Source organism: Flavobacterium sp. Root420 (genome assembly GCF_001427905.1).
Lineage (GTDB): Bacteria > Bacteroidota > Bacteroidia > Flavobacteriales > Flavobacteriaceae > Flavobacterium.
On the sequence record NZ_LMEF01000015.1, the window covers coordinates 1 to 49,335 of the forward strand.

Below are 49,335 nucleotides of genomic sequence, written 5' to 3' on the forward strand. Positions count from 1 at the left end.
TTGAATCTCATATATAATCAGCTGTTAATCACTGATTAAATATACAAAATTGACCAGAAAAAAACAAGCCTAAAAAAAATAGCTGCCTCAGTTTTGAGACAGCTACTTTTTTTATATGTTCTTCAAAAGAAGAATTTAATCAAATTCAGAAGTGAAAAATAATTTTACACTCGGATATTTGCTTTGTGTCATTTGGATTGTAAAATCAGAATCAGCTAGGAAAACCAATTGGCCGTACTTATCATGAGCTAAGAACTTTTGTTTGATACGTTTGAATTCTTTAAACTCGTCATTTTTGGCATCATCAGGTTTTACCCAACAAGCTTTATGAACCGGGAAATTTTCATAAGTACATTTTGCACCGTACTCATGTTCTAAACGGTACTGAATTACCTCATATTGAAGTGCTCCGACAGTTCCGATTACTTTACGATTGTTCATTTCTAATGTAAATAACTGAGCAACACCTTCATCCATCAACTGATCTACACCTTTATCCAATTGCTTGGCTTTCATTGGATCAGCATTATTGATGTATCTAAAATGTTCAGGAGAGAAACTAGGAATTCCTTTGAAACTCATTATTTCTCCTTCTGTTAAAGTATCACCAATTTTAAAATTTCCTGTATCATGTAAACCTACGATATCACCAGGATATGAAATATCTACGATTTCTTTTTTCTCAGCAAAAAAAGCATTTGGGCTGGAAAATTTTAAATTTTTCTTTTGACGAACGTGATAATAAGGTTTATTTCGTTCAAAAGTTCCGGAAACAATTTTGATAAAAGCTAGACGGTCTCTGTGTTTTGGATCCATATTAGCATGGATTTTAAATACAAAACCAGTCATTTTTTCTTCTTTCGGATCTACTAAACGTGTTTCAGAATCTTTTGGTCTTGGAGAAGGAGCGATAGTTACAAAACAATCTAACAATTCACGAACTCCAAAATTATTTAAAGCCGAACCAAAAAACACTGGTTGAATTTTGCCATCTAAATAATCCTGACGTTCAAATTTTGGATACACTTCATCAATTAATTCTAACTCTTCACGTAATTTATCTGCAGGTTTTTGACCAATTATTTTTTCTAATTCAGGATTTTGAACGTCTGAAAAAGCAATAGTTTCTTCAATATTTTTACGGCTGTCACCGCTAAAAAGATTGATGTTTTGTTCCCATAAATTATAGATTCCCTGAAAATCATAACCCATTCCGATAGGAAAACTTAAAGGCGTAACTGTTAAACCTAATTTCTGTTCTACTTCATCCATTAAGTCAAAAGCGTCTTTACCTTCACGGTCTAATTTATTGATGAAAACAATCATCGGAATGTTTCTCATTCTACAAACTGCAACTAATTTTTCAGTTTGTTCCTCAACCCCTTTTGCAACATCAATTACAACAATAACGCTGTCAACAGCCGTTAAAGTTCTAAAAGTATCTTCAGCAAAATCCTTGTGTCCCGGAGTATCAAGGATGTTGATTTTTTTGTCTTTATAATTAAAAGCAAGTACCGATGTTGAAACCGAAATACCTCTTTGGCGTTCGATTTCCATGAAATCACTTGTTGCTCCTTTTTTTATTTTATTATTTTTTACCGCACCAGCTTCCTGAATTGCACCTCCAAATAACAATAATTTTTCAGTTAAGGTTGTTTTACCAGCATCGGGATGCGATATAATTCCAAATGTTCTTCTGCGTTGTATTTCTTTTAAAAAGCTCATATTTTGTATAAATAGGTTTGCAAAAGTACTATTAATTGCGGCTTAATAAAAATATTCACTTCTATAATTTAGAAGACATTACTTTATAAACAGAAACTTTAAAGCAAAAAAAAGACTGTTTTTTTAGAACAGTCTTTTAATTGTTGTTTTTAGAATTATTGATTAATAGACCAAACCGAATATCCTTTTGGCGGACATTGAATTTTTACCCATTTATCTGCTTGTGTAGTTGGGTACCAAGTTGAATTTCCGGTAAAATCTTTAATTTGAGTATTTGCCCAATTTGTCTGAATCCATCTTTCCTGCCAAACAGTTGAGTTGTTAATGTAAACAACCAATCCGGGATTTCCATTATATCCATTTCTTCTTGCAACATATTCATCATTGTCTGAGTATAAAATAGATGTAGTTCCGGTTGCTTTGTTATTATGAATCCAAATCAAATTGTTTAGTTTAGTTTTGTCCAGCCATTCTTCGTAATCTCTATAGAAAATTGTCGGGTATCCTTCATGTGTTAAAATATAAGAATACGCCAATAATTTATTTGAAATCTCATCGGTATCATGATTCGTAACAAATGTCACGGCTTTGTATGGATTTCTTTTCCACATCATATCATCATTTAGAAGCGCAAGATTATTTCCGTCAAAAGCATCGTTCATTTTGTAATAACAGGCAAAATCAAAAACAGAACTGTTGGCACTATTAGCCCAGTTATTTAATATATCTACATTAGAATCCCATAATTCACCAACAGAAAATCCACCAACATTTGCATTCCAATCGTATACAACCCAAGGAGCAAAACCTTTCACATAATCAAATCGCCATCCGTCAAATTTCATGGTGTTTTTATAATATTTACCAACTCCATCAGTTCTTTTCCATAACCAGTCTTGTACATAAGGATCAGCATGGCATAAGTCTGGAAAACCTCCAAAAGAACCTTCGTCGTTATTACCGTAGCTATTCTTATAAAAATTCACATAAGTACGCTTGAATTTTCCAGATGCAATTCCATTAAAATTAGTCCAGGTATTGGTTCCTGTAAAAGGATTTGCTTCTGATTGTCCTCCACTATTGTGATTAATTACAATGTCCGCATACACTTTCATGTTTTCAGTATGAGCTTGTGTGATTAAATTTACTAACTCGGTTTTAGAACCAAATCTCGTTTCTATAGTTCCGTTTTGATTGTAATCTCCAAAATCAAAATAATCCGTTGGATCGTACCCCATTGAAAATGCTCCGTTTTGCGCTTTAGAAGCAGGTGGAAGCCAAATAGAACCGATTCCGGCATTAGACCATGCGGTCACTTTACCATTAACGGTATTCCACCAATTTCCTCCGGCCGGAACATCCCAATAAAAAGCTTGCATCATAACTCCACCACCCGGATTATCAACATATTTTCCTGTTGATGATGATTTAGCTCCTGTACTAAAAGGTTTTCCATCATGATGTGTCACATTAATAATTTCAAATTGTTGACTTTCAGCTCTTGAGTCAACTTCATTGGTTTCATTTGGCGAACACGAACAAAAAAATGCCGAGATCGCAGTCATTACATAAATTTTTGCATTGTGGTTTTTCATAATTAAGATTTGGTTAAAAGTGGTTTAATAAAGTTTTGTAATTATTTATTTTAAATGTTTAAAAAGAGATATTCTCAATTTTACCGTCTAAAAATTATTAATTACGCATCTAAAGTATGTGTTTTTTAATTCGATCCGTTTTTACCAGAAAATAGTTATACAACGAAAACGTTGTAGTGTTAAAAACTTTTTTTATTTAATTGAAATTTAGTTGTTTGTATTTTCAACCAAGCTATCTCTTAAAAATTTCAGAAGTGAGGTTTTCTTCTCGTTTTAGCTAATAATCGGTAGGAAATGGGTTGTATTTATGAAATCGAAATGTTATCCCTATAATTTTTTGTTAATAGTATGGCTGATAGTTGTATTATGTGATTGAATTGTTATTTTTGTTCGTTATAACTTAAAAAGAACTAGATCTTAATTATTTAGTGATTTTTACTTTAAAAACGAAGTACGAAGGCAAGATCTTTACATTCAAATTAAATTTAAAATAATGTTATTAAAAAAATTACAGCTAAAAACAATTGATTACAAACTAGTGTTGACAATGTGTTTTTTACTTTTTTTCAACTCAATTGTTTCGGCTCAGGAAATTATTCCAGATGTTGTGGCTCAAAAACCAGTTGAAGTTCCTACTGGACAGAAGCTAAAAGTTGACGGTATCATTGCTACTGTTGGAGATTATATTGTTTTAGATTCAGATATTGATAAAGGATTTTTAGAAATTACTGCCCAGGGAGGAAATGTAAAAGACATTACAAGGTGTCAGATGCTTGGTAAACTTTTAGAAGATAAACTATATGCACACCAGGCGATTCAGGATAGTATTATAGTAAGTGATGCAGAAGTAAGAAGCATGATGGAAGACCGACTGAATTATATGGTGAAACAAGTTGGTGATATCAATAAAGTAGTTGAGTATTATAAAAAAAGTTCTGTAGAGGAATTTAAAACTTATTTTGCAGATATTTTAAAAGAACAAAAATTATCTTCAGAAATGAGAGATAAAATTGTTGATGGTGTACAAATTACGCCCGAAGAAGTTCGTAATTTCTTTAAAAAAATACCTAAAGAGGAACTGCCAACTTTTGGAGCAGAGATGGAAGTAGCACAGATTGTAGTAGAGCCAAAAGTTTCAAAAGAAGATGAACAAAAAGTAATCGATAGATTAAATGCTATTAGGAAAGATGTTCTTGAGGGTTCAAGTTTTGCTACAAAAGCAGTTTTGTATTCGCAAGATCCTGGATCATCGTCTAACGGAGGTTATTACAAAATGACCAGAAGAACCCCTTTTGTAAAAGAATTTAAAGATGTGGCATTTAGTTTGCAGGAAGGCGAAATTTCAGAGCCTTTCAAAACAAATTTTGGATATCATATTATTATGATTGATAAAATTAAAGGACAGGAAGTAGAGTTACGTCATATTTTAATTTCGCCAACGGTTTCTGAGGATGCATTGAAAGAAGCAAAAGAAAGAATTACCAACATTAGAAAAAAGATAGAATCTAAAGAGGTAACTTTTGCAGATGCTGCCAGAACAGAGTCTGACGAGAAAGAAACCAGAGCAAATGGAGGAGTGTTAATAAATCCTAATACACAAGACACCCGTTTTGAGTTAACTAAGATGGATCCGACATTATACGGCCAGGTTTCAAATTTAAAAGATACTGAAATTTCTCAACCACTTTTAAGTACAGATGATAAAGGGAAAAAAACGTATAAATTAATTACTGTTACTAACAGAATTGATGAACACGTAGCTGATTATGCTAAGGATTATACCAAAATTAAAGATTTAGCATTGAAAGAAAAACAAATTAGCGCCATTGGAAAATGGTTCGATACTAAGATTAAAGATACTTACATTAAAATTATTGGAGAATATAGAGATTGTGCTTTTACGAACAATTGGTTGAAAAAATAATTTTTATTAAATAAATAAAAAGAGTTAGTTTTATGAATTCATAGAGCTAACTCTTTTTCAATTAAAAAACATACTTAAATGTCTGACGTAGCAGCAATTCATAATTTAGTTCAAAAACGAAACGAATTAAAATCAGAAATAGCAAAAATCATTGTAGGCCAGGATGCAGTTGTAGATCAAATTTTATTGTGTATATTTTCAGGAGGACACGCTCTTTTAATTGGTGTTCCGGGTTTGGCAAAAACTTTAATGATAAATACGTTGTCACAGGCTTTAGGTTTGGATTTTAAAAGAATTCAGTTTACGCCGGATTTAATGCCTTCAGATATTTTAGGAAGTGAGATTCTGGATGAAAACAGGCAATTTAAATTTATTAAAGGACCTATCTTTTCAAACATTATTTTGGCAGATGAGATCAACAGAACTCCACCAAAAACTCAGGCAGCTTTACTTGAAGCAATGCAGGAGCGTTCAGTAACTATTGCAGGACAGAATTACAAATTAGATTTACCATACTTTGTATTAGCAACTCAAAATCCAATTGAGCAGGAGGGAACTTATCCGTTACCAGAAGCCCAATTAGACCGTTTTATGTTTGCTGTAAAATTAGAGTATCCAACTTTTGAAGAAGAAGTTCAGGTTGTTAAACGTACCACATCGGATGCAAAAACAACGATTAATCCATTATTTACGGCACAGGAAATTATTGATTTTCAACATTTAATTCGCAGAATTCCTGTAGCTGATAATGTTATTGAATATGCGGTAACTTTGGTAAGCAAAACTCGTCCGGATAATAAATTATCTAATGATTTTGTGAAAAATTATTTAGACTGGGGTGCCGGACCAAGAGCTTCTCAAAATTTAATTTTGGCAGCAAAAGCACATGCAGCTTTTAATGGTAAATTTTCACCAGATATTGAAGATGTAAAAGCAGTTGCAACCGGAATTTTACGCCACAGAATTATTAAAAATTATAAAGCAGATGCTGAGGGAATAACAGAAGACATTATTATTCAGAAGTTGCTTTAGAAATAGATAAATTTTTTAAGGAAGCCTGTCAAATTTAATTTGACAGGCTTCCTTATTTTAAGCTTTACTTGTTTCATTAATTAGGCGTACAGGTTTGTTATCGAATAATTTTATTAAAAGGACTTCAATAAGTGAAGTGTACTTTTTACTATTGCATTCATACCACCAATACGAGTAATATAGGATTTGATCTTTCTCTATTTTAGCCTGCCAAATTTTTTCATTTCCTTTTTTAACTTCTTTTGATTCAATTATTTTATACCCGGCACCTGTCCAGCAAACTAATGGGTTGTGATTAGAAGTTTTAATATAAATTAGTTTGTCTGGCATCACAATTTTAAAGACTTCCTTATTTACCCAAATTCCTTTTTGATTTTCATATTCCGGATTTAGATTTTCAAGTAAATCGTAATGCTGTTCTTTTTTAATTTCAAAGCTGGTTGCAAATACTATTAAAGTACCAACTAAAGTAAAAAGTACTGGATATAGACTCCTGGTTATTTTAATTTCTTCTTTTTTCGGTTTAAAGAATCGGATCAAAAAAAGCATTGGTATAATTTGATAAAAGACAAAACAGAGTATTCCAATTGTATGATGCAGTACATTTTCTTCGGTACAATTAAATAAAACCAACGTAATGATTCTGAAATAATTTGAAATAATATTCAGGACAATTAAGACACAGCAAAAAAGAAGAATTTGTATAATAGTAAAATATTTCCGATGTTTCTTTTCTTCCAATGTCAATACAAGTGCTCCCGAAAGCAAACCGGTTTTAAACATGGACAAACCCATACAAGCAATATCAATAGTGATTTTTGCATTATTAATATAAAAATTTACACCTTCGATTTTATTTATTGGCATAAAATTTTTCAATGTCAGATAGACATAATAACAAAGAGATTGTTTTATTTCGGTTGTCAGATATTCGAAAAAAGTACTAAACAACGAAGAAAATAAAAGAATACAGATAAAAGCTATGAATGAAAATTTTTGAGTTATGTTGTAATAGATAAGACAAACAAATAAAGCCAAAGCTAAAAAATGTACTGATTTGGTATGCAGGCGGTAGCTTACAAATTCTAATATAAAAATCATTGTAAAAAGAGGGAAGTTTAGATTTAAGGTCGTTTTTCTTCCCCCAATAAAAAATAATGCTATTGAAAATATAATCCCGAACAAATTACTGTCAAGTCCTGTTATTACAATCTTATAATTAATGATTAAAAGACAGAAAATAGTAAAGAGGCCGATTGCTTTTTTATAGGACAATAAGTGATTCATTTAGACAATTTGGTTTTTGTTTTTTCGGTAATAGAAATATAATGTCGAAATCCCTATAATAATTAATAACCATTCATGAGGCTCAGGAACAGACCCGTCGTTGTTTATGGAGGCATTTCCTAATGTATTTACATTTTTCTCAATACCATTCTTTTTATAATCTTCATCGGTTTCAAGTACAATTAATGAAGAAATTGGAGTTACTATATTGGCATCTTTTGCTAATTCAACATATTGATTATTGGCTAAAGTGTCTCCTTGAATTTTTACCTGTTCTTCCATAACTTTTCCAAAGGCATACATTCTGTAAATATGATTTGGACCATTGTTTTTTGAATTACTGTCCTGTATTTTTTCCTGAATAGAAATATTTGCAGGTTCAATATTTACCAGGTTTTTATCTGTTTTAAATTGTACAAATTGATGTTGTGCGATCATCTTTAAACTGTTTTGCAAACTGGTCTGATAATAGTCGATATATTTTTGCTCCTTAATAGTTTGCCAAAATGGATTAATGTCTGCCGAGATATTAATAACCTTGATGTTTCGTTGTTTCGTTTGGGTTTTAATTTTCTTTAGATAATTTGAGTCTTCCAATTCTTCAAAATTGGCAGAAAATGTTCCGGATTTTGTAATGATCAAACTGTTTTGGGCTAATTTATATAGAGGCAGTAAAGAATAATGGAAGTCTTCAAAATCTAGCTGAATCGCTTTGAAATTCTCTTTATTAATTGCTGTTTTTTGACCATTCACAAAAACGTAAATATTTTTTTGATTCCCGTTTACAAATGACTCAATTTGTTTGGTAGTCCAATTGGTGTTTAAATCCAGAATAATTTCAGAAGGAGTAAATGGAATAATTGTTTTCTGAATGTCTTTAACTTCATACATTTTGTTTTTCCATACAAATGAATTAGAAAGTACCTTATTCAAAGACATATTTGCATACCAATCGTCCAGTCCTTTTGATTCATTTATATAAAAACCATTTTTTAGTTCAAAACCTTTGCTGGTTTCAATTTTAGTATTTCCAACTATTTGAATTCTTGAAATTGTTTTGGCATTTGAAATATTAGGACCTTTTATAGAAAGACTTTGATATTTCATTTCATTATCTTCAACTTTTAAAGGGGTTGTAAAACCACATTTAAATGTTCTTGGAGTTTTGTAATTTACCGGAAAAACTCTCACTACAACTTTGTTTCCTTCTTTCCACTGCATTAAAGAGGGATCGCGGTATTCTACACCAACAATTTGTGTGTACGCTTTTTTTGCTTTTTCTTTAGTAGTCAAAACACCCTTTCGCTCAATTCCGTTTACCCAAAGTGAAAGCGAAGTCGCAACAGAACCTTCTGGTAATTGAAATGAATAAATAGCTTCACCATTCCGCCATGAATCTTCTGCGGCAGCAATATTGATTGTGATTTCGGTATAAGCTAATCGGCTGTCAGGATAGATTTTTACATCTTCTTTAATGTTTTTGGTGAATAGATCTTCACCGCTCCATAATTGTTCTTCTGTTTCTAATCTTTTATCAAAATTCGATTTCAGGATGTTTATTTTATCATCGTTACTCAGGCCCGCATCTTTACAGAATAAATAGGCGATACTAATAAAAGGATTGTGTGTTTTTCTTTCGTTGAATTGTTGATTACTAAAAGAATTAAAATTATCAAAAGAAAAGAAATCATCAGGTCCTGTGTAAACAATATCCTTTTTTAATAGTATTTCATTAAAAAAATTGGGCTTAAGGTTTTGTGAAACAGTTATGTAATTTGGTAAATCATCATTGTCGTTAAAAGATTGGACCATTGCGGTTTTTACTATTTTATTACTTTCGAGACTTAATCCGATTGTAAAAACTATTAAGCTGATTACTACAGTTGAAAATCCGGCACTGAAAGAAATAAAATAAATTCGATTTCTTGTTAAATAACGAAGAACAGTCAGCGAATGAATAATGATAACCAAGGCAGGAACCAAACCATAAAACCCTAATCCCAATGCAATAATTCCAATAAAAGAATAAGGCATAACTGGTATAAGATATAGGGTAAAGTATAGTATTATCGTAAAGGAGAATCCGTTAATGAAAAAGTAAACATAAGTGTTAGGTCTGCCTTCTGAGTTGTTGTAAATAAAGAAGTTAGAAACGCAAAATGCAAAAGTTGCTATATATACCCAAATAGGCAAATCCTGAAAAATCGGAATTAATGTATTTAGGCAAAAACATCCAATAAACCAATTCAATATTAAAAATGAAGTAAGATGAATGTAGGTTTCTTTATTTTTTAAAATTGAAAAAGAAAGTACGGTTCCGTAAACAAATTCAAATACTAAACTAGGTATAGCAATAGATTCATAGTTGTAGAAGTGGAATTCTCTACTTATAAGAGAGCTGACTAATAAGATAGTGCTGAAAACGGTTACAATAAGACTAATTAAGACACCTGGTTTTTGAGTGTAATTTTTTAAAATTTCTATTTTGTGTTTCATAGTTATATTTATTTAAAAGTACTTTGAGTTGCAAAGTTAATAGAAAAATTGAATTACAAGTTTTTTATTTCATTTTTTTTAAAACAGTTTAAAGTGGTTTCAATTTTCAGGAATTTGAATTTGAAAAGAAGGAAAAAACACAACTATAACGTTATAATTCTTTATTTAGAAAGATTCTTAGCGAAAATAGATGTAAAATCCCACTTCAATTGTAACAACAAATTCCGACTTTGTTAAAGAAAAGATTTTAAAATATCAATAATTCATTATTTTAATGCAAAATTGAGTTATTAGCAAAAACAAGCAGTCAAAATCGTTTTTTAACAATAATAATTTTTGAAAAGGCTACTTCTATTATATTTTTTTTAATTCTCGGCTTTAATAGCTAAATTTGCGAACAAAAAAATAAAATTACCAAGAAAAGACTTTTATTATGAATATTTATCAGGATTACATCCAAGAGATTGAAGAACGAAAAGGTCAAGGGCTTAACCCGAAGCCAATTGATGGTGCTGCATTATTAAGCGAAATCATTGAACAAATTAAGGATTTGAATAACGAGTACAGAGAAGATTCTCTTAACTTCTTTATTTATAATGTTGTACCCGGTACTACTAGTGCTGCTGGTCTGAAAGCTAAATTTTTAAAAGAAATCATTCTTGGTGAATTCGCAGTAAAAGAAATAACACCTGCTTTTGCTTTTGAATTATTATCACATATGAAAGGTGGACCTTCAATTGAAGTGTTGCTGGATTTAGCACTTGGTGCTGATACTTCTATTGCAAAAGAAGCCGCAAATGTTCTTAAGACACAAGTTTACCTTTATGAGGCAGACACAGACCGTCTTAAAGAAGCATTTAAAAATGATAACGCAATTGCAAGAGAGATTCTTGAAAGTTATGCAAAGGCAGAGTTTTTTACTTCACTGCCAGAAGTTGTTGAAGAAATTAAAGTAGTTACTTATATAGCTGGTGAAGGTGATATTTCGACTGATTTATTATCTCCTGGTAATCAGGCTCACTCACGTTCTGACCGTGAACTTCATGGTAAATGTATGATTACTCCTCAGGCACAAGAGGAAATCAAAGCATTACAGGCAAAACACCCTGACGCAAGCGTTATGTTGATTGCTGAAAAAGGTACCATGGGTGTAGGATCGTCAAGAATGTCAGGAGTTAATAATGTGGCGCTTTGGACTGGTAAAAAAGCAAGTCCATATGTTCCATTCATTAATATTGCTCCAATCGTTGCCGGAACAAATGGTATTTCTCCAATTTTCCTAACAACTGTAGATGTTACAGGTGGTATTGGTTTGGATCTTAAAAACTGGGTTAAAAAGCTTGATGCTGAAGGTAATATTATTCGTAATGAAAATAATGAACCTGTTTTAGAAGAAGCATATTCAGTTGCTACCGGAACTGTACTTACGATAAACACAAAAACGAAGAAACTTTATAATGGCGACAAAGAGCTGATAGACATTTCTAAGGCATTCACGCCTCAGAAAATGGAATTCATTAAAGCTGGAGGATCATACGCAATTGTATTTGGTAAAAAACTTCAGACATTAGCGGCGAAAGTTTTAGATATCGAGGCTCCGCTTGTATTTGCTCCATCAAAAGAGATTTCTATTGAAGGACAAGGTCTTACAGCAGTAGAAAAAATCTTCAACAGAAATGCCGTTGGTATAACTCCGGGTAAAGTATTACACGCGGGTTCAGATGTTCGTGTAGAGGTAAATATTGTAGGTTCACAAGATACGACTGGTCTTATGACTGCTCAGGAATTGGAGTCTATGGCTGCTACTGTAATTTCACCAATTGTTGATGGTGCATACCAATCGGGTTGTCATACAGCTTCGGTATGGGATAAAAAAGCTCAGGCTAATATTCCAAAATTGATGAAATTTATGAACGATTTCGGTTTAATTACAGCTCGTGATCCGAAAGGTGTTTATCACGCAATGACCGATGTTATTCATAAGGTTCTAAACGATATTACAATAGACGAATGGGCTATTATTATTGGTGGTGACTCTCACACAAGAATGTCTAAAGGTGTTGCTTTTGGTGCTGACTCAGGAACTGTTGCTCTTGCACTTGCTACAGGTGAAGCTTCAATGCCGATTCCAGAATCAGTGAAGGTGACATTTATAGGCGAAATGAGAGATTATATGGACTTCCGTGATGTGGTTCATGCTACACAATCTCAAATGCTTAAGAAGTTTGGTGGTGAGAACGTATTTCAAGGTCGAATTATTGAGGTTCATCTTGGAACTCTTACAGCTGACCAGGCATTTACTTTTACAGACTGGACTGCAGAAATGAAAGCAAAAGCTTCTATTTGTATCTCTGAGGACGATACTTTGATTGAGTCGTTAGAGATTGCAAAAGACAGAATCCAGATTATGATTGACAAAGGAATGGACAATCATAAACAAGTTCTTCAGGGATTGATTAATAAAGCAGATAAGAGAATTTCGGAGATTAAATCGGCTGAGAAACCGGCTTTGACTCCAGACTCAAATGCTAAATATTACGCTGAAGTTGTGGTTGATCTTGATCAGATTATTGAACCAATGATTGCTGATCCAGATGTAAATAATGTTGATGTTTCAAAAAGATATACACACGATACCATCAGACCTCTATCTTTTTATGGAGGAGTGAAAAAAGTAGATCTTGGATTTATTGGATCATGTATGGTTCATAAAGGAGATATGAAAATCCTTGCTCAAATGCTTAAAAATATAGAAAATCTGCATGGTAAGGTTGAGTTTAAAGCGCCGCTTGTAGTGGCACCGCCAACTTATAACATTGTGGATGAACTTAAAGCTGAAGGAGACTGGGAAGTTTTACAGAAATACTCAGGTTTCGAATTTGATGATAATGCTCCTAAAGGGGCTGCACGTACTGAATATGAGAATATGTTGTATTTAGAGCGTCCAGGATGTAACCTTTGTATGGGTAATCAGGAAAAAGCTGCAAAAGGAGATACTGTAATGGCAACTTCTACTCGTCTTTTCCAGGGAAGAGTGGTAGAAGATACTGAGGGTAAAAAAGGAGAATCATTACTTTCTTCTACGCCTGTTGTGGTTTTGTCTACAATACTTGGTAGAACTCCTACATTGGATGAATATACAGCTGCAGTTGATGGTATCAATTTGACCAGATTTGCACCTTCTCATAAATTATTGGTTATGTAATCATAAGATTAGTTAATTATATGCAAAAGCCCGAGTTATTCTCGGGCTTTTTCTTTTCTGGCTCCTCAATTATTTGTAACTTGTCATGTTCAAAAATAAAACAAAAACAAAAACAAAAACAATTATACTTATGGCTTTTGATATTGAAATGATTAAAAAAGTGTATGAGAACATGCCAGGCCGTGTTGACAAAGCACGCGAGATTGTTGGTCGTCCACTTACTTTAACGGAGAAAATTTTGTACAATCACCTTTGGGATGGGAATCCAACGAAGGCATTTGGAAGAGGAGTTGATTATGTTGATTTTGCACCGGATCGTGTAGCCTGTCAGGATGCAACTGCTCAAATGGCATTATTACAATTTATGCACGCTGGAAAGAAGACAGTTGCTGTTCCGACCACAGTTCACTGTGATCACCTGATTCAGGCAAAAGTAGATGCTGCAACCGATTTGGCCCGTGCAAAAACACAAAGTAACGAAGTTTTCGATTTCTTATCGTCAGTTTCTAATAAATACGGAATTGGTTTCTGGAAGCCAGGAGCTGGAATTATCCATCAGGTAGTCCTTGAAAATTATGCATTTCCAGGCGGAATGATGATTGGTACCGATTCTCACACTGTAAATGCAGGTGGTTTAGGAATGGTTGCTATTGGTGTTGGTGGGGCCGATGCCGTAGACGTTATGTCTGGTATGGCTTGGGAACTTAAATTTCCTAAATTAATTGGAGTGAAATTAACTGGTAAATTATCAGGATGGACTGCTCCTAAAGATGTTATTCTTAAAGTTGCCGGTATTCTTACTGTAAAAGGCGGTACTGGTGCTATTGTTGAATATTTTGGCGAAGGTGCAACTTCTATGTCTTGTACGGGTAAAGGTACTATTTGTAATATGGGAGCTGAAATTGGAGCTACAACTTCAACTTTTGGTTATGATGCTTCTATGGGGCGTTACCTGCGTTCTACAAACAGAGCAGATGTTGCTGATGCTGCAGACAAAGTAGCTTCTTATTTAACAGGAGATCCGGAAGTTTACGCTAATCCGGAAAAATATTTTGATCAGGTTATCGAAATCAACTTAACTGAATTAGAACCCCACTTAAACGGACCTTTTACACCAGATTTAGCTACTCCAATTTCTAAAATGAAAGAAGAAGCAATCAAAAATAACTGGCCATTACAAATTCAGGTAGGTTTAATAGGTTCTTGTACCAACTCTTCTTACGAAGATATTTCTCGTGCAGCTTCTTTGGCCAGACAAGTAAGTGCTAAAAACTTAAAAACTAAATCTCAGTTTACCATTACTCCGGGTTCAGAGGTTGTTCGTTATACAATTGAAAGAGATGGTTTTATCGATACTTTCGAAAAAATTGGGGCTACTGTTTTTGCTAATGCCTGCGGACCATGTATTGGTATGTGGGATAGAGATGGAGCAGAGAAAGAAGAAAGAAACACCATTGTTCACTCTTTCAACCGTAACTTCTCAAAACGTGCAGATGGTAACCCAAATACTTTAGCCTTCGTAGGTTCTCCGGAATTGGTAACCGCTATGGCAATTGCAGGTGATTTAGGGTTCAATCCATTAACAGATACTTTAATCAACGAAGATGGAGAAGAAGTAAGGCTTGAGGCTCCAACAGGAGACGAATTGCCCCCAAAAGGATTCGATGTTAAAGATCCGGGATTCCAGGTTCCGGCTGAAGATGGGTCAGGAGTTCAGGTTGTTGTTAGTCCAACATCTGAGCGTTTGCAATTATTAGCTCCCTTTGATGCCTGGGATGGTAAAAATATTACAGGTGCCAAATTGCTAATCAAAGCATTCGGAAAATGTACTACAGACCACATTTCTATGGCTGGACCGTGGTTGCGTTTCCGCGGACATTTAGATAATATTTCTAACAATATGTTAATTGGTGCTGTAAATGCATTCAACCAAAAAACAAACTCGGTTAAAAATCAATTAACCGGAGATTACGATGCAGTTCCTGCCGTAGCCCGCGCATACAAAGCAGCTGGAATTCCATCTATTGTTGTGGGAGATCACAATTATGGTGAAGGTTCATCTCGTGAGCATGCTGCGATGGAACCACGTTTCTTAGGAGTTAAAGCGGTATTAGTGAAATCTTTTGCCCGCATACACGAAACAAACCTTAAAAAACAAGGTCTTTTAGGATTAACTTTCGCTAACGAGGCTGATTACGATAAAATTCAGGAAAACGATACTATTAACTTTACTGATTTAACTGAGTTTACTCCGGGAAAACCATTAACATTACAGTTTCTTCATGCAGATGGTACTAAAGATATTATTTTAGCAAACCATACTTACAACGCTGGTCAAATTGGCTGGTTTGTTGCTGGATCTGCATTAAACCTAATTGCTGCCGGAAAAGCTTAATTCTTAAGATTCAATTTAAAACGTCCTGTGAAAACAGGGCGTTTTTTTGTTTGCAGCTAATCCTGTTATCTCTTCTATTTCTCGTGTGCCCATCGGAACAAAGAATGTTCGTTCTTACTGGAGCTTGGGGTACTCAAGTTTTAAATTGAATTCCGTAACTACCTGTAAAATATTGTTTTGCTATTGAGTTAATTTTTAATTTGACTATTTAAGTGAAATTAGTTGTTAAAAAATGTGCTTTTTTTACTTTAAAAAGTTAAATTCGCCTACCCCCAAAACATAATTCGTTTTTTTAAGTTTGAAATAAGAAGATTAAGCTTAAGAGAACGAAGATTAAATAGAATAAAAATGGTTTTTAGATTAATAATAGTATTGTTTTTTTTTAGTGTTGGTGTCTTTTCTCAGGAAAAATATATCAAACATAAAATCTCAAAAGGAGAAAATCTAACTGTAATTGCTAAAAAATATGGAGTAAAAGCCAAGGATATTTCAAAAGCAAATCCAAATGCTCCTAAAATTTTAAAATTAAATTCAATTTTATTAATACCGGATAACAACCAAATTTCTGAAAGTAAACTTCCGGAAACCGTTGCAAATAATACTCCGGGTTTACATGAAGTTCAGGCCAAAGAGACTCTTTGGGGAATATCAAAAAAATACAACGTCTCGGTTGATGATTTAAAAAAGGCAAATCCATCATTAGAAACAGAAGGATTGAAAATTGGTCAGCAAATCAATATTCCGTCAAATTCAATAGCAGTCTCAGAAAAACCAATAGATGATCTTAAGATTGTAACCGATGTTGAAGTTGTAGTTGAGGTTCAGCCCAAAGAAACGAAATACGCCATTGCAAAAAGATACGGATTAACAGTTGCAGAATTAGAGAAACAAAATCCATTTATTAAAGGAAAATTACCTGTTGGATATGTTTTAAAGATTCGTACTTCAAAAGAAAAAGCAGATGCTGCTCAGGTATTAGCACAACCAATAAATACTGTAGTAAAAGATTCTTTGTCAACCCCTAAAAATGTTCAGATCGCCGAGAATTCGGAAATCAAAAAAGATTCCTCAACAATTATAAGAGTTAGTAATCATTCGGATTTAATTAATCAACTGGTGATGAATGCTACTGAAAATATTGGGGTCAGATATCGATCTGGCGGAACTACAAAAGCTGGTTTTGATTGTTCCGGTTTAATGATTTGTACTTTTAGTAATTTTGATATTAAATTGCCAAGAAGTTCTATCGAACAATCAAGAATCGGTGTAAAAGTTAATTCAGATGAAGCACAAAAAGGGGATTTAATCTTCTTTAGAACCAATGGAAGACGCCACATTAACCATGTAGGAATGGTAATTGAAGCGGTCGATGGAGAAATTAAATTTGTTCATTCTTCAACTCATGGAGGTGTTATGATTTCCTCAACTAAAGAGCCATATTATGAAAGGGCTTTTTCACAAGTAAATCGCGTTTTAGAAAAGATTTAGGCATTCAGATAAATTTTATTTCTAAATGCTTCAATAGGGAAAGGTTTGCCTAAAAAATCAGTAACATAGATACTTTCGCTAATTTCCTTAATTTCATCACAATCTAACGTCGAAGAAAGTACGTAGATTTGATTGCTTTTTTTTAGTTCGCTATCTAGTTTGGCGTAAGCCTTCAAAAATTCAAAACCATTCATAACAGGCATTTGTACATCGAGAATAATAATAATCGATGGATAAAGTTTGCCATTGGTCTGAAGCCACTCAATGCCTTCTTTGCCATTGTTGGTTATATGAACTTCATCTATGCAAAGCACTTTTTTAAGTAACTGTTTGATGACAAGCTGATCTATAAGGTTATCTTCAATTAATAGAAATACATTTTTAACTGGCATAGGCGTAGGGGATTGTTACAATAAATTTACTTCCAATATTACTTTGTGAGCTTACCGAAATGTTTCCTTTAATATTTTCTACTGCTTCTTTGACTATATAAAGACCTAATCCTGATCCTTTGTTTTTGTTTGTTCCAAAATACATTTGAAAGATATTGTCTTTGTACTCGTCATGGATACCAATTCCGTTATCAGCCACTTCAATTTTATTAAAACCGTCTATGAAATAGGTTTTAATTGAAATACACATTTCTTGTTTATTATTGTCGGCATATTTTATGGCATTTGAGATTAAATTAGAAATGATAATTTTTAATCGTAAGTTATCACTATGAATTTTATCTACTAATAACTCTTTGGTGAACGTAATTTGGTTTGCATTTTCAATATGCATAAGTTGTGAAATAGCCTCGTCAAATAATTCCTGTAGGCTTACGGATTCCATAACTACCTCTTTCCGCTTATTTTTAGAATAATCTATAATATCACTAATAAAGCGATCTTGTTTAGTAAGACTTTGATGCATTAAATTCAGATACTTTTTGATCTGATTTGGATCATCTTCTAGTTGTGTTATTTCTATAAGTCCTTTTAATGAAGTAATAGGAGATCGTAAATCATGCGATGCGCTATAAACAAAGTGATCAAGTTCGTGATTAACAAGTGTTAAGTTTTCATTTTTGGCTTCAATTTCCTTTTTAGAAACAATAAGACGTTTTACCATTATGGAATAATACAAGCAAACACTACAGACAATGATTAAGATGAAAAAAATATTCGTTATAATGAGTAAGCTTTTTATTTTGCGTGTCCCTTCGCCTAATGTATTCGAAAAATTACGTTCATTAATAGTCAGTTTATCACTAATTGTACTTATGTCTTTTAGGAATTGTTCGCGATTATCACTTGTTAATATGTCCTTTTTAATTTTGGTATTAATTTGTTGACCAATAATAAACAATTGAAAAATCAATTTGTCACCTTGTTCCCATTCATGAATGGCTTTTGCTAAAAAGGGAACTTCTTTAAAATTTTCAAAAAGCCATATAATATCATCTAAATCCTCTTCATGATTTCGCCCTATCAGCAATCCTTTTCTGGCCACTTCATTATCTCCTGCTTTTAAAAGTGTTATTCTTGCAATTCCATCACCTTGTGGAACTTTTAATTCTTGTAAGTATAATTTCCATTGATTTGGGTCTTTAGTGTAGAGGTAAGTAATTAAATGCCTTGAAGCATCTTTTTGACCTTTAGAATAATGCGATTCTCCATTTACGTAAGCTCTGTTTGCAGATAGGGTTTTGATAGTGAAAAAATTGATACATATTAATAAAGCACAAGAAACAAATACAATCAATAAAAGAATGAAAACATTCGCACAGCGTAATTTCTTAAAAAAATGGAGCTTAAGCATAGTTTCGAATTTATTGGTTAGTAATTCGGTTTCCTGGATTCTGATGAATATCTAAGGATTTTTTACGTTGCAATAATCGATTGGGGTTGATTATTTGAAAAAAAAATAAACAATTGTTAACGAAATGTAGGCAATTTATAACTTTTGACATCTCTTTCAAATTTAATAAAAAAGAATTGATTTTGATTAAATAGCACGAATTTTCTTTTAAGTTTAATTTTATTATTTTTTTTAATTAGTTGAAAATAAGATATTTATTGTTTTTATTTTTATTGAATTTAAAAAAAATACGATAATCAAAAGACTGAGTTAAAAACAATGTGAAGAAAAAGGACACTAAAAAAGATCCTAATTTTGTTTAACTATTGAATAGATGAAAATTGATAAGAGTAAAAGTAAAAAAAGATCGTTCTGTTTATAAAAGAACGATCTTTTTTGAAATGTGAAATTGAAGCTTAAATTATTTGTAAACTTATACTTCTAAGAATCTGCAGAAAGATTCTGATTTTCTAACTTTCTGTTGTTGATGAATTCACGGATATTAATAATAAATCCTGCTAACATAATGAGGCCTAATACGCCCCAAAAAATTCCCCAATACAGATTTCCGGTTGCATTATTTTTATCTTTTTCCGCCTTTAAGTCACTTTGCGGATTAAACGTATTAAAGTTTGGGTTTTCCTTTAAATAAAAAACTTTTGTTTGACTGCCTTTAGGTAATTTATTGAATGTTTTTTTGCCTTCATAATGTTGATTGCCGACTTCAAAAGAATAATCAAAATCATATGTTTTTATTGGTAGTCCAGCTATTTTTATGGTGCTTTCTTTGTAAATTGGACTAAATGTTGCCGTCGTAAAGATATTTTCTGAAATGATTTTTTGATAATTGCTAATAACTTTATGGTCGCCCCCTTTAATATAATCGTTAGTACAGGTTTGGCAAAATACAAGACATAATGCAATCATACCGAGCTGAACAAGCTTTTCAAAAACTTTTTTCATGTTTTGGGTTTTAATTTTGAGTTGTTTAAATGATAAAATACAGTAACGTTCTGTAGCTATGTTTGCGTAATTATTTTGGCAAATATTGGCTGGGATCTTCGTTATCAAATTTATTGGTTACAATTCCTTCTTTAACAAAACTTAATTTAGGCTCAGCATCAGTTTTTTTAAATTGAGAATTCGAAATTGCCGAATTTTTAATTTTAAATAGTGTAATGCTAAAATATACTAAACACGCAATTCCTATGAGAATCAAAAAGATGTTGAGGTAAAGTTCAGTTCCTTGTTTGTCTAAAGTTTGAGCTAACATAACGAGAGCAAATAATGGAAATATGATTCCCCAATATTCCATATTAATCCAAAACAGACCGTGATTACTTTTGAAATTTATTTCTTTACCAGTCTCTTTATCAATAAATATCTTTAAAGTTTTATTCCATTTAATTCCGAAAGTATAGCTGAAAATTGCAGCAATATAAAGCGGAATAACGAAACTTTGGGTGATATATGTTTCGGATAAAATGGGGATAAATAAAAAAATAGAGATAAATAAAATTAGAAGCGAGAGAAATCCTCTTCCTGACCAAACTATCATAATTGTTTAATTAAAATTAGATTGCCTACTACTTTTAACGTCTATTTCGGCTTATTTTGACTATGTGTTTTAGATTACGTTACTATTATGAATTGGCATTAATTAGTCCTTTAAAGAACTGAATTCCGCCAAATAAAATAGCTCCCCAAAAAATAAAGCCAATGTCAGCAATAGTTAAAATTGTACCGCCACAAAACCACAATGCACCGTACACCATATCTTTTCTGGCTTTTTCGTGTTTTGCTTCTTGTATTTGAATTTCTACGTTTTCTACTATCAGTCCCGCAATATCACTGCTTAATCCTTGTTCTACAAGTCGGGCTTTAGTTTCGTAGGCCGATTTGTTTTCATTTAAAAGTAAATTCGCTGCGAAACTGTAATGATGACTTGAGACGTCTTGCGATTGTACATTGGTGGTTTCCATAATGTTTTCGGTTGGTTAAGTTTTTATAGTTTTTTTGATTTTCAAATATAAATAGTTGAAATTGTATAATGTTACGGGAAGACGTAAAGTGTTAAAATTTTATTTTTAGACTGAATTTCAGCCTTTGTTTATGTGCTTTTTGAGCATAAAAAAACTGCAATTTTTTTAGATTTGCAGCTTGTTGTCAGTAATTTTGAAGTAAATCTTGCTTATTTTATTTTTATAAATTTATATTCACAACCTTCAAAGCATAATAAATTAATAGGTGACAAATGCATTTTTCCATTTTCTATTTTATAATTTTCAATGAAAGTTCCAGCCGGTTTTTCTCTCATAATAGTAAAGCCGGGACATCCGTAAATCATGGTTAAAGTTGCATTTTCCAGTTTATAAGTTCCATTTGTGCATGCTGAAAATTGCGTTGAAGTAAAAGTTCCGTCGCTTTTAAATGTATGAGTATAGCCATTTTTCACAGAAGTCCATTTTGTTGCCATTCCTCCTTCTCCCACTAAACTTTCAGCTAATTTCCAAGTCCCCACTATTCCTGTATCTTTGGGTTTAGTTTCTTTATCATTATTACAGCTTATTTGAGATATTAAAATGACTAGTAAAAGTATTATCTTTTTCATGTTTGCTTTTTTAGTTTGTTAGTTTTTACTCTATTCTTTCGAATCCGCTACCAATTCCGTCGTGATAATTATCATCAATTGAAAGTTTATTATCGTCTTGAACTGTAATTATACCTTTTGTCACAAAATATCCAGCTTTCGGGTTTTCGCCTATATCACATGTTATATATTTTTCCATTTCTCCAGAATAAATAGCTTCTTTCATGGTGATTTCGTATTTTCCAGTCACAACTTCTACACTATTTTTAAGTATAGAAAAGGTATTGTTATTCATTAGATTCAACTGGTAGGTGTTTCCTGTTGAGGCCGGTGTGTCACGAATATGGAAAGCAAAACCTCCATGGGTTCCGGTTCAGTTCCATTTTCCAACAAAACCTGAATTTCTGGACTTATCATCCGTATCAGAACTACAAGAAATAAGACTAAATGCAATAATTAGTAGTGTAATAAATTTTCTCATAATTATTGGTTTTATTATAAGATGAAGAAATTTTGAATTGGTTGCGTTGGGCTATGTAAGTTATGATTAATTAATTCTTATTCTCTGCAACAAACCAAGAAGCAACATAGGCTGTAAATGTGCCAAATAATCCAACACCGGCAGTCATTAAAACAGCAGCAATAATTCTTCCTTCTGTAGTTACTGGAAATTTATCTCCATAGCCGACGGTAGTAATTGTAACATAAGCCCACCAAATTGCATCTTCGGCGGTTTTTATATTACTATTTGAGGCATTTTCAACTTGAAGAATTCCAATTGCAGAGAAAATAACAAGTAGAATTGCAATAATTGATATTGAAGTGAATGCACCTTTTGCTTTGTTTGCAAAAACATGGTCGACAATATTTTTTGTTGTTTTAAACGCTCTGACGATTCTTATTAACCTAATAAGACGCAACAAACGTCCAGCCCGAAGAGCATTAATCATAGGAATACAAGAAATTAAATCGATCCATCCCCAATGCATAAATTTTAATTTGTTTTCTGCATTTTTAAGACGAATGCAAAACTCAATAAAAAAAAATATACAAATAACTTGGTCAATGTAATTCAGAAGATTAGAAGTTTCTGATGGAAGAATATAAACGGAATCAATTATTAATGCTCCAAGTACATAAATTGATAGGATTAAAACTAGAAGATTTAGTAGACTAAGTTCGTTGGGAATAGATTCTTGGTGATTTGTCATTTTTAAAGTATGGGAATTAAAGATATTTAGGTGTACGTTTTCGATTTTTTATAAAATATAATCTTGTATTTACTTATTTAGTGCTCAAATGTAAATATCTAATCATTGATAAATTTATGGTAAACCGTAAAACTGAATTAATATTTGGTATATCTCATGACCGGGATCTTTATAAGGTATAGACACGGTATTCCTTTAATCAGCGATGTAAGTAAAAGATATAGCTAATCTATTTTCTTAGCATATTTCTTTTTAATGTTTGTACTGATATAAGTACTTAATCCCTGTCCTTTAATTGCTAATTTTTTCATTCGCTCCACATGTGATGAACCGGGAATTTGATAATTGTATAAATAACTTCCATCGTTTATAAATTGGACAATAATAAAATCTGAACCTATTTCATAAGATTGAACTCCCGAATCACCATTCCTGTTTTTATATTTTTCCATTTCGAATCAATGTTGAGGATTATTTTATTGATTACGTGTAACTTATCTGAAATATAATAATTTTATGGAAACTAATAAACAAAATTAATATCCAAGGTTTTTTATGAGAGCAAAGTTTCGGGACAACTGATGTACAAGACTAAAAAAGCTGTACAATCTAAAATCTGCTTTCTGCAATCTAAAATATTGCTTTTAAAACTTTTTAAAGATGTAACTTTCTATAACAAAAGGTAAAACAATGATTGCAATTAATATAAACAAAGAATAAAAGTTATCAATTTTATATTTTGGGAATTTTCCAAATTCAGGTTCTCTATTGAATATTTTAAAGTAAATATTTCTTGTAATTTTTTGAAGAATTAGAAAAATAAAAAGCATTTGTGAACCAAAATAACTGAGACTTCTCATTTCATTATTAGAGTTATCTTCAATTAGTACTCCTGCAATGATCAATAAAATTGAGATTGAAATCCAAATTATAAATATTTTTTTCTGGTTTAATTTTTTTATTTGAAATCCCACAATAAATAAAGGAATTATAAAAATTATATATAGTAAAACATCAATAGTCATCTTTTTTATTTGGAATTTAAATTACTGCTAAAGTGTAAAATATCAGTTTGAATTAACAGTTTCGTCTTATAAAACCTGTATCCGCATGAGGGATAGAGGCGGTATCCTTTTACCAGCGAAGCAAAGTAAAAGATATAGCCGAAAGCCCGACCCGCCTTTTTCGGCGGGACATGCACAAATTATTATATTAAAGGTTTTTGTTTTTAATTGGAATTAGGAATTTCAAAATTTGGAATTTGAAATCACGAGATTTCCAAAAAAAGTATATCTTTAGCCAACCCAAAACCAAAAAAATGCAAGAAAACGAACAAGACCAGGAACATTTTAAAAGAGAACTCGGATTACTAGATGGAACCATGCTTGTTGTGGGTTCTATGATTGGCTCCGGGATATTTATCGTAAGTGCCGATATCGCCAGACAAGTAGGATCTGCCGGCTGGCTGACGTTAATTTGGCTTATCTCCGGATTAATTACTATTATTGCGGCCGTGAGTTATGGCGAGTTGAGTGCCATGTTTCCAAAAGCTGGTGGACAATACGTTTACCTTAAAGAAGCTTACAATAAACTGATTGCCTTTTTGTATGGCTGGAGCTTTTTTGCTGTAATTCAAACCGGAACAATCGCTGCCGTTGGTGTGGCTTTCTCAAAGTTTGCCGCCTATATATATGAACCATTAAGCGACGAAAATATATTATTTGTATTGGGGGCTTTTAAACTCAACGCTGCACAATTAGTTTCGATTTTTACCATTATTTTATTGACTTACATTAACAGTCGTGGAGTGAAAAACGGAAAAATTCTGCAAACCGTTTTAACGATTATCAAAATTTTATCATTATTAGGTTTAATCGTTTTCGGATTAACACTTGCTGCAAAAGCTTCAGTTTGGGATGCCAATTGGGCAGATGCCTGGACAACACGTTCGTATAATGCTGAAACTGGTTCGTGGATTCCAATTAGTGGAACAGCTTTGATTACCGGAATTTCGGCTGCGATGGTTGGATCCTTATTTTCAAGTGATGCCTGGAACGGTGTAACTTTTATTGCTGGTGAAATTAAAAACCCAAAGCGTAATGTTGGTTTCAGTTTGTTTTTAGGAACTTTTATTGTGACTATAATTTATGTTTTAACCAATTTGATGTATTTGGCTGTAATTCCACTTGACGAAATTGCAACAGCAAAATCTGATAGAGTAGCGGTTGTAGCTTCACAATATATTTTTGGAAATATCGGAACATTGATTATAGCAGTCATGATTATGATATCGACTTTTGCCTGCAATAACGGATTAATCATGGCCGGTGCAAGAGTATATTATACAATGGCTAAAGATGGTTTGTTCTTCAAAAAAGCAGCTGTATTAAATGAATCCAGTGTTCCTGCATGGGCACTTTGGGCACAATGTATTTGGGCGTCGGCTCTATGTTTGACAGGGAAATATGGTGATTTATTAGACTTCGTAATCATCATCGTACTGATTTTTTATATTTTAACGATCTACGGAATCTTCATTTTGCGTAAAAAAATGCCAGATGTAGAAAGACCTTATAAAGCTTTTGGATATCCATTTTTACCAATGTTGTATATCATTATTGCATCGGCAGTTTCTATTTCATTGTTATGGACTAAATTCTCAACTTGTGGTTGGGGAGTGTTGATTATGCTAACAGGAATTCCGGTTTATTACTTAACGAAACCAAAGGAGAATTAGAAAAAAGGTGCTAAGGTTCTGAGATTCTAAGTTACTAAGATTTTAATATAGAAAAGCGCCTTGTGATTAGCAAGGCGCTTTTCTGTATAAATCTGCTCAATCTACAGAATCTGCGTGAGAAATAATCGCGCAAAAGGCGCAAAGTTTTTTTAAGCTTTGCGACTTTGCGGCTTTGCGAGCAAAAAAACTCCAGCGAACTTTGCGTAAAACCTTTGCGTTCCTTGCGGTTACATTCACGACATTTTAAAAAAAAAGACACTGCTTATTTCTAACAGTGTCTTTTGATTTAAATAATCCAGAAACATTTTTGTGATTATACCACTTCAGTTTCAGTAGATGATTTTATAGTTGAATTAATAATGTTTAAAGTAAGAGGATCTGTTTCTCCAGAGAAAAAAGCATCTAATATTTCCTGAAATACAGGATTAGTATTTTCTACCAAAGAAAAAAGTGTCATTGAAGAACGCAATTTACGGGCATCTAAATCACCTAAAATTCCATCAGCTGATTTTCTTTTAAAAGTCAAAAACAGTTCAGAAATTTCGATAAGATGTTTTCCTAAAATAGGATGTTCTAAAAATTCAGTAGCTTCTTTAATATCGGTAATCGCATAAAGATTTGCAGTATCACTACTCCCTAATCCTTTAATCTGAGGAAAAATGAACCACATCCAGTGTGTCTCTTTTTTTCCTTTTTTGATTTCAGAAAAAGCAGTAAGATAGAGTTTATTTTGCGCATCTAAGAAACGCGATAAATCATTGTTTGTGTAAGCCATTATGGTATTAATAATTAAAAAAGGGTTGCAAAAGTACTAAAAAAGATAAGGTCTGCCTAATAAAAGGTTCACGCAATGAGTAATTTAACTTTTCTCGACAGAATTTTCTTCGTGGTTATCAAATGATAAATAATGTTATTTTCAGTCCTTTATAAATCATAAATTTCGAAGGGTTTGTCTAAAAGTTAAATTAATTCTTGGCAAAACATCTCGCGCCGTTTTCGGAACCTGATGCTGCCAAAAACTATTTGTTGTTCCGGCCATTAACAAAAAAGAACCATGATGCAGCGGAATTTCGACTTGCGGAATTTCTTTACTGAATTTATGACGAAGTCTGAACATTCTGGTTTCTCCAAAAGTCACCGAAGCAATAACAGGGTTTGGCCCCGTATTGTGCTCTTTATCGCTGTGCCAGCCTACACCGTCATTTCCATCTCGGTATAAATTAAGAAGTACAGTATTAAAATCAAGCTGCGTTTCTTTTTCTACACGACCTCTAATGGTGAGTAATTCATAATTCCAGTCAGGTCCGTTTGGATCTGCTCCGGGATTATCTTTGTCTTCATACCAGGCAATCATTCGGGGAACAGTATATATTTTATCATAAATTTCCATTTCATATTCTCTCCATTTCGTCTTACGAAGCAGTCTTTCATAAAAACGATCAGACTCTTCTTTCGTGAAGAAATTATCAATCAAAATCAATTCAGAATCAGGAATGTCAAATACTTTTTTTCCTGCCAAACCAGTTGCAAATAATTCGGTGTCGTTAAATAAGGTCATTTTTTCTCCTTTATTTTTTGTCAATTTCAATCCATACAGGTGCATGATCGCTTGTTTTTTCCCAGCCTCGAACATGACGATCAACTCCGCCGGAGCGTAATATCGTTGCTATTTCCGAACTCAGCAAAAAATGATCAATTCTCAAACCTGCATCTCGCTGATAAGCATTTCTAAAATAATCCCAAAACGTGTAAATTTTCTCTTCTGGATATAATGTACGGATCGCATCGGTCCATCCTTGTGAAACAATAGTTGCAAAAGCCTCTCGTACTTCAGTTCTGAAAAGTGCATCGTTTACCCATTTTTCTGGTTTATAAACATCTAATTCTGTTGGCATCACATTATAATCGCCAACCAATATGACAGGAGTTTTTAAACTCAACAAAGTTTCAGCACGATGCGCCAGACGATCAAGCCATTTTAATTTGTATTCGAATTTAGGTCCCGGCGCAGGGTTTCCGTTTGGCAGATACAGACAGGCGATTAAGATTCCATTAATCAAAGCCTCAACATACCGACTCTGAACATCTTCTTCATCTCCCGGAAGTGCACGGGTTATTTCTTCAATCTCCATATTCCGGGCTAGAATAGCAACACCATTCCATTGTTTTTGTCCGTGCCAAATAGCATTGTAGCCTGCGTCATTAATCGCTTTAATGGGGAATTTATCTTGTGGCGCTTTTAATTCCTGCAGACAAACAATATCAGGTGTGGCTTCTTCAAGCCAGCGTAATAAAACATTTAAGCGCCCATTGACTCCGTTTACGTTATATGTTGCTATTTTCATGGTATATTTAATTAATTGTATTCTTAAATTTACTGATTATTAAGCATTTAATTTAAATGAGGTTATATTTTTATTTTAGGAACTGCTTGTTAAAGAATACTTTACCCGGATATTTTTCTGCGTAAGCAAAAATTAATTGCACCATGTATTGATTGCTTTTGTAAGGTGTGACATAGTTTTTTACTTCTGATGGATCAGTAATCGCAACATCTGACGGAATATAGCCCATCCCATAAAAATGACCGTTTTCAATCCAGATACAGCTGCGTTCCTCTTTCGATCTTCCTTTATCAATAATGGCAAAGCTGGGTCTGTTGCTTAACAGAAAATCAATTGCATTGTCGACTTGCTCGTTGTGCAGCAAAACATCCGGGAGACTTTTGACTTCATTATTCTTAAAAAGTTCTCCTTCTTCGGGTCTGGAATATTTGCAGAATCTTTGATCAATTTCAAATTGTTCAGCCAAACTTCTTAGTAAATCTATAGCGTTATACAAACTATTAAATTCATGAATACAAGTCTGAAATTTGCTTAGTTTTCCAACGGCTAAATATTTGTATCCGTTTCTTGCTTCATATTGATAAATGCCGAATTTGGCTTCAAAACGTTTTAATGCTCTGTTATAGGTTGGCCAAAGCTGTTTTATTTCGGTACATTCTAACAAAAGTGCCATTAATTCGGTGGCACAGACTTCAAAAGAAATACTATAGATATCCCTTAAAAAATGTTGCCTTTGCGGATTGATTTTATGGCCACTAAAATGAGAAGCCACGCGTTTTTTTAAGTTGATCGCTTTTCCAACATAGATTACCTTTTTTACCTGATTATAAAAATAATACACACCTGGTTTTTCGGGTAAATTATTAAAATCTTCAGGAGGCAGGTTAGGAGGTAAGCGCTGATCTTGCGAAGTCATCTTGACCATTTTTGCTATTTCGCCTTCAGCGTCCCATTCGAGTAATCGGGAAAATAATATTGCAGTAGCATCTGCATCTCCGCCAGCCCGATGTTGATTCTCTAAAGGTATATCTAGCGAATAACAAAGTTTTCCGAGGCTGTATGATGTCAGTCCAGGTCTTATTTTTCTTGCTGCGCGAACGGTACACAGTTTTCTTGCAGTCCATTTAAATCCCGCCTGTTCAAGCTGATGACGCACAAATGAATAATCGAAGTTGACATTATGAGCAACAAAAATACGGTCGGTCAACATTTCCAGTACTTTCTCTGAAATAGCATCGAAAATGGGTGCATTGGCGACCATTGCATTATTAATACCCGTTAATCCAAAAATAGAAAGAGGAATTTCCTTTTCCGGATTAACAAGCGTTTCGAAGCGGTCGATTACCTTTTCGCCGTCATGAATAATGATGGCAATTTCAGTAATGCGGCTGCCACTGGCGTTACCACCGGTGGTTTCGATATCTACTATGGCGTATTCCTGATTTTTCATCTCTTTAATATAACGCAAAACCTCTTTTTGTTCTTGTAAAATCATCGGTGTTATTTTTGAAACTTCATTCGGTGTCTTGGTAAGTTGATTTCATGTCCCTGCGGATAAGGTTCCCGATGCGTCGGACTCACATCTTCCTTAATCTGATTTTGTGTTTTAAACTGATCTTTGGCATCCATATAACGGGGATCAGGAATAAAAGGCATTTTAGCCATTTTAATAATGGTGATTGTCGGGAAATGATAATCGACTTCGACATTTCCTAAAAGCAAATAACAGCCTCCGCCCTGAAAAGGATATTGCGCCAGACAATCGGGAAAATGTGCCGTATCAAAATAAGTGCCTTCGTGATCGATCCAGGTCCCAAAATACATATTTCCTTTTTTGGTCGGAACTTGTTTTCTAGAGATTAGATATGCCAACATTCGAACCTGTTTTTTATGATGTGCCACTAAATCTTTGGCCATAATATCACCACGGTATTTAATCTGGAGCAGATCAAAAACGGTACATGAAACAGGAAAACTCAAGAGTTCAATTTCATCAAAAGCATCTTCAAATAAAGAACGTTCCAAAGTTGGAAGTTTATATTCTTTAACAGGCTCCTGCAACAGCATCAAACTTCTGTTTTCGGGTTTGAAATTGTTTAAAAGCAAACTCGCAATCACCAAAAGCTGATTTTTAGTTTTTCCGGTAAACCGAAAAGCGTCTATGAAAATCAAAATTTTAATGCTCTCAATTCCGATAGGAATACGATTGATAAAATCTTCCAAAGAAAGAAAAGCACCGTTTTTCTCCCGATCAGATTCAATTAACTGAGCGATTTTAAATTCCAAACCCTGCAAATGCATAAAACCCAAATAAATATCATTTCCATACACCGTAGTTTGATATTCGCTTTTATTCACACACGGATTAAGAATCGTTCCGCCAGACATTCGCGCTTCATGTACATAAACTTCAGTCCGGTAAAATCCGCCCTGATTGTTGATGACCGCCACCATAAACTCAACAGGATAATTAATTTTGAGATACAAACTCTGATAACTTTCAACAGCATAAGAAGCCGAATGGGCTTTACAAAACGAAAATCCGGCAAACGATTCAATCTGACGGTAAATTTCCTGACTCAGTGCTTCTGGATGTCCTTTTCTGGCGCAAGACGCAAAGAAATTATCTTTTACTTTTTGTAAAGCTTCCTTAGAACGTCCTTTTCCAGACATAGCTCTACGCAGAATATCGCCATCTGCAGCAGGAAGGCCTCCATAATGCTGAGCAATTTTGATAACATCTTCCTGATAGACCATAATGCCATACGTTTCGCCAAGATGTTCTTTGAAAGCCTCATGAAAATACTCGAATTGATCCGGATAATTATGACGGAAAATATATTCTTTCATCATTCCGGATTGAGCGACACCGGGACGAATGATCGAAGAAGCGGCAACCAGAATTTTATAATTATCGCAATTCAATCGGCGTAATAAACCGCGCATGGCGGGGCTTTCAATATAAAAACAGCCAATCGTTTTGCCTTGCGCCAAATGAATATTGCATACCGCCTCGTCTTTAGAAATAGAAGTATTTCGAATATCTACTTTAATTCCTCTGTTTTTCTCGATCAGTTTTACGCTGTCGTCAATATGACCAATACCACGCTGACTCAGAATATCGAATTTTTCAAAACCAATTTCTTCGGCAATATGCATATCAAAAAGTACTATGGGGAAGCCTTTCGGAGGCATTTCAAGCGGCGTATAATTGGTAATGGGCTCTTCAGAAATGATAATGCCACAAGCATGCATACTGCGCTGGTTTGGGTATTTTCCGAGCATCATTCCATATTCCTGAACCAATTTTACAATAGAATTAGTCTGATGCAATTCCATCGGATTTTTGGCCAGCATATCTAATTCTTCTTTGGGAAGACCAAAAACTTTTCCGACTTCCCTAAAAATAGATCGGTATTTAAATTCAACATTGGTTCCGCAAAAAGCGACATGTTCACGGCCATATTTGTCAAAAATGTATTCTAAAATAGTGTTTCGTTCTTTCCAGCTCCAATCAATGTCAAAATCAGGTGGGCTTTTTCGATTTAAATTCAAAAAGCGTTCAAAATACAAATCCAGTTCTAGCGGACAGATATCTGTAATTCCCAGACAATAAGCTATAATACTATTGGCGCCACTTCCTCGGCCAATGTGCATAAATCCCTTACTGGTGCTGTATCGGGTAATATCCCACGTAATTAAAAAATAACCGCTGAATTCTAACTCATCAATGACTTTAAGTTCCTTTTCTACACGCTTTTTTGCCAGTTCGTGATTCTCTCCATAACGCCAAATCAAGCCTTCATAAGCTAATTCTGTTAGTTTTTTTATATCACCTTCACGACTTTCAGTAAAAAACTTTTTATTTTTTGGAGTTGTAAAATCATATTGAAAATCGCAAGAATCGATTATTTTCTGCGTGTTGGCAATAATTTCAGGATAATTTTCATAGAAAGGCAAAAGCGATTCTAAAGGCAACATTTTCTCCGAAGTTCTGCAATAATCTGTTTCTGTCAATTTTGATAAAATAATATTGGTATCAATAGCACGCAGAATTTTATGCAGATTGAACTCTCTTTTAGTTTTAAAAGTTACCGGTTGAAACACAACCATTTTGGCCATTTTAGTTGCATGTTCCGATGTAAAAAGTTTTGAAACTTCATCTGTCCGGATTCCGATAAATTCATTTTCACGAAGAAATTCCGGAGCATTATCTAAAGTATAAATCACAAAAACCGATTCAAATTTAGGAGCAATTAAAGGCAAAGCTTCTCCGCTGAAATTATGATTTGTTAAAAACCGATTCATTTCGCCTAAACCTTTAGCATTTTTTGCCAAACCAATATATCGAAATTGATGATGGTAACGAAACTCTATTCCAACTAAAGGTTTGATTCCAACTTTATCACATTCTCTTATAAAATCATAAATTCCGGTAACGGTATTAATATCCGTCAGTGCCATTTCTTTTACGCTACAAGAAACAGCCTCCTTGATGAGTCCATCAAGAGAAATTGTGCCGTAGCGTAATGAATGATAGGAATGACAGTTGAGGTACATGATTATTTGATACGTTTTAAGATTTCGTCTTTATTATTCGGTTTAAAATGGGCTCCCGCGCAACGCATTACGGCATCAAAGCCATAACGGCTTTTCATTCTATCCATCGCGGCGTAAAGCGACAACATTTCTTCAGTATCTTCAAAAAGATCAATTTGATACGTACCACGAACCAATCCGCTAAAGCGAATACCAATTAAACGCAATCGCATTCGGCGTTGGTACACTTTTTCAAAAAGTTCCATTACATTTTTGGTTAAAATATGATCTGCTGAGGTGTAGGCTATTTTACATTGTTTGGTTTCAGTATCAAAATTGGCGTAACGTATTTTAACCGTAATAGTTGAGGTTAGCCATTGTTCTGATCGCAATTGAAAAGCCAGTTTTTCGACCATTCCTATAAGTACTCTTTTAAGTTTTGCGATATCGATAGTATCCTGAGAAAAAGTATGTTCGGTAGAAATTGATTTTCTTTCGGTGTAAGGTTCTACAGGTTTATGATCAATACCATTGGCTTTTTTCCAAATATCCAATCCATTTTTGCCAATCATCTGTTGTAAAACTTCAGGAGGCATTTCAGATAAAGTTTGAATTTTACGAACGCCAATTCGGGATAAAAGCTGAAAAGTGACAGCTCCAACCATAGGAATTTTTTGAATTGACAACGGATTCAAAAAAGCCTGTACTTCATTTTCAGGAACTTGTAAATTTCCTACTGGTTTGCCTTCGCCTGTAGCAATTTTAGAAACGGTTTTATTGATGGATAACGAAAAACTAATGGGCAATCCGGTTTCTTTAATTACAGATTGTGCCAGTTCATTCGTCCATTTATAACTTCCGTGAAATTTGTCCATTCCGGTAATATCAAGATAGAATTCGTCGATACTGGCTTTCTCCAATACAGGAGCTTTTTCCTGAAGCACATGAGTAACATCATGCGATAATTTCGAATATAATTCCATATCGCCTTTCATTATTTTGGCTTGCGGACAAAGTTTCATCGCCATATGAATAGGCATCGCAGAACGCACTCCAAATACTCGTGCTTCATAAGAACAAGAGGCTACAACACCGCGATCGCCACCACCAATAATTAGAGGTATGCCTCTTAATTCTGAGTTGGTTAGCCTTTCGCAGGATACAAAAAAGGTATCCAAATCCATGTGTACAATCGCCCTTGCCATTTCCTTTGTTTTTGTACAACAAAATTAGTACAGATGATAACATTTTTTTGTATATTTGATGTTCCAAATTATAACAAATTAATTATGTCCTTATTTTCAGACAATATCAGAGCATTGAGGGTTAAGCATAAAATATCACAAGAGAAATTAGCTGAAAACCTAAAGATTACCAGAGGTAGATACGTTAAATACGAAGACGGAACTTCAGAAGCACCGTATGATATTTTAAAGCAGATTGCTTTATATTTTCATATGAGTATTGACTTGATACTGTCTGTCGATATACGTAAAATAGATGTAGAAAATTTAATAAAATTAGAAGGCAACCGACTCATTTTGCCCATCCAAGTCGATCGATTCGGAGAAAATTATATAGAAATTGTAAGTCAAAAAGCAAAAGCAGGCTACCTAAACGGCTATGCCGATCCGGAATATATTGAAAGTTTGCAACAGGTTTCGCTTCCGTTTCTAGGCCCGGGCAAACACAGAGGTTTTCCTGTAGAAGGCGATTCAATGCCTCCGCACGAAGACGGTTCTATCATTATTGGCCGTTATGTCGAAAGGCTGGGCGAGGTTATGGATGGAAAAACCTATATCCTGATTACCAAAAATGAAGGAATGGTGTATAAACGTCTCAATAAAAACAAAAAAAATGCTTTGGTGTTAGAATCAGACAATCGTTTTTATCCGAATTATGAAGTGAAAGCCTCAGATATTTTAGAAATCTGGGAATACGAATGCAATATCGGAAGAAGCGACAAACGCCATGAATTGTCTGAATCTCAATCGATGAAAGAATTGCTTTTGGAAGTGAAAAGAGAAGTGATGGAGATTAAGAATAATACTGCGGGGACGAATTAATTTTCAATGTCAATTTCAATTTCAAATTTCAATTGTATTGGAAAGTCCCAGAGGGACGATATGTTTATAGAAAATTAATTATCACATTTTAATAAACCCCATCGGGGGTGACATGTTTATTCACGATGAATATCGCTCCGCTGGAGCTTTTATTAAAAATATAATCTTTTAATCTGTGCAATCTGTGGCAAAAAGATCAAAACACTTTCACAAATCCCAATCCATATTGCTGACCATTATAAAAAGGCATTATCATAGAAGTTGACTTATTTTCAGAAGGCGATTTGAATAATTTTTTGGTAATATACGGGTTCATCCAATAAGCAATTTTGGTACTCAAAATCCCGATTCCGGCTCCGGCGGCGACATCCGTCAACCAATGGCGATTGTTATAGATTCTAAAAAGTCCGGTTCCGGTTGCTACGGCGTAACCTGCAATTCCATACCAAATGGATTTATCTTTGTATTCCTGCCATAAAAATTCAGCTCCGGCAAAAGCAGTTGCGGTATGTCCGGAAGGAAAAGAGTTATTTGAACTTCTATCAGGTCGTTCTTCATGTACAATCGATTTTAAACCCAAAACGGTTGTTGCCATAATCGCGTACGAAGTCACAAATAGTACCGAACGATCTCTCATATTATTTTTGCCTTTTACACCAAAAGCATTCAAAGCATAAACAGACGCCGCTGGCGCATATTGAGAGAAATCATCAATCGTAATTTTCTCGTCAATATCTTCGGTAACTTCTGCTTTGATTTGCGAATTGAAACTTAAAAGCTGATCACTTTCCAGACCAATTACGCCGTAACCAATTAATACTGCCGGAATAATTAATTGTTTGTAGTTGAATTTTAAGTTATGTGCAGTACTGTCAATTTTAACAATAGAATCATTTTGTTGTGCAGTTGCAGAAAAGAATCCGAATAGAAATACCAGAGAAATCGTTTTGTAAAACATCTTTTGTTATCGTTATAAGTTGCAATAATAATGAATGTCTGAACTAACTATTTTTGGCTTAATTGAACCTTAAGCGAATGTTAATCAGTTGTGCTTGAATGGAGTAATTGAATTAAGATTGGCTAAATATTAGAGAACGAAAAGATCAATTTCAATGACAATTTCAATATCAAAATGATTTTATATTCTGATGTTTCTTTGCGTCTGAACTGGACTGAAGTCCAGCCCTACAAAATTGGTCGAGCCTTTGGTTCTTTTTAAACTTTCAATGAAAACCAAAACGTACTTCCCAATCCCAAATTACTTTCTACGCCAACAATTCCATTCTGAGCTTCAATAAATTCTTTGCTGATTGCCAATCCCAATCCTGTTCCAGATTTTTGACTTCCAGGAACCTGGAAATATTTATCAAAAACTTTGTCTTTGTAGCGTGCATCAATCCCTTTTCCGGTATCGATAACCTGAAATACGATTTGATTGTTTTCTTTTTTTAATTGAATGACAATCGTACTTTTTTCAGAAGAATATCGTATTGCATTCGACAAATAATTAATTAAAACCCAGCCTGTTTTTTCGCTGTCGGCTTTTACATCTTCCAGATTTTCATCGGCATTAATTACCAGTTTAATCTGCTTTTGATCGGCCTGAACTTTAACGGCTTCTACAGCATAATTTACAATTTCGTGTGGATTACTTTTTTCGATATTCAGCTGAATATTTCCAGTTTCTAATTGTGATAAATTCAACAATTCGCCTGTAATTTTCAGTAAACGCTGACTGTCATCTTTAATGCTTTCGACCAATTGTTTTTGATCATCGTTCATGTCGCCGGTTTTTGCATTTTCAAGCAATTGAAGGCTTAGTTTTATAGACGCAATTGGGGTTTTCAATTCATGCGAAACGGTGGCAATAAAATTAGTTTTAGCAAAATCGAGTTCTTTAAAAAGGGTAATATTTCGCAGAATAATTACATCGCCAATATTGATTTCTTTTTCTTCTCCCGTTGGAATTATGGTAATATTTAGAATTTCTTTCTCGAAATAACTTTCCTTTCCGTGTGCGTAAATTTTAAGCGGTTGCTTTTTAGGAGAATCAACTTCTTCTTTTAAAATCAAAGAACGAATTAAATCATTCGACAAGGCTAGAGTAGAAGCCGATTTCCCGATAACATCTTCTAATTTCAGACCGATAATCTTCAGTGCTTCATCATTCACAAACAAAATAATCCCGTCATTATCCAATCCAATAATAGGATCATTCATGTTATTGATAAGTGTTTCAAGGCGCTTTTTCTCAAAGAATAACTTATACAAATTGCTGTCGTTGTATTCCTGAAGTTTCTGCGCCATAGTATTAAACGATTTTGCCAAATCGCCATATTCGTTGTGATTGGTAAAATGCACGCGCTCCGAATAATTTTTATTCGCAATTTCTTTAATACTCTGGGTTAATTCCTTAATTGGATTTGCAATGTTGTTTGGCAGATTCACTAATAAGTTAAAAGCGATCAAAAAACATAAACTTCCCACAATGGCAATCCATAAATTGGCATTTTCGGCGGTATGTTTCGCAATATCACTTTTCTGTTTTATGGCATCCAGATTGAGTTTCATAATGGCAAAAATATCCTGTCTGATTTGCGCTTTTATGGTTTCGTCGGCGCTGTTTTTTTCTAAAAGCGAAAAATCATTTTCAAGTTTAGTCGTTGCTTCTTTTTCGCCAGGTTCGGTAACATTTTGCGTCTGTTTTTCAAGATATTCTTTGAAAACATGAATCTTATTATCCGGACTTTCTTTAATTTCATCCAAAGACAAAATCATATTTCGCGAATATTCCAGCGTGTTATAATTCGCTTTCAGAATATTTTCAGTGTCCGCTTTTATCAAAAAAACAGAATAGCCGCTCACTAACGAAAGTATAATGATCATTAAAAATAACAATCCAACCCCCAGATTCAATTTGGTTTTAATTCTCATGATGTTTAAAAACAAGTTTTTTATATTGAACCATTAAGATATTAAGTTTCATTAAGTCAAAGCTTAATTTTTCTTAATCTCTTAATGGTTAGGAAATTTTATGACAAAATAACAAGGTCGACATTTGATAAAGACAGGCGATTTAATAAACGTCTGAAAATCGTTGTCGACAAAATTACTTTAAATAAATTCAAATGCGGTTTTCCGATGCAGACAGTTGTAATTTGTTTTTCTTCAACGGCAATCAAAATCGCATCTGCGATATTTTTATGTTCAATTTTAATCACTTCGGCGCCGAGTTGTACGGCCAGTTTAAAGTTATTAATTAAATGTCTTTGTTTGTCTAACGCAATTTTGGTACTGCTTTCTTTCGGTGTTTCTACATACAAAACATACCAGGCTCCGTTATAATAACTCGCCAATCGTGCGGTTTTCCGAATCACAATTTTTGCGGTTTTATCGTTACTGCTAATGCACGCCAACAATTTTTCGTGTTTCAAAGCATGCAGTTGAGGTACTTCATTTTCGACTTTTCGAACCACTTGGCTTGCCACTTCTTTCAGTGCCAATTCACGCAATTGTAAAATTTGTTCCGATTTAAAAAAGTTAGTCAAAGCGGTCTGAATTTTATCAGCCGTATAAATTTTGCCTTCTTTCAAACGCGCAATCAAATCTTCTGATGTCAAATCGATATTCACTACTTCATCCGCCAAACGTAAAACATTATCCGGAATTCGTTCCTGAACGTCAATTCCTGTAATGCGTTTTACGTCTTCATTTAAACTCTCAATATGCTGAATATTAACTGCCGAAATCACATTGATTCCCGCTTCCAAAATCTCTAAAACATCCTGCCAGCGTTTTTCATTTTTGCTTCCCTCAACATTGGTATGTGCCAATTCATCTACGATAACTACTTCAGGACGAAGGTTGATAATTGCTTGTACATCAAGTTCTTCGAGCTGTTTTCCTTTATAGAAAATGGTTCGCCTCGGAATCACAGGCAAACCAGTTAAAAGCTCATGCGTTTCCTTTCGCATGTGCGTTTCGATATAACCGATTTTCACGTCAATTCCATTCTTCAACAACGAATGCGCTTCCTGAAGCATACGATAAGTTTTGCCCACACCGGCACTCATCCCAATGTAGATTTTAAACTTTCCTTTTCGTGATTTTTGAATTAAATCGAGAAAGTGTTGTGCGTTATTTTCTTTTTCCTGTTTCATATGGTTTGCCACGAAGGCACTAGGGCACTAAGTTTTTTTTATTTTACCATTAAGATATTAAGTTAATAAAGGCAAAGCTTAATTTTCTCAATATAGGCTCATTAAGACAAAACTTAACTTTCTTAATTTCTTAATGGTAAAAAAATAATGTTTAAAAAGAAATCGCCAACGAAGTCGTTATAAACGTATTCGTATTCGTTGGAAGATTGTCTTTTGTAAATATTTCATCTTTGCTCGAAAGATTTCTGGCTTCGACTCTAAACATAACATTATCAGTAACCAAGTAATCAAAGTTAGCTGAAAATCCGTAAGTTTTAAAACCATTTGGCGTTTCTGTCGCGATAATTACCCCTTTTTCATCACTGTAATATTCGCCACGCATAGCCAACTGAATTTTATCTGTCGGTTTGTATTGCAGAATCAAAACAGGCGAAAACCAAGTGTCGTATTTAATACTGTTTTTAGCCGATTGTTGCGAACCAACATCAAAACCAGCCGTAATATTTGTTTTCTCTGTTACTTTAAATTGCCCGTAAAAATTGTTGAAATAACGCCACTTTTTATCAATATCCGGTTGCTCGTTACCAACATAAGTACTCCAATTCAAAATTACTTTATCAGTTGGTTTATAAGTGATTTGCGTTCCAAATGCCGGAGTGTGATTTCGGTTTATTTTCTGAATGCGTTGCCAGCCATTCAAATACATTCCTGCCAAATACCACGCACCAGATTCTGATGTATAACCAATTTTGGCTCCCGTTTCATAGTAAGGAGAATTTTCAGCCAAAATACTTCGCGTTAAAGTTTGGCAATCTTTTCCAATCGCACTTTCAAAACCAATATGTGCCGGCATAATTCCCGCATCAATCCACAAATTATGGCTTTTCGAAATCTTCACACCAACATTTGCTTCATAAACATTTTTAAGCAAATCCTGCTCTGCCGACATATTATATTGCGCATAAGTTCCTGCCATCAAAGCAAAATTTCCACGAATATTATCTTTCGTATAATTCACTTTTGCCATACCTAAATTTAGGTTCACTTCGTTACTTCGGTTATAATTATAAAAAAATCCTGGGCGCGTATGATTGTCTGGTTTCCCAAAATCATAACTGTAATAAACATCAATATATCCAGAAAATGTCAACGGACTTTTCGATTCTTCCTGTGCCTGTAAATTGCTAATACCGAAAGCGATTAAAGCGGTAAGTATAATTTTTTTCATTTTTCATTTTTATTATTTGGGTAAAAAAGGCGTTTGTTTTCCTGCAAGGTTTTCAAAACTTTGTAGGTATTATTTCTTAGTAGGTTTTAAGGAGCTGTTTCCTGCTATCCGCTATATCTTTTTAGGCAGATCGTTTACGGTAAACAAGATGTTTTCAATTGCCTAAAAAGGATACCGCTTCTATCAGGGCTAGGGCACTCAGTGTAAAAGGACGTTTTTCGTTCTAATTTTTCCATCCAGTTTGTCATTGCGAGGAACGAAGCAACCTCACGAACAATGAGATTTAAAGCTGATTTTGTAAATGTGGTTGCTTTCACCGCGGCGAACAGGTCTTCCTCGTAATGACCAAAATTGGCGATCATCTTTGTCAAACCGGACAGGTTTTTAAAACCTGTCGGGTTTGAAAACGTATCATTTCATCTGATCCAAAGCAAGATTCAATTCCAAAACATTCACAGTTGGAGTTCCCATAACTTTTGGAGTATTGATATTAGCTTCCACCAAAGCCTTCACTTTATCTTCAGCTAATTTTCGTTCTTTGGCAACACGTTTCACTTGAATCAAAGCACCTTCCGGAGAAATATTCGGATCCAATCCACTTCCTGAAGCCGTTACCATATCTGATGGAATATCCGATTTTTTCAAATAAGGATGAACGGTTAAAAACGTATCAATCCTTTTTTGAACCAAAGCCAAATATTCAGCATTGCTTGGTCCTTTATTACTTCCGGCGCTTCCGGCAGCATTATAATCTACAGCCGAAGGTCTTCCCCAGAAATAATTCGACTTATCGAATTTTTGACCAATTTTTTGGTATCCAACCACTTTTCCGTTAACGGAAATAGTTTCTCCTTTTCCTTGATTCGGAGCAAATTGTGCAATTCCGTAAATTGCTAAGGGGTAAATAACTGCAAACAGAATTACGGTTAGCAGAGTCAATTTTAATAATGAGAATATAGTTTTCATCTTTTGAGATTCTAAGGGACTAAGATTCTAAGGTGCTAAGATTTTTTTCTTCGAAGCCTAATAATCAAAGTCCGTGTTTTTTATTTTGAGTTCTTTTTAAAGGTTTAAAGATTTTGAGGGACTAAGTTTCTAAGGTTTTTTCTTAGTACCTTAGAACCTTAGCCTTTCAGAACCTTACATAAATAAAGCTACTAGTAAATCAATTATTTTAATTCCGATAAAAGGGACGATTAGACCACCCAAACCATAAATCAAAAGATTTCTTTTTAAGATGGCACTCGCACCAATTGGTTTGTAATCAACACCTCTCAAGGCAAGCGGAATCAGGATTGGAATAATAATCGCGTTAAAAATCACTGCTGATAAGATGGCGCTTTCAGGACTGTGCAAATGCATAATATTCAAACCTTGCAAAGCCGGAATTGCCGTGATAAATAAGGCAGGAACAATAGCAAAATATTTCGCGACGTCATTCGCAATTGAGAAAGTCGTAAGCGTTCCGCGGGTCATCAATAGCTGTTTTCCAATTTCGATAATTTCGATTAATTTCGTTGGATCATTATCAAGATCTACCATGTTTCCAGCTTCTTTAGCAGCTTGAGTTCCGCTGTTCATGGCAACTCCCACGTTAGCTTGCGCAAGGGCAGGAGCATCGTTCGTTCCGTCACCCATCATGGCGACAAGTTTCCCTAAGTTTTGCTCATTTTTGATGTAGTTCATTTTATCCTCAGGTTTCGCTTCGGCAATAAAATCATCAACACCGGCAGCTTCGGCAATAAACTTAGCCGTAAGCGGATTATCTCCGGTAACCATTACCGTTTTTACACCCATTTTTCTCAATCGGTCAAAACGTTCTTTCATTCCGGGTTTAATAATATCCTGTAATTCGATAACACCCTGAACCTGATTGTTTTTTATCACAACCAATGGTGTTCCTCCGTTGGTAGAAATGTCAATTACTTTTTGAGCAGTATCTTCCGGAAAAGAATTTCCTGCCTGAAGTGCAATATTTTTTGCAGCATCCTGAGCCCCTTTTCGAATATTGGTTCCGTCTTTTAAAACAACTCCGGAAGTTCTGGTTTCTGCGGTAAATTTGATTAAAGTAGCACCTTCAATTGATAATTTATTGGCAGTCTCGGCTCCTGCCAGTTCCACGATACTTTTCCCTTCCGGAGTATCATCTGCCAATGAACTTAGTACAGCAGATTTAATAAAATCTTCTTCTGAAACTCCTTTTGTAGGATAGAAACTGGTTGCCTTTCTGTTTCCGATAGTGATGGTTCCGGTTTTATCTAAAAGCAAAACATCAATATCTCCGGCAGTTTCAACCGCTTTTCCAGATTTTGTAATGACGTTTGCACGCAACGCTCTGTCCATACCCGCAATTCCAATCGCAGAAAGTAAACCGCCAATCGTAGTTGGAATCAAACAAACGAATAAAGCAATAAAAGCTGCAATGGTTATCGGCGCATTGGCATAATCAGCAAAAGGTTTTAATGTAACGCAGACAATCACGAAGATTAGCGTAAATGCTGCTAACAAAATAGTTAAAGCAATTTCGTTTGGTGTTTTCTGACGGCTTGCACCTTCAACTAAAGCAATCATTTTATCCAAAAAGCTTTCGCCTGGTTCTGAGGTTACGATTACTTTAATTTTATCAGACAGCACTTTTGTTCCTCCGGTAACAGAGGATTTATCACCGCCAGCTTCCCGAATTACAGGAGCACTTTCTCCGGTAATAGCACTTTCGTCAATGGTTGCCAAACCTTCGATAATTTCACCATCGGTAGCAATTAAATCGCCTGATTCACAAACGAAAATATCTCCTTTTTTTAATTCAGATGAACTGATGTTTTTGATTTCTCCGTTGGGTAAAATCTGTCTTGCCGGAGTTTCTTCACGTGTTTTTCTTAAACTGTCGGCTTGAGCCTTTCCTCTGGCTTCGGCAATGGCTTCGGCAAAATTGGCAAACAAAAGTGTTGCTAATAAAATGAAGAACACAATTAAATTATAAATAAAACTGCCCTGATCTGTAGCTCCCATTAAAATGGAAATACAAACAGCAAACATAATGGCAGTTCCAATTTCTACGGTAAACATTACCGGATTTTTGATCATCAATTTTGGATTAAGCTTCACAAAAGACTGCACTAAGGCTTCTTTTACCTGTTTGCTTTCAAATAATGATGCGGATTTATTAGTTGTCATTTTCTTGTAAAAAGTTAAATGTTATTTGTTAAATGTTATGCGTTGGAAAACCCATAGATTATAAAATATAGCCAACGGTTTTAACCGTTGGAGACGTAACGGATATGACAATCTATGTCCCCGTGGTTGAAACCACGGGCTATGTTTATTGAGCATTATTTTAGTGTAAAATACTCCGCTAAAGGCCCAAGTGCCAAAGCTGGAAAGAATGATAAGGCAGCAATAATTGCGATTACGGCGAAAACCATTATTCCGAAAATAGAAGTATCAGTTTTTAAAGTTCCTGCACTTTCCGGAATGTATTTTTTATTAGCCAATAATCCTGCGATTGCCAGTGGTCCGATTATCGGAATGAAACGGCTTAACAGCAACACAATTCCTGTAGTGATATTCCAGAACGGATTATTATCTCCTAAACCTTCAAAACCAGAACCATTATTAGCAGCGCTTGAAGTATATTCGTATAACATTTCAGAGAATCCGTGATTGCCAGGATTGTTTAGCCAACCTGTAGCGTTTCCGCTGAACCAATAACCCATCGCTGTGTCATGTGCAGCAAAATATGAAGCCAATGCTGTTCCTGCTAATATCAATAAAGGATGAAGAATGGCAATAAAAGCAGCAATCTTAACTTCTCTCGCTTCGATTTTCTTCCCTAAAAATTCAGGGGTTCGACCTACCATCAACCCAGAAATAAATACAGCGAGAATGATGAAAATATAAAAGTTTAGAATACCCACACCACAGCCTCCATAAAACGCATTCACCATCATGGCAAGCAATTGCATCGCTCCGGAAATCGGCATAGAACTATCGTGCATACTGTTTACAGAACCTGTAGAAATTACGGTTGTCGCAATACTCCAGAATCCTGAAATGGCCGGGCCAAACCGCACTTCTTTTCCTTCCATCGCTCCGGTTGCCTGAGCAATTCCCATTTTTTCTATGGCCGGATTCCCATTAAGCTCGGTAACTACAGTCGGAATAACAAGGAGTAAAAAACCGACAGTCATTACTCCAAAAATCACATAGGATAGTTTTCTTTTCTTTAGATAAAAACCAAGAGCAAAAATCATGGCAAACGGAATTATTAATTGTGCCCAAAGCTCAACCGCATTGGTAAAATAAGTTGGGTTTTCTAAGGGATGTGCCGAATTGGCTCCAAAAAAACCTCCTCCATTTGTACCGATATGTTTGATAGCAATAAAAGCTGCAGCCGGTCCGCGTGAAACTTGTACTGAATCGCCTTGTAAAGTGGTAATTGTATCTTTTCCTTCAAACGTCATAGGAGTTCCGCTAAATAATAGAACAACTGCTACAATAGCTGAAAGTGGTAATAAAATACGAGTACAACTTTTGATGAAATAATTATAGAAATTTCCCAGCTTATCAGTACTTCTTTCTTTCATTGCGGTAAAAATCATTGCAGCAGCGGCCATTCCGACACCAGCAGAAACAAATTGCAGGAACATCAAAACCATTTGCGACAAATAAGAAACTCCGGTTTCACCTGAATAATGCTGTAAATTACAATTTACTACAAATGAAATAGCCGTATTAAAAGCTAAATCTGGCGTCATTGAAGGGTTGTTATCAGGATTCAAAAATAAAGATCCCTGAAAAAGTAAAACAAAAAAGCAAAGAAAGAACCAAATCATATTGATGCTTAAAAGAGCTTTTAAGTGTTGTTTCCAGTTCATTTCTTCAGTGGAATTGATTCCACTGATTTTAAAAATAAATTTTTCAATTGGATTGAAAATCGGGTCAAAAAGGGTTTTATCTCCCAAATAAACTTTAGCGATATATTTCCCTAAAGGAATTGCTAAAACTATCGAAACAATAAAAATGCTAATGACACCAAATAATTCTGTGTTCATAATATGTGAGTTTTTGTAAAATGTAAAATGTGAGATGTAAAAGGAGACTGATGTGCAACATCTCACTTATAACTTTTACTTTAATTAGAATTTTTCAGGTTTGATTAATACATAAACCAAATAGCCAAAAACAGCGATGGAAATAATAAATAGTGCAGTCATAATTTAGATTTTTTCGAAGAATTCAACTGATTTAAAACAAATGGCAAAAAGCAAAACAGCCAATGCGAGTAAAAGAAAAGTGATTAACATATATATGATTTTAGATTTTAGTCCCGAGGCTTCGGGATAGATTTTAGATTGGTGAATCGATTAACCAGTTAAACGATTAAACTTTTTATACGCCCGAGGTATTAACCTGCTTGATATATTCCGCTTTAAGCGTTTGAGGGAATAGATGTGAAATATTGCAGTGACGCATTTCCATAAAAGAAGAAACCGAGAAAATATACACATTAGAAATAGCGTTTTTAGTTTCGATACTTCCATTGATAAATAGACGTTCAGCAAGAGCCAAACATTTTTTAGCACGAACGATATTTCCAGAAATAATTGATTTTTTGGTTATCTCGGCGAAGCGTTCAGCTTGTTTGTAGATTGAAGTAACTTGATTTTTCATGAGATGAATTTTTATGTTCTTTCTTCTTATGCCAAAAGATGTTCCGAAAAAGTTGATGTGTGGTTAAAGTGCTGTCAATAAAAGGAATGTATTTTTGTGCCAAAAATTAGGCATAAAAAAAGCCTATCAAAATGATAAGCTTTTCTCGTTTTGATAAGCATTGAATGTTTAATTTCAAGAATTTGAGTCCCAGCGGAACGTCATGTTTATAGAAAAATGCAAGGATAGGTTATAAAACCCCATCGGGGTGACATATTTTAGGTTCTAATGAAAAATTAAGATGTTGCTCTGCTGGAGCTTCGATCAAAGAATCGATTACATTTGCTATAAATATTTTGCTCCGCTGGAGTTTTAAAATTGGAATTTATCCTGATAGCCATAGGGATTGGAATTTAAATTTATTATTGAATTCCGTACTCTTCTAATTTTCGATATAAAGTAGCAATCCCAATTTCGAGTAAACGTGCAGTTTCAGCCTTATTTCCTTTGGTATAGTTGAAAACCTTTTGAATGTGCAGTTTTTCAATACTCTGCATAGAAAAAGCCGACATTGATTTTGTAGTTTTTTCAGGTTGATGTTGCATTTCATACGGTAAAACATCTGAAATTAAGGTATCGCCATTGCTCAAAATAACAGATCTTTCAATGATATTTTTAAGCTCACGAATATTTCCAGGCCAGGAATAATTTTCTAATTTCTGTAGAAAATCATCTGAAATAGCCAAAGTTTTTTTATTCGTTTTTTCAGAAAACTGTTTGACGAAATAATTTGTAATTTGCGAAATGTCTTTAACCCTTTCTCGCAAAGGCGGTATTTTGATTTCGAAAATATTCAATCGAAAATATAAATCAGAACGAAAACGATGTTCGTCACTTTCTGTTTTTAAATCTCTGTTTGTCGCGGCAATTAATCTGAAATTCGATCTTTTTGGTGTTGTATCGCCAATGGGAATATACTCACTGGTTTCTAAAACGCGTAATAATTTGGCTTGTAGTTCTATTGGCATTTCTCCAATTTCATCTAAGAACAAAGTACCACCATTGGCTTCTTCAATAAATCCTTTTTTGTCTTTTAAAGCTCCGGTAAAAGCGCCTTGTTTATGACCAAAAAGTTCGCTTTCTAAAATCTCTTTGCTGAAAGTACTGCAATTCAAAGCTACAAAAGATTTCCCAACCCGATTACTGTTTTCATGAATCGCCTGTGCGAAAACTTCTTTTCCGGTTCCGGTTTCTCCGGTAAGCAAAACGGTAGAATCTGTTTTGGCTACTTTCTTGGCAAGATCAATAACTTGTTCAATCCCTTTTGATTTTCCAATAATGGTATTAAAAGAATATTTATCGCCAATGCGTTTTTCAAGTTGCTGTACTTTTTTCTGCAACTGTGCTTTTTCAACAGCTTTATATAAAAGCGGAATGATTTTATCGTTATCGTCGCCTTTTACAATATAATCAAAAGCGCCATTTTTCATAGCTTGCACACCATCCGGAATATTTCCAAAAGCAGTTAATAGAACAACTTCTACTAAAGGGAAACTGTTTTTTATATTCTGAAGAAAATCAACGCCATTTCCGTCAGGTAATTTGACATCACACAAAACGACATCAATTTCTGTTTGCTCCAGTTTTTTAAAACCCGATTTTAAATCTTTAGCTTCAAAAACATCAAATCCTTCCGATTTTATAATTCGTGCGAGCAGACTTCTCAGTTTTTCTTCGTCGTCTATAATTAAAATTTTGTGTGTCATTTGAGGGAAAGGCTAAAGTCGAATTCATTTATTGAAGTACAAATTTAGGTTTTAAATCATTCAACTTTTTTCATCGATACGAAATTCTTGCGAAAAAATATTTTACGATCATAAAGTTGGCGCTTCTAATATAAAACTACGTTTTAAATTATCAAATGAAGATATTTCAATTAAATAATAACGTTGTTAAAATATTTAACACCGATAAATTTTATAATTCTATTAACATGAAAAAATTTAAGCTTTGTTCCAAATGAATTAATTTTGCATAAAAGCTACATTAAATATGAAAGACTCAATTTCAATCTCAATATTAGAATTAGCTATCATTACGCAAGATAGCAATGCAAAAGAAACATTTCAAAAAACAAAAGAAATAGCGCAATTAGCAGACCGATTAGGGTATAAGCGTTTTTGGTTCGCTGAACATCATAATATGGCACATGTTGCAAGTACGGCAACGGTTGTTTTAATAGGATATATTGCTGGTCATACTAAAAATATCCGTGTAGGTTCTGGCGGAATAATGTTGCCGAATCATTCTCCTTTAGTAGTAGCAGAACAATTTGGAACCTTAGAAACACTTTATCCAAACCGAATCGATTTAGGTTTAGGAAGAGCACCGGGAACAGATCAGCCAACTGCCGAAGCCATTCGAAAAGACTTTTTTGAGCAGGCACAGCGATTTCCTCAAAATGTAACCAAACTTCAGGATTATTTTTCCGTAGAAAATGCAACAGCAAAAGTTAGGGCATTTCCAGCAGAAGGCACGAATATTCCCATCTGGATTTTAGGTTCAAGCATGGAAAGTGCTGCCTTAGCCGCTGCCTATGGATTGCCGTATGCTTTTGCCGGACATTTTGCGCCAAGCCAAATGATTCAGGCATTTGAATTCTATCGTGATAATTTCCAGCCGTCAATGGTTTTAGATAAACCCAAAACAATGGCATGTGTCAATATAATTGCGGCAGATACAAATGAAGAAGCTGAATTCCTTTCAACCAGTTTGTATCAGATGTTTCTAAATTTAATACGCAACGATCGCAAAGGGTTACAGCCTCCTGTTCCGTCATTAGATGATATCATGGGCGAAGAAGAACGTTTCCATGTGAATCAAATGACCGCCTGCACCTTTACCGGAAACAAAGAACAATTAGAAATCGATCTTAAAAAATTTATTAACTACTCCCAAATAGACGAGCTAATGGTTACAAGTCCAATCTACGATCATCAGGAAAAACTAAAAAGCATTCAAATCACAAAAGAAGTCATTGATAGTTTAAACTATAGTACACATATATAAGTGCATTTTCTACTATTATATATAAGGTACATTTTTACAACACCCCGATAGATTCCAAATCTATCGGGTTTGTTTTTTATACATATATATAAGAGGGAATATTATTATTACTATATAAGGATGAAGTTTAATACGCTGAGCGAAGTTAAAGCATTTTAAAATTTGGAATTTGGGATTTCAAAATTTGGAATTTGGATTTTATTCAGGAGCTATTCCCGCTATCCGTTCCAATCTTTTGTCCGCCGCGGCGGACAAAAGGATTTCCTCCCGAGGCTTCGGGACTATCGGGGCTATGGGAGTCGTTTTCAAAAGAAGATGAAGGTTTCCAGAAGAAAAAATAGCCTTTGCTCCTTAGTGCATTGATAATAAATTACAGAAAACAAAGTAAAATCCAGCTTTGCGACCTTTGCGAATATAAGTTCAAAGAGAGAATACCTTTGCGTCTTTGCGGTAAAATGGCCCAAAATAAGGAAAANAAAACAAAGTAAAATCCAGCTTTGCGACCTTTGCGAATATAAGTTCAAAGAGAGAATACCTTTGCGTCTTTGCGGTAAAATGGCCCAAAATAAGGAAAAACCAACAAAGCCTAAAAAAACTTCGTGTTATAAAAACCGCCATACCAGAGAGTTAAGAAAAAGATTGAAATTATATAATAAAAAAGCTTGCAGAACTCAATAAAGGTGCTACTTTTGCACCCGCAAGAGCGATAGACGTTCACTGAAATACTGACAGGCATTAAGAATCAAACG

Annotated in this window: 38 protein-coding genes; 8 read left to right on the forward strand and 30 right to left on the reverse strand. The window is 34.2% G+C overall.

Translation table 11 applies throughout. The features are described 5' to 3' along the window. Window positions 1–135: 135 nt before the first annotated feature. Window positions 136–1,725 carry a peptide chain release factor 3 gene (locus ASC72_RS10955; RefSeq protein WP_056190737.1) on the reverse strand — a complete coding sequence of 530 codons (1,590 nt, stop codon included), beginning with the start codon at window positions 1,723–1,725 and terminating at the stop codon, window positions 136–138. A gap of 155 nt (window positions 1,726–1,880) precedes the next feature. Beyond that, window positions 1,881–3,320: an alpha-amylase gene (locus ASC72_RS10960; RefSeq protein WP_056190739.1), complete on the reverse strand. Its 1,440-nt coding sequence runs from the start codon at window positions 3,318–3,320 to the stop codon at window positions 1,881–1,883. Window positions 3,321–3,813: 493 nt separating this feature from the next. On the opposite strand from ASC72_RS10960, the gene ASC72_RS10965 reads away from it, so the two are divergent. Next, entirely contained in the window at window positions 3,814–5,244 is a 1,431-nt protein-coding gene (locus ASC72_RS10965; protein ID WP_056190740.1) for a peptidylprolyl isomerase, read from the forward strand. 78 nt (window positions 5,245–5,322) lie between these two features. Then, window positions 5,323–6,276, forward strand: a complete 954-nt coding sequence (locus ASC72_RS10970; RefSeq protein WP_056190741.1) for a MoxR family ATPase — start codon at window positions 5,323–5,325, stop codon at window positions 6,274–6,276. A 57-nt stretch (window positions 6,277–6,333) separates the two neighbouring features. Here ASC72_RS10970 and xrtN read toward each other — a convergent pair whose 3' ends face one another. Together xrtN and ASC72_RS10980 are read right to left on the reverse strand one after the other, a co-directional pair. Continuing rightward, the gene (gene xrtN, locus ASC72_RS10975) at window positions 6,334–7,563 is read right to left on the reverse strand and encodes an exosortase N (RefSeq protein WP_082564292.1); all 1,230 of its coding nucleotides are present in this window, start codon (window positions 7,561–7,563) and stop codon (window positions 6,334–6,336) included. Continuing rightward, complete coding sequence (locus tag ASC72_RS10980; protein ID WP_056190743.1) at window positions 7,564–10,059, reverse strand: XrtN system VIT domain-containing protein; 2,496 nt, start codon at window positions 10,057–10,059, stop codon at window positions 7,564–7,566. It abuts the gene before it with no gap. A 433-nt stretch (window positions 10,060–10,492) separates the two neighbouring features. On the opposite strand from ASC72_RS10980, the gene ASC72_RS10985 reads away from it, so the two are divergent. From ASC72_RS10985 to ASC72_RS10995, 3 genes are all read left to right on the forward strand, one after another. Continuing rightward, window positions 10,493–13,264 (forward strand): bifunctional aconitate hydratase 2/2-methylisocitrate dehydratase, encoded by a 2,772-nt coding sequence (locus ASC72_RS10985; RefSeq protein WP_056190744.1) that lies wholly within the window; start codon window positions 10,493–10,495, stop codon window positions 13,262–13,264. A 130-nt stretch (window positions 13,265–13,394) separates the two neighbouring features. After that, a complete protein-coding gene (locus tag ASC72_RS10990; RefSeq protein WP_056190772.1) occupies window positions 13,395–15,659 on the forward strand; it encodes an aconitate hydratase in 2,265 nt (754 codons plus the stop codon). A gap of 348 nt (window positions 15,660–16,007) precedes the next feature. Next, the gene (locus ASC72_RS10995; RefSeq protein WP_056190745.1) at window positions 16,008–17,147 is read left to right on the forward strand and encodes a C40 family peptidase; all 1,140 of its coding nucleotides are present in this window, start codon (window positions 16,008–16,010) and stop codon (window positions 17,145–17,147) included. On the opposite strand, the gene ASC72_RS11000 is transcribed toward ASC72_RS10995, so the two are convergent. The 10 genes from ASC72_RS11000 to ASC72_RS11045 all read right to left on the reverse strand — a co-directional run bounded on the left by ASC72_RS11000 (window position 17,144) and on the right by ASC72_RS11045 (window position 23,818). Next, entirely contained in the window at window positions 17,144–17,539 is a 396-nt protein-coding gene (locus ASC72_RS11000; RefSeq protein WP_056190746.1) for a response regulator, read from the reverse strand. The genes ASC72_RS10995 and ASC72_RS11000 overlap by 4 nt on opposite strands. Next, complete coding sequence (locus tag ASC72_RS11005) at window positions 17,529–18,953, reverse strand: HAMP domain-containing sensor histidine kinase (protein ID WP_056190747.1); 1,425 nt, start codon at window positions 18,951–18,953, stop codon at window positions 17,529–17,531. The genes ASC72_RS11000 and ASC72_RS11005 overlap by 11 nt, the downstream gene beginning before the upstream one ends. Before the next feature lie 480 nt (window positions 18,954–19,433). Next, window positions 19,434–19,955, reverse strand: a complete 522-nt coding sequence (locus ASC72_RS11010) for a hypothetical protein (protein WP_056190748.1) — start codon at window positions 19,953–19,955, stop codon at window positions 19,434–19,436. Window positions 19,956–20,025: 70 nt separating this feature from the next. Further along, entirely contained in the window at window positions 20,026–20,550 is a 525-nt protein-coding gene (locus ASC72_RS11015) for a hypothetical protein (protein WP_056190749.1), read from the reverse strand. Window positions 20,551–20,635: 85 nt separating this feature from the next. Further along, entirely contained in the window at window positions 20,636–20,974 is a 339-nt protein-coding gene (locus ASC72_RS11020) for a hypothetical protein (protein WP_056190750.1), read from the reverse strand. 209 nt (window positions 20,975–21,183) lie between these two features. After that, on the reverse strand, window positions 21,184–21,603 hold the full coding sequence (locus ASC72_RS11025) for a lipocalin family protein (RefSeq protein WP_056190751.1): 420 nt from the start codon (window positions 21,601–21,603) through the stop codon (window positions 21,184–21,186). A gap of 25 nt (window positions 21,604–21,628) precedes the next feature. Then, complete coding sequence (locus tag ASC72_RS11030; RefSeq protein ID WP_056190752.1) at window positions 21,629–21,877, reverse strand: hypothetical protein; 249 nt, start codon at window positions 21,875–21,877, stop codon at window positions 21,629–21,631. Between the two features lie 256 nt (window positions 21,878–22,133). Beyond that, window positions 22,134–22,793, reverse strand: coding sequence for a potassium channel family protein (locus tag ASC72_RS11035; protein WP_056190753.1), 660 nt, complete (start codon window positions 22,791–22,793; stop codon window positions 22,134–22,136). Between the two features lie 224 nt (window positions 22,794–23,017). Then, the gene (locus ASC72_RS11040) at window positions 23,018–23,245 is read right to left on the reverse strand and encodes a hypothetical protein (RefSeq protein WP_056190754.1); all 228 of its coding nucleotides are present in this window, start codon (window positions 23,243–23,245) and stop codon (window positions 23,018–23,020) included. Between the two features lie 192 nt (window positions 23,246–23,437). Further along, complete coding sequence (locus ASC72_RS11045) at window positions 23,438–23,818, reverse strand: hypothetical protein (RefSeq protein WP_056190755.1); 381 nt, start codon at window positions 23,816–23,818, stop codon at window positions 23,438–23,440. 293 nt (window positions 23,819–24,111) lie between these two features. Between ASC72_RS11045 and ASC72_RS11050 the strand changes: the two genes are divergently transcribed. Beyond that, complete coding sequence (locus tag ASC72_RS11050) at window positions 24,112–25,530, forward strand: APC family permease (protein WP_056190773.1); 1,419 nt, start codon at window positions 24,112–24,114, stop codon at window positions 25,528–25,530. A gap of 313 nt (window positions 25,531–25,843) precedes the next feature. Here the strand turns inward: ASC72_RS11050 and ASC72_RS11055 are convergent, their stop codons facing one another. The 6 genes from ASC72_RS11055 to dinB all read right to left on the reverse strand — a co-directional run bounded on the left by ASC72_RS11055 (window position 25,844) and on the right by dinB (window position 33,619). After that, window positions 25,844–26,305, reverse strand: coding sequence for a DUF1810 domain-containing protein (locus ASC72_RS11055; protein WP_056190756.1), 462 nt, complete (start codon window positions 26,303–26,305; stop codon window positions 25,844–25,846). 156 nt (window positions 26,306–26,461) lie between these two features. After that, complete coding sequence (locus ASC72_RS11060) at window positions 26,462–27,088, reverse strand: alpha-ketoglutarate-dependent dioxygenase AlkB (RefSeq protein WP_056190774.1); 627 nt, start codon at window positions 27,086–27,088, stop codon at window positions 26,462–26,464. Between the two features lie 10 nt (window positions 27,089–27,098). Then, window positions 27,099–27,875, reverse strand: a complete 777-nt coding sequence (gene xth, locus ASC72_RS11065; protein WP_056190757.1) for an exodeoxyribonuclease III — start codon at window positions 27,873–27,875, stop codon at window positions 27,099–27,101. Between the two features lie 70 nt (window positions 27,876–27,945). Next, a complete protein-coding gene (locus ASC72_RS11070; protein WP_056190775.1) occupies window positions 27,946–29,325 on the reverse strand; it encodes an exonuclease domain-containing protein in 1,380 nt (459 codons plus the stop codon). Between the two features lie 50 nt (window positions 29,326–29,375). Beyond that, window positions 29,376–32,435: a DNA polymerase III subunit alpha gene (locus ASC72_RS11075; RefSeq protein ID WP_056190758.1), complete on the reverse strand. Its 3,060-nt coding sequence runs from the start codon at window positions 32,433–32,435 to the stop codon at window positions 29,376–29,378. A 2-nt stretch (window positions 32,436–32,437) separates the two neighbouring features. Beyond that, the gene (gene dinB, locus ASC72_RS11080) at window positions 32,438–33,619 is read right to left on the reverse strand and encodes a DNA polymerase IV (protein ID WP_056190759.1); all 1,182 of its coding nucleotides are present in this window, start codon (window positions 33,617–33,619) and stop codon (window positions 32,438–32,440) included. 84 nt (window positions 33,620–33,703) lie between these two features. Between dinB and ASC72_RS11085 the strand changes: the two genes are divergently transcribed. Beyond that, window positions 33,704–34,480: a LexA family transcriptional regulator gene (locus tag ASC72_RS11085; protein WP_056190760.1), complete on the forward strand. Its 777-nt coding sequence runs from the start codon at window positions 33,704–33,706 to the stop codon at window positions 34,478–34,480. Window positions 34,481–34,676: 196 nt separating this feature from the next. Here the strand turns inward: ASC72_RS11085 and ASC72_RS11090 are convergent, their stop codons facing one another. The 10 genes from ASC72_RS11090 to ASC72_RS11135 form a co-directional block, all read right to left on the reverse strand. After that, window positions 34,677–35,438: a phosphatase PAP2 family protein gene (locus ASC72_RS11090; RefSeq protein WP_056190761.1), complete on the reverse strand. Its 762-nt coding sequence runs from the start codon at window positions 35,436–35,438 to the stop codon at window positions 34,677–34,679. A 257-nt stretch (window positions 35,439–35,695) separates the two neighbouring features. Continuing rightward, a complete protein-coding gene (locus ASC72_RS11095; RefSeq protein WP_056190762.1) occupies window positions 35,696–37,414 on the reverse strand; it encodes an ATP-binding protein in 1,719 nt (572 codons plus the stop codon). Between the two features lie 98 nt (window positions 37,415–37,512). Beyond that, window positions 37,513–38,640, reverse strand: a complete 1,128-nt coding sequence (locus ASC72_RS11100; RefSeq protein WP_056190763.1) for a sensor protein KdpD — start codon at window positions 38,638–38,640, stop codon at window positions 37,513–37,515. Between the two features lie 151 nt (window positions 38,641–38,791). Continuing rightward, a complete protein-coding gene (locus ASC72_RS11105; RefSeq protein ID WP_056190764.1) occupies window positions 38,792–39,868 on the reverse strand; it encodes a porin in 1,077 nt (358 codons plus the stop codon). A 411-nt stretch (window positions 39,869–40,279) separates the two neighbouring features. After that, entirely contained in the window at window positions 40,280–40,834 is a 555-nt protein-coding gene (locus ASC72_RS11115; RefSeq protein ID WP_056190766.1) for a K(+)-transporting ATPase subunit C, read from the reverse strand. Window positions 40,835–41,008: 174 nt separating this feature from the next. Beyond that, a complete protein-coding gene (gene kdpB, locus ASC72_RS11120) occupies window positions 41,009–43,042 on the reverse strand; it encodes a potassium-transporting ATPase subunit KdpB (RefSeq protein ID WP_056190767.1) in 2,034 nt (677 codons plus the stop codon). Between the two features lie 155 nt (window positions 43,043–43,197). Continuing rightward, on the reverse strand, window positions 43,198–44,919 hold the full coding sequence (gene kdpA / locus ASC72_RS11125; protein WP_056190768.1) for a potassium-transporting ATPase subunit KdpA: 1,722 nt from the start codon (window positions 44,917–44,919) through the stop codon (window positions 43,198–43,200). 84 nt (window positions 44,920–45,003) lie between these two features. Continuing rightward, entirely contained in the window at window positions 45,004–45,081 is a 78-nt protein-coding gene (gene kdpF, locus ASC72_RS23645) for a K(+)-transporting ATPase subunit F (RefSeq protein ID WP_072975519.1), read from the reverse strand. 175 nt (window positions 45,082–45,256) lie between these two features. After that, window positions 45,257–45,538: a hypothetical protein gene (locus tag ASC72_RS11130; RefSeq protein ID WP_056190769.1), complete on the reverse strand. Its 282-nt coding sequence runs from the start codon at window positions 45,536–45,538 to the stop codon at window positions 45,257–45,259. Window positions 45,539–45,939: 401 nt separating this feature from the next. Continuing rightward, complete coding sequence (locus tag ASC72_RS11135; RefSeq protein ID WP_056190770.1) at window positions 45,940–47,283, reverse strand: sigma-54 dependent transcriptional regulator; 1,344 nt, start codon at window positions 47,281–47,283, stop codon at window positions 45,940–45,942. Between the two features lie 286 nt (window positions 47,284–47,569). Here ASC72_RS11135 and ASC72_RS11140 point away from each other — a divergent pair, with 286 nt between their 5' ends. Continuing rightward, window positions 47,570–48,586: an LLM class flavin-dependent oxidoreductase gene (locus ASC72_RS11140; RefSeq protein WP_056190771.1), complete on the forward strand. Its 1,017-nt coding sequence runs from the start codon at window positions 47,570–47,572 to the stop codon at window positions 48,584–48,586. The last annotated feature ends 749 nt before the right edge of the window (window positions 48,587–49,335 follow it).

Bases quoted from the DNA above. Each gene is read 5' to 3' on its own strand.
- ASC72_RS10955 (WP_056190737.1), bottom strand. From the start codon at position 1,725: ATGAGCTTTTTAAAAGAAATACAACGCAGAAGAACATTTGGAATTATA.
- ASC72_RS10960 (WP_056190739.1), bottom strand. From the start codon at position 3,320: ATGAAAAACCACAATGCAAAAATTTATGTAATGACTGCGATCTCGGCA.
- ASC72_RS10965 (WP_056190740.1), top strand. From the start codon at position 3,814: ATGTTATTAAAAAAATTACAGCTAAAAACAATTGATTACAAACTAGTG.
- ASC72_RS10970 (WP_056190741.1), top strand. From the start codon at position 5,323: ATGTCTGACGTAGCAGCAATTCATAATTTAGTTCAAAAACGAAACGAA.
- xrtN (WP_082564292.1), bottom strand. From the start codon at position 7,563: ATGAATCACTTATTGTCCTATAAAAAAGCAATCGGCCTCTTTACTATT.
- ASC72_RS10980 (WP_056190743.1), bottom strand. From the start codon at position 10,059: ATGAAACACAAAATAGAAATTTTAAAAAATTACACTCAAAAACCAGGT.
- ASC72_RS10985 (WP_056190744.1), top strand. From the start codon at position 10,493: ATGAATATTTATCAGGATTACATCCAAGAGATTGAAGAACGAAAAGGT.
- ASC72_RS10990 (WP_056190772.1), top strand. From the start codon at position 13,395: ATGGCTTTTGATATTGAAATGATTAAAAAAGTGTATGAGAACATGCCA.
- ASC72_RS10995 (WP_056190745.1), top strand. From the start codon at position 16,008: ATGGTTTTTAGATTAATAATAGTATTGTTTTTTTTTAGTGTTGGTGTC.
- ASC72_RS11000 (WP_056190746.1), bottom strand. From the start codon at position 17,539: ATGCCAGTTAAAAATGTATTTCTATTAATTGAAGATAACCTTATAGAT.
- ASC72_RS11005 (WP_056190747.1), bottom strand. From the start codon at position 18,953: ATGCTTAAGCTCCATTTTTTTAAGAAATTACGCTGTGCGAATGTTTTC.
- ASC72_RS11010 (WP_056190748.1), bottom strand. From the start codon at position 19,955: ATGAAAAAAGTTTTTGAAAAGCTTGTTCAGCTCGGTATGATTGCATTA.
- ASC72_RS11015 (WP_056190749.1), bottom strand. From the start codon at position 20,550: ATGATAGTTTGGTCAGGAAGAGGATTTCTCTCGCTTCTAATTTTATTT.
- ASC72_RS11020 (WP_056190750.1), bottom strand. From the start codon at position 20,974: ATGGAAACCACCAATGTACAATCGCAAGACGTCTCAAGTCATCATTAC.
- ASC72_RS11025 (WP_056190751.1), bottom strand. From the start codon at position 21,603: ATGAAAAAGATAATACTTTTACTAGTCATTTTAATATCTCAAATAAGC.
- ASC72_RS11030 (WP_056190752.1), bottom strand. From the start codon at position 21,877: ATGAATAACAATACCTTTTCTATACTTAAAAATAGTGTAGAAGTTGTG.
- ASC72_RS11035 (WP_056190753.1), bottom strand. From the start codon at position 22,793: ATGACAAATCACCAAGAATCTATTCCCAACGAACTTAGTCTACTAAAT.
- ASC72_RS11040 (WP_056190754.1), bottom strand. From the start codon at position 23,245: ATGGAAAAATATAAAAACAGGAATGGTGATTCGGGAGTTCAATCTTAT.
- ASC72_RS11045 (WP_056190755.1), bottom strand. From the start codon at position 23,818: ATGACTATTGATGTTTTACTATATATAATTTTTATAATTCCTTTATTT.
- ASC72_RS11050 (WP_056190773.1), top strand. From the start codon at position 24,112: ATGCAAGAAAACGAACAAGACCAGGAACATTTTAAAAGAGAACTCGGA.
- ASC72_RS11055 (WP_056190756.1), bottom strand. From the start codon at position 26,305: ATGGCTTACACAAACAATGATTTATCGCGTTTCTTAGATGCGCAAAAT.
- ASC72_RS11060 (WP_056190774.1), bottom strand. From the start codon at position 27,088: ATGACCTTATTTAACGACACCGAATTATTTGCAACTGGTTTGGCAGGA.
- xth (WP_056190757.1), bottom strand. From the start codon at position 27,875: ATGAAAATAGCAACATATAACGTAAACGGAGTCAATGGGCGCTTAAAT.
- ASC72_RS11070 (WP_056190775.1), bottom strand. From the start codon at position 29,325: ATGAAAAATCAGGAATACGCCATAGTAGATATCGAAACCACCGGTGGT.
- ASC72_RS11075 (WP_056190758.1), bottom strand. From the start codon at position 32,435: ATGTACCTCAACTGTCATTCCTATCATTCATTACGCTACGGCACAATT.
- dinB (WP_056190759.1), bottom strand. From the start codon at position 33,619: ATGGCAAGGGCGATTGTACACATGGATTTGGATACCTTTTTTGTATCC.
- ASC72_RS11085 (WP_056190760.1), top strand. From the start codon at position 33,704: ATGTCCTTATTTTCAGACAATATCAGAGCATTGAGGGTTAAGCATAAA.
- ASC72_RS11090 (WP_056190761.1), bottom strand. From the start codon at position 35,438: ATGTTTTACAAAACGATTTCTCTGGTATTTCTATTCGGATTCTTTTCT.
- ASC72_RS11095 (WP_056190762.1), bottom strand. From the start codon at position 37,414: ATGAGAATTAAAACCAAATTGAATCTGGGGGTTGGATTGTTATTTTTA.
- ASC72_RS11100 (WP_056190763.1), bottom strand. From the start codon at position 38,640: ATGAAACAGGAAAAAGAAAATAACGCACAACACTTTCTCGATTTAATT.
- ASC72_RS11105 (WP_056190764.1), bottom strand. From the start codon at position 39,868: ATGAAAAAAATTATACTTACCGCTTTAATCGCTTTCGGTATTAGCAAT.
- ASC72_RS11115 (WP_056190766.1), bottom strand. From the start codon at position 40,834: ATGAAAACTATATTCTCATTATTAAAATTGACTCTGCTAACCGTAATT.
- kdpB (WP_056190767.1), bottom strand. From the start codon at position 43,042: ATGACAACTAATAAATCCGCATCATTATTTGAAAGCAAACAGGTAAAA.
- kdpA (WP_056190768.1), bottom strand. From the start codon at position 44,919: ATGAACACAGAATTATTTGGTGTCATTAGCATTTTTATTGTTTCGATA.
- kdpF (WP_072975519.1), bottom strand. From the start codon at position 45,081: ATGACTGCACTATTTATTATTTCCATCGCTGTTTTTGGCTATTTGGTT.
- ASC72_RS11130 (WP_056190769.1), bottom strand. From the start codon at position 45,538: ATGAAAAATCAAGTTACTTCAATCTACAAACAAGCTGAACGCTTCGCC.
- ASC72_RS11135 (WP_056190770.1), bottom strand. From the start codon at position 47,283: ATGACACACAAAATTTTAATTATAGACGACGAAGAAAAACTGAGAAGT.
- ASC72_RS11140 (WP_056190771.1), top strand. From the start codon at position 47,570: ATGAAAGACTCAATTTCAATCTCAATATTAGAATTAGCTATCATTACG.